Origin of the sequence: Nocardia vaccinii NBRC 15922, assembly GCF_001613305.1 — a bacterium.
GTDB classification, from domain to species: Bacteria; Actinomycetota; Actinomycetes; order Mycobacteriales; family Mycobacteriaceae; genus Nocardia; species Nocardia vaccinii.
In genome coordinates this window covers 1-57,090 of the sequence record NZ_BDCC01000033.1, presented here as the reverse complement: position 1 = coordinate 57,090, position 57,090 = coordinate 1, and the positions used below count along the sequence as shown (strand labels likewise).

At 65.5% G+C, this 57,090-nt stretch carries 54 protein-coding genes and 7 pseudogenes (1 of these 61 only partly in view); 25 read left to right on the top strand and 36 right to left on the bottom strand.

Going from position 1 to position 57,090, the window contains the following annotated elements; genetic code table 11:
- On the bottom strand, positions 1–924 hold the 5' portion of the coding sequence (locus NV1_RS21515) for an alpha/beta hydrolase (RefSeq protein WP_067894094.1). 111 nt of this gene lie to the left of the window's left edge; 924 of the gene's 1,035 nt are visible here — the first part of the coding sequence; the start codon lies at positions 922–924; the stop codon falls past the left edge of the window.
- Between the two features lie 150 nt (positions 925–1,074).
- Positions 1,075–1,785, bottom strand: coding sequence for a TetR/AcrR family transcriptional regulator (locus tag NV1_RS21510; protein ID WP_067894629.1), 711 nt, complete (start codon positions 1,783–1,785; stop codon positions 1,075–1,077).
- Positions 1,786–1,943: 158 nt separating this feature from the next.
- Here NV1_RS21510 and NV1_RS21505 point away from each other — a divergent pair, with 158 nt between their 5' ends.
- Together NV1_RS21505 and NV1_RS21500 are read left to right on the top strand one after the other, a co-directional pair.
- Positions 1,944–3,686, top strand: coding sequence for a DEAD/DEAH box helicase (locus tag NV1_RS21505; protein ID WP_067894627.1), 1,743 nt, complete (start codon positions 1,944–1,946; stop codon positions 3,684–3,686).
- 1 nt (position 3,687) lies between these two features.
- Positions 3,688–4,254 (top strand): hypothetical protein, encoded by a 567-nt coding sequence (locus tag NV1_RS21500; RefSeq protein WP_067894091.1) that lies wholly within the window; start codon positions 3,688–3,690, stop codon positions 4,252–4,254.
- 267 nt (positions 4,255–4,521) lie between these two features.
- On the opposite strand, the gene NV1_RS21495 is transcribed toward NV1_RS21500, so the two are convergent.
- The 5 genes and pseudogenes from NV1_RS21495 to NV1_RS21480 all read right to left on the bottom strand — a co-directional run bounded on the left by NV1_RS21495 (position 4,522) and on the right by NV1_RS21480 (position 9,412).
- Positions 4,522–5,100 (bottom strand): hypothetical protein, encoded by a 579-nt coding sequence (locus NV1_RS21495; protein ID WP_245713846.1) that lies wholly within the window; start codon positions 5,098–5,100, stop codon positions 4,522–4,524.
- 6 nt (positions 5,101–5,106) lie between these two features.
- Positions 5,107–5,331, bottom strand: a pseudogene (locus NV1_RS46890) (LGFP repeat-containing protein); the annotation flags it as partial.
- Between the two features lie 163 nt (positions 5,332–5,494).
- Positions 5,495–8,065 (bottom strand): helix-turn-helix transcriptional regulator, encoded by a 2,571-nt coding sequence (locus NV1_RS21490; protein ID WP_067894085.1) that lies wholly within the window; start codon positions 8,063–8,065, stop codon positions 5,495–5,497.
- A 143-nt stretch (positions 8,066–8,208) separates the two neighbouring features.
- Entirely contained in the window at positions 8,209–8,397 is a 189-nt protein-coding gene (locus NV1_RS21485; protein WP_067894082.1) for a DUF1737 domain-containing protein, read from the bottom strand.
- A 73-nt stretch (positions 8,398–8,470) separates the two neighbouring features.
- A complete protein-coding gene (locus tag NV1_RS21480) occupies positions 8,471–9,412 on the bottom strand; it encodes an SAM-dependent methyltransferase (RefSeq protein WP_067894079.1) in 942 nt (313 codons plus the stop codon).
- 273 nt (positions 9,413–9,685) lie between these two features.
- On the opposite strand from NV1_RS21480, the gene NV1_RS21475 reads away from it, so the two are divergent.
- The 3 genes and pseudogenes from NV1_RS21475 to NV1_RS21470 all read left to right on the top strand — a co-directional run bounded on the left by NV1_RS21475 (position 9,686) and on the right by NV1_RS21470 (position 11,140).
- Positions 9,686–10,243: an ester cyclase gene (locus NV1_RS21475; protein ID WP_067894624.1), complete on the top strand. Its 558-nt coding sequence runs from the start codon at positions 9,686–9,688 to the stop codon at positions 10,241–10,243.
- Between the two features lie 191 nt (positions 10,244–10,434).
- Positions 10,435–10,778: pseudogene (locus NV1_RS45840) on the top strand (transposase); the annotation flags it as partial.
- A gap of 53 nt (positions 10,779–10,831) precedes the next feature.
- Positions 10,832–11,140: a YciI family protein gene (locus NV1_RS21470; protein WP_067894076.1), complete on the top strand. Its 309-nt coding sequence runs from the start codon at positions 10,832–10,834 to the stop codon at positions 11,138–11,140.
- A gap of 598 nt (positions 11,141–11,738) precedes the next feature.
- Here NV1_RS21470 and NV1_RS21465 read toward each other — a convergent pair.
- Both NV1_RS21465 and NV1_RS21460 read right to left on the bottom strand, forming a co-directional pair.
- Entirely contained in the window at positions 11,739–11,942 is a 204-nt protein-coding gene (locus NV1_RS21465) for a DUF397 domain-containing protein (protein WP_040824450.1), read from the bottom strand.
- On the bottom strand, positions 11,942–12,820 hold the full coding sequence (locus tag NV1_RS21460; protein ID WP_067894073.1) for a helix-turn-helix domain-containing protein: 879 nt from the start codon (positions 12,818–12,820) through the stop codon (positions 11,942–11,944). Before NV1_RS21460 ends, NV1_RS21465 begins: the two co-directional genes overlap by 1 nt.
- Positions 12,821–13,061: 241 nt before the next feature.
- On the opposite strand from NV1_RS21460, the gene NV1_RS21455 reads away from it, so the two are divergent.
- From NV1_RS21455 to NV1_RS42320, 3 genes and pseudogenes are all read left to right on the top strand, one after another.
- Positions 13,062–13,247 carry a hypothetical protein gene (locus tag NV1_RS21455; protein WP_084525643.1) on the top strand — a complete coding sequence of 62 codons (186 nt, stop codon included), beginning with the start codon at positions 13,062–13,064 and terminating at the stop codon, positions 13,245–13,247.
- Entirely contained in the window at positions 13,247–13,459 is a 213-nt protein-coding gene (locus NV1_RS21450; RefSeq protein ID WP_067894067.1) for a hypothetical protein, read from the top strand. Before NV1_RS21455 ends, NV1_RS21450 begins: the two co-directional genes overlap by 1 nt.
- 394 nt (positions 13,460–13,853) lie before the next feature.
- A pseudogene (locus NV1_RS42320) lies at positions 13,854–14,231 on the top strand (transposase); the annotation flags it as partial.
- Between the two features lie 126 nt (positions 14,232–14,357).
- Here the strand turns inward: NV1_RS42320 and NV1_RS21440 are convergent.
- Positions 14,358–15,272, bottom strand: a complete 915-nt coding sequence (locus NV1_RS21440; protein ID WP_169813369.1) for a beta-propeller domain-containing protein — start codon at positions 15,270–15,272, stop codon at positions 14,358–14,360.
- Positions 15,273–16,611: 1,339 nt separating this feature from the next.
- On the opposite strand from NV1_RS21440, the gene NV1_RS21430 reads away from it, so the two are divergent.
- From NV1_RS21430 to bfr, 7 genes are all read left to right on the top strand, one after another.
- Positions 16,612–17,169, top strand: coding sequence for a DUF3558 domain-containing protein (locus NV1_RS21430; RefSeq protein ID WP_084525602.1), 558 nt, complete (start codon positions 16,612–16,614; stop codon positions 17,167–17,169).
- Positions 17,170–17,284: 115 nt separating this feature from the next.
- Positions 17,285–17,722, top strand: coding sequence for a hypothetical protein (locus NV1_RS21425; protein ID WP_067894056.1), 438 nt, complete (start codon positions 17,285–17,287; stop codon positions 17,720–17,722).
- A gap of 6 nt (positions 17,723–17,728) precedes the next feature.
- Positions 17,729–18,895, top strand: a complete 1,167-nt coding sequence (locus NV1_RS21420) for a WXG100 family type VII secretion target (protein WP_067894054.1) — start codon at positions 17,729–17,731, stop codon at positions 18,893–18,895.
- A gap of 70 nt (positions 18,896–18,965) precedes the next feature.
- On the top strand, positions 18,966–19,721 hold the full coding sequence (locus NV1_RS21415) for an ESX secretion-associated protein EspG (protein ID WP_067894051.1): 756 nt from the start codon (positions 18,966–18,968) through the stop codon (positions 19,719–19,721).
- Positions 19,722–20,092: 371 nt separating this feature from the next.
- Positions 20,093–20,707, top strand: a complete 615-nt coding sequence (locus NV1_RS21410) for a methyltransferase family protein (protein ID WP_067894047.1) — start codon at positions 20,093–20,095, stop codon at positions 20,705–20,707.
- Positions 20,708–20,833: 126 nt separating this feature from the next.
- Positions 20,834–21,034: a (2Fe-2S)-binding protein gene (locus tag NV1_RS42315; protein WP_084525601.1), complete on the top strand. Its 201-nt coding sequence runs from the start codon at positions 20,834–20,836 to the stop codon at positions 21,032–21,034.
- Between the two features lie 141 nt (positions 21,035–21,175).
- Positions 21,176–21,658, top strand: a complete 483-nt coding sequence (gene bfr, locus NV1_RS21400; protein WP_067894042.1) for a bacterioferritin — start codon at positions 21,176–21,178, stop codon at positions 21,656–21,658.
- A gap of 50 nt (positions 21,659–21,708) precedes the next feature.
- Here bfr and NV1_RS21395 read toward each other — a convergent pair whose 3' ends face one another.
- The gene (locus NV1_RS21395) at positions 21,709–23,421 is read right to left on the bottom strand and encodes a DEAD/DEAH box helicase (protein WP_067894039.1); all 1,713 of its coding nucleotides are present in this window, start codon (positions 23,419–23,421) and stop codon (positions 21,709–21,711) included.
- A 629-nt stretch (positions 23,422–24,050) separates the two neighbouring features.
- Between NV1_RS21395 and NV1_RS21390 the strand changes: the two genes are divergently transcribed.
- Positions 24,051–25,166 carry a YihY/virulence factor BrkB family protein gene (locus NV1_RS21390; RefSeq protein WP_084525642.1) on the top strand — a complete coding sequence of 372 codons (1,116 nt, stop codon included), beginning with the start codon at positions 24,051–24,053 and terminating at the stop codon, positions 25,164–25,166.
- Positions 25,167–25,230: 64 nt separating this feature from the next.
- On the opposite strand, the gene NV1_RS21385 is transcribed toward NV1_RS21390, so the two are convergent.
- The 3 genes from NV1_RS21385 to NV1_RS21375 form a co-directional block, all read right to left on the bottom strand.
- A complete protein-coding gene (locus tag NV1_RS21385; protein ID WP_067894037.1) occupies positions 25,231–25,986 on the bottom strand; it encodes a hypothetical protein in 756 nt (251 codons plus the stop codon).
- Positions 25,987–26,059: 73 nt separating this feature from the next.
- Positions 26,060–27,097 carry a GlxA family transcriptional regulator gene (locus NV1_RS21380; RefSeq protein ID WP_084525641.1) on the bottom strand — a complete coding sequence of 346 codons (1,038 nt, stop codon included), beginning with the start codon at positions 27,095–27,097 and terminating at the stop codon, positions 26,060–26,062.
- 130 nt (positions 27,098–27,227) lie between these two features.
- A complete protein-coding gene (locus NV1_RS21375) occupies positions 27,228–27,965 on the bottom strand; it encodes a VOC family protein (protein ID WP_067894034.1) in 738 nt (245 codons plus the stop codon).
- 96 nt (positions 27,966–28,061) lie between these two features.
- Here NV1_RS21375 and NV1_RS21370 point away from each other — a divergent pair, with 96 nt between their 5' ends.
- A complete protein-coding gene (locus tag NV1_RS21370; protein ID WP_169813376.1) occupies positions 28,062–29,399 on the top strand; it encodes an MFS transporter in 1,338 nt (445 codons plus the stop codon).
- Here the strand turns inward: NV1_RS21370 and NV1_RS21365 are convergent.
- A complete protein-coding gene (locus NV1_RS21365; RefSeq protein ID WP_157117242.1) occupies positions 29,381–29,764 on the bottom strand; it encodes a DUF3099 domain-containing protein in 384 nt (127 codons plus the stop codon). The genes NV1_RS21370 and NV1_RS21365 overlap by 19 nt on opposite strands.
- 223 nt (positions 29,765–29,987) lie before the next feature.
- On the opposite strand from NV1_RS21365, the gene NV1_RS21360 reads away from it, so the two are divergent.
- Positions 29,988–30,221, top strand: a complete 234-nt coding sequence (locus NV1_RS21360) for a DUF3039 domain-containing protein (RefSeq protein WP_067894613.1) — start codon at positions 29,988–29,990, stop codon at positions 30,219–30,221.
- Positions 30,222–30,257: 36 nt separating this feature from the next.
- Here the strand turns inward: NV1_RS21360 and NV1_RS43715 are convergent, their stop codons facing one another.
- The 11 genes and pseudogenes from NV1_RS43715 to NV1_RS21300 all read right to left on the bottom strand — a co-directional run bounded on the left by NV1_RS43715 (position 30,258) and on the right by NV1_RS21300 (position 41,338).
- Positions 30,258–30,914 carry a site-specific integrase gene (locus tag NV1_RS43715; protein ID WP_157117208.1) on the bottom strand — a complete coding sequence of 219 codons (657 nt, stop codon included), beginning with the start codon at positions 30,912–30,914 and terminating at the stop codon, positions 30,258–30,260.
- Positions 30,915–31,170: 256 nt separating this feature from the next.
- Positions 31,171–31,425 (bottom strand): annotated as a pseudogene (locus tag NV1_RS21345) (hypothetical protein); the annotation flags it as partial.
- Between the two features lie 52 nt (positions 31,426–31,477).
- Positions 31,478–32,644, bottom strand: coding sequence for an Mrp/NBP35 family ATP-binding protein (locus NV1_RS21340; protein ID WP_067894022.1), 1,167 nt, complete (start codon positions 32,642–32,644; stop codon positions 31,478–31,480).
- A 53-nt stretch (positions 32,645–32,697) separates the two neighbouring features.
- Positions 32,698–34,101, bottom strand: a complete 1,404-nt coding sequence (locus NV1_RS21335; RefSeq protein WP_067894020.1) for an FAD-dependent oxidoreductase — start codon at positions 34,099–34,101, stop codon at positions 32,698–32,700.
- Entirely contained in the window at positions 34,098–34,433 is a 336-nt protein-coding gene (fdxA, locus tag NV1_RS21330) for a ferredoxin (protein WP_067894016.1), read from the bottom strand. Before fdxA ends, NV1_RS21335 begins: the two co-directional genes overlap by 4 nt.
- A complete protein-coding gene (locus NV1_RS21325; RefSeq protein ID WP_067894013.1) occupies positions 34,430–35,260 on the bottom strand; it encodes an ABC transporter ATP-binding protein in 831 nt (276 codons plus the stop codon). The genes fdxA and NV1_RS21325 overlap by 4 nt, the downstream gene beginning before the upstream one ends.
- Positions 35,257–36,132, bottom strand: coding sequence for an ABC transporter permease (locus NV1_RS21320; RefSeq protein WP_174557464.1), 876 nt, complete (start codon positions 36,130–36,132; stop codon positions 35,257–35,259). The genes NV1_RS21325 and NV1_RS21320 overlap by 4 nt, the downstream gene beginning before the upstream one ends.
- A 38-nt stretch (positions 36,133–36,170) precedes the next feature.
- Positions 36,171–37,601 carry an ABC transporter substrate-binding protein gene (locus tag NV1_RS21315; protein WP_067894010.1) on the bottom strand — a complete coding sequence of 477 codons (1,431 nt, stop codon included), beginning with the start codon at positions 37,599–37,601 and terminating at the stop codon, positions 36,171–36,173.
- A gap of 21 nt (positions 37,602–37,622) precedes the next feature.
- The gene (locus NV1_RS21310; RefSeq protein WP_067894007.1) at positions 37,623–37,850 is read right to left on the bottom strand and encodes a 4Fe-4S dicluster domain-containing protein; all 228 of its coding nucleotides are present in this window, start codon (positions 37,848–37,850) and stop codon (positions 37,623–37,625) included.
- Positions 37,850–40,515, bottom strand: a pseudogene (locus NV1_RS21305) (fumarate reductase/succinate dehydrogenase flavoprotein subunit). The gene NV1_RS21310 and the pseudogene NV1_RS21305 overlap by 1 nt, the downstream one beginning before the upstream one ends.
- 19 nt (positions 40,516–40,534) lie before the next feature.
- Positions 40,535–41,338 carry a GntR family transcriptional regulator gene (locus NV1_RS21300; protein WP_245713844.1) on the bottom strand — a complete coding sequence of 268 codons (804 nt, stop codon included), beginning with the start codon at positions 41,336–41,338 and terminating at the stop codon, positions 40,535–40,537.
- A 290-nt stretch (positions 41,339–41,628) separates the two neighbouring features.
- Between NV1_RS21300 and NV1_RS46885 the strand changes: the two genes are divergently transcribed.
- The 3 genes from NV1_RS46885 (at position 41,629) to NV1_RS21285 (ending at position 45,102) form a co-directional block, all read left to right on the top strand.
- Positions 41,629–41,808 (top strand): hypothetical protein, encoded by a 180-nt coding sequence (locus NV1_RS46885; RefSeq protein WP_373864641.1) that lies wholly within the window; start codon positions 41,629–41,631, stop codon positions 41,806–41,808.
- A gap of 606 nt (positions 41,809–42,414) precedes the next feature.
- Complete coding sequence (locus NV1_RS45830) at positions 42,415–42,690, top strand: hypothetical protein (protein ID WP_067893997.1); 276 nt, start codon at positions 42,415–42,417, stop codon at positions 42,688–42,690.
- 348 nt (positions 42,691–43,038) lie between these two features.
- Entirely contained in the window at positions 43,039–45,102 is a 2,064-nt protein-coding gene (locus NV1_RS21285) for an NACHT domain-containing protein (protein WP_067893994.1), read from the top strand.
- Between the two features lie 989 nt (positions 45,103–46,091).
- Here the strand turns inward: NV1_RS21285 and NV1_RS21275 are convergent.
- Positions 46,092–47,123: a sensor domain-containing diguanylate cyclase gene (locus tag NV1_RS21275; RefSeq protein WP_281181864.1), complete on the bottom strand. Its 1,032-nt coding sequence runs from the start codon at positions 47,121–47,123 to the stop codon at positions 46,092–46,094.
- 232 nt (positions 47,124–47,355) lie between these two features.
- On the opposite strand from NV1_RS21275, the pseudogene NV1_RS21270 reads away from it, so the two are divergent.
- A pseudogene (locus tag NV1_RS21270) lies at positions 47,356–47,577 on the top strand (hypothetical protein); the annotation flags it as partial.
- Here NV1_RS21270 and NV1_RS21265 read toward each other — a convergent pair.
- Positions 47,542–48,261: an ArsR/SmtB family transcription factor gene (locus NV1_RS21265; protein ID WP_245713843.1), complete on the bottom strand. Its 720-nt coding sequence runs from the start codon at positions 48,259–48,261 to the stop codon at positions 47,542–47,544. The pseudogene NV1_RS21270 and the gene NV1_RS21265 overlap by 36 nt on opposite strands.
- Between NV1_RS21265 and NV1_RS42305 the strand changes: the two genes are divergently transcribed.
- Both NV1_RS42305 and NV1_RS21260 read left to right on the top strand, forming a co-directional pair.
- Entirely contained in the window at positions 48,254–48,418 is a 165-nt protein-coding gene (locus NV1_RS42305; RefSeq protein ID WP_084525639.1) for a DsrE family protein, read from the top strand. The two genes, NV1_RS21265 and NV1_RS42305, sit on opposite strands and share 8 nt — an antisense overlap.
- A 43-nt stretch (positions 48,419–48,461) precedes the next feature.
- Positions 48,462–49,637, top strand: a complete 1,176-nt coding sequence (locus tag NV1_RS21260) for an NAD(P)/FAD-dependent oxidoreductase (protein ID WP_067893984.1) — start codon at positions 48,462–48,464, stop codon at positions 49,635–49,637.
- 28 nt (positions 49,638–49,665) lie between these two features.
- Here NV1_RS21260 and NV1_RS44605 read toward each other — a convergent pair whose 3' ends face one another.
- From NV1_RS44605 to NV1_RS21230, 7 genes and pseudogenes are all read right to left on the bottom strand, one after another.
- Positions 49,666–49,953, bottom strand: coding sequence for a hypothetical protein (locus tag NV1_RS44605; protein ID WP_067893981.1), 288 nt, complete (start codon positions 49,951–49,953; stop codon positions 49,666–49,668).
- A pseudogene (locus NV1_RS42300) lies at positions 49,913–50,140 on the bottom strand (transposase); the annotation flags it as partial. The gene NV1_RS44605 and the pseudogene NV1_RS42300, both read right to left, overlap by 41 nt.
- Positions 50,141–50,335: 195 nt before the next feature.
- Entirely contained in the window at positions 50,336–50,782 is a 447-nt protein-coding gene (locus NV1_RS21250) for a hypothetical protein (RefSeq protein ID WP_067893978.1), read from the bottom strand.
- Complete coding sequence (locus NV1_RS21245; RefSeq protein WP_067893975.1) at positions 50,779–51,681, bottom strand: metallophosphoesterase family protein; 903 nt, start codon at positions 51,679–51,681, stop codon at positions 50,779–50,781. Before NV1_RS21245 ends, NV1_RS21250 begins: the two co-directional genes overlap by 4 nt.
- 41 nt (positions 51,682–51,722) lie before the next feature.
- A complete protein-coding gene (locus NV1_RS21240) occupies positions 51,723–52,196 on the bottom strand; it encodes a cupredoxin domain-containing protein (RefSeq protein ID WP_373864639.1) in 474 nt (157 codons plus the stop codon).
- Positions 52,197–52,268: 72 nt separating this feature from the next.
- Positions 52,269–52,949, bottom strand: coding sequence for a Rieske (2Fe-2S) protein (locus NV1_RS21235; RefSeq protein WP_067893972.1), 681 nt, complete (start codon positions 52,947–52,949; stop codon positions 52,269–52,271).
- Positions 52,950–53,016: 67 nt separating this feature from the next.
- Positions 53,017–53,559 (bottom strand): RNA polymerase sigma factor, encoded by a 543-nt coding sequence (locus NV1_RS21230; protein WP_067893969.1) that lies wholly within the window; start codon positions 53,557–53,559, stop codon positions 53,017–53,019.
- Positions 53,560–54,539: 980 nt separating this feature from the next.
- Between NV1_RS21230 and NV1_RS45150 the strand changes: the two genes are divergently transcribed.
- Positions 54,540–54,725 carry a hypothetical protein gene (locus NV1_RS45150; protein ID WP_218027187.1) on the top strand — a complete coding sequence of 62 codons (186 nt, stop codon included), beginning with the start codon at positions 54,540–54,542 and terminating at the stop codon, positions 54,723–54,725.
- 502 nt (positions 54,726–55,227) lie between these two features.
- On the opposite strand, the gene NV1_RS21225 is transcribed toward NV1_RS45150, so the two are convergent.
- Positions 55,228–56,589, bottom strand: a complete 1,362-nt coding sequence (locus tag NV1_RS21225; protein ID WP_067893966.1) for a DUF4190 domain-containing protein — start codon at positions 56,587–56,589, stop codon at positions 55,228–55,230.
- Positions 56,590–57,090 lie beyond the last annotated feature (501 nt).

Sequence of the window (57,090 nt, the reverse complement as noted above, 5' to 3'; positions counted from 1 at the left end):
CAGCTGCCCGAGCCTGGTGGCGAGATTGTGTGTGCAGTAGTTCACACCCGCCTCGATGAGACCACCGATGATGAGCTGGTCGGCCAGCCCGCCCGGACCGGGCAGCGCGTAAGGACCGTCCAACATGTCGTAGGGGCCCGGCAAGCCGCTGCCGGAGGAGACGTACAGGTCCAGCCCGCGCAGCTTGTCGGCGTGCAGATAGGGATCGTTGGCCGCCCACTCGGGCGAACCGTCCGGGCCCCACATGTTGTCCGCGTTACCCCCGCCCCATACGTCGACGGTCAGCCTGACGTACCTCGAACCGAGCGGATCACTGGTCTGGGCGCACCCGCTGTACGCGGCGGCCGCGCGGTACAGACCCGGTTTCCAGATCGGCAGCGCCAGCACCGTGGTCCCCGAGGTGGAAATTCCGGCGATGGCATTCACGCCATTCGTACCCAGCGCCGCATTGATGATCGGCGGCAATTCCTCGGTGAAGAACGTCCGCCACTTGTTGCGGCCCAGATGCGGGTCGTCCTTGATCCAATCGGTGTAGTAACTCCACGCGCCGCCGATCACCTGGATCACGTTGACGTTCTTGTCGGCCATGAATCCGGACACGATATCGGTGTTGTGATCCCAGGTCGCGGTGTCCTCACCGCCACCCGCGCCGTTGAGCAGGTACAAGGTCGGGCGCGGGACGGAAGCGTCAGCGGGGCGGTGCACGTTGACCGGGAAAGCCTTGTCCATCGCCGCCGAGTACACCATCAGCCGCAGGTCGCGTTTGCCGAGCAGGCTCGCCGATTGCACCCGTGAACCATCGGGCGCGGACTGGTCGCCCAGCAGCGAACCGGACGTCATGATCGGATCGGCATGCGCGTCGGTGGCTCCGGTCCCGAGGCCGACCGCGACGAGGAAGAGCGTGGCCGCGGCGATCGCCGCCATCCGCGTGCTGCGACCTATCCGACGAGATATCAACTCCGCGCCTCCTGTCGACCACGCTGGCTACCAGCTAGCCACCGTATCGGAAATGCCGATTCATCTCGTCTAGGCACGCAGACAGGTCAATCGACTGCTTCGCATCCACGGAGCCGGTTATCGCGGGTGATTCTCGATGCCGTCCAGCAATCGCGCGAGGCCGTAGTCGAACGCCCCGTCGGGATCGCCGGGAGCCTGATACGCCTGACCGACCGTGGCGCCCACCCGGCTCGACAATGGGTAGTCCGCCTCGGGCATGACCTGCGTCAGCAGCGGGCCGTGCACTTCCCACCACTGCGCATCGCTCATCTCCTGCGCACTGCGCGCGGCGGCGACCGCCATGCGGGCGTTCCCGGTGGCGAATTCGGACAGCACCGCGATGACCCGATCCATCTCCAGATCGTCGAATCCGGCGCCGTCCAGTGCCGCGAGCTGGCGTTCGAATCGGCGGATCCGGCCGGGCCCGAGCACCTGACGCCACGGCGGCACCTCCAGTAGCCACGGGTGGGCCAGGAGTTCGGCGCGCACCCCTCGCGCTATCGCCGCCATTCGCGCACGCACCGGCAGGCTCGCATCGATGGGGGCGTCCTCGGCGGCGACCGCGTCGACCATGAGCATGATCAGCGCATCCTTACCGGGCACATAGGTGTAGAGGCTCATCGGCCGCACGCCCAGTTCGGCGGCGACCGTGCGGATCGACACCCGGTCGTACCCATCACGGTCGGCGATCGCGATACCGGCGCGCACGACCGTGTCAACGGACAGGCCCTGCCGCGGTCCGCGCGCCCGCGTCGGAGGCGGCAACGCGTCACGCCACAGCAGGCTCATCAGGCGTGCGGCCTGGTCGAGGGCCGATTCGTCCGGCACGGCGCTACTCCCTGAAATTTCGGTACACTGTACGGCGTTACTCTACACCGTACGCTGTACGCCGATAAGTGAGGTATGCCCTGCCCACCACGCACGCCACCTATCTGCCCGATCGGCACATGTTCGCCCTGTGGACCTGGACCGGGCGTCGCACCGGCCCCGCGCCCACCGGACCGGGCGAGCCGGATCGCATCTCGCTGGCGATTCCGTCGACGACGGGCGATATCGCCGTCACGCCGGTCGACTGCACGCTGGTCGAACCGGAGCATCTCACCGTGGCGCGAGGCACCCCGTCCGTACGCGCCTGGCGCGCGGCTCTGGACGGCGGCGCGGATGCGAGCACTCTGCCGCCCGCCGCCCATGCGGTGCCGAATGCCACTGGTACCGGGATCATTTCGGCCGACCGGGCAGTGCGCGCGCTCACCGGCACGCTGGCGGTCGCGGCGGAACTCGATACGACACTGCGAGCACGTCTGCGGCCCTATCAGGCACGCGGCGTCGCTTGGCTGCGGGAGACCACGGCCGTGCACGGCGGCGCGGTACTCGCCGACGAGATGGGCCTGGGAAAGACCGTGCAGGCCATTGGATTTCTACTCGGGCGCGCGGCGGACGGGCCGCAGGTGGTGCTGTGCCCGACGTCGCTGGTGAGCAACTGGGTGCACGAGATCGCACGTTTCGCGCCCAGTCTGCGGCCGGTCGCCTGGCGTGGAGGCGAGCTGCCCTCCCCCACAGCGGATCTCGTCGTGGTCGCCGGTTATCCGACGTTGCGCGGTCATGCCGGCCCGCTGGGCGAACGTTTCTGGACAACAGCGATATTCGATGAAGCGCAGGTGTTGAAGAATCCGCGCACCCAGGTCGCGAAGGCCGCGCGCTCGCTCACCGCGCAGGCGCGAGTGGCGCTGACCGGAACACCGGTGGAGAACCATCTGGACGAGCTGTGGGCGTTACTCAACCTCGTTGTGCCCCAATCCTTCACACACAAGGCACAATTCCGGCGGCGGTTCGTGCGGCCCATCCACGAGGGTTCGGCCGACGCGGCGCTACGACTGCGGGACGCCCTCGAACCGATCGTGCTGACCCGCAAGAAGTCCCAGGTGGCCGCGGCACTGCCGGCGAAGATCCACTGCGATCTGATCTGCGATCTGACCGACGAGCAGGCGCGGATCTACGACGAACTGCTGAATCGGGCCGAGGCCGAGGGCTTCGGCAGTGGAGTCCAGCGGCATTCGCGCGTGCTGGCGGTGCTCACCGCGCTCGGCCAGGTGTGCAACCACCCCGGCCTGATCTCCGGCGATCTCGGCGAGTTGTCCGGGCGCTCCGGGAAATTCGATGTCTGCGCCGATATTCTGGCCAACAATGTCGAACTCGGTGATCCGACGCTGGTATTCACCCGGTTCCGCCGTACCGGTGAGTTGTTGGTGCGGCACTGCGCCGAACGCCTCGGCGTCACCGCACCGTTCTTCCACGGCGGGCTCGGCACCGACGAGCGCACGCGAATCGTGACGCGGTTCCAGTCGGCCGACGGGCCGCCGGTGCTGATCCTGAGCCTGCGGGCGGCGGGTACCGGGCTGACGCTCACCCGCGCGGCCGACGTGATCCACTACGACCGCTGGTGGAATCCCGCCGTCGAGGCGCAGGCCTCCGATCGCGCCCACCGCATCGGCCAGACCCGCACGGTCACCGTCACCACACTCACCACCGGAACGACCGTCGAAGAACATATAGCGAACATGCACGGCCGTAAATCGGCGCTGGCCGACCTCACCACCGCCGCCGATTCCGATACCAACGCGATCGCCGAACTGGCCCGCCTGGACGATGACCGCCTGCTCACCATCCTGCGTCGCAAGCGAGGCAATTGACATGCCCGACAACGAATTCGGATACACTGCCTGGGGCATGGACTGGGTCCGCCTCGCCGAACCCCTGCACACCACCCGCCCGGAGCCCCTCCTCCCCCGTGCCCGCAGCATCGCCCGCAACGGCGGCGTACAGCTCGAAATCGACGGCACCTCGGTCCGAGCGAGCATCCATCGCGGCTCGCAGGCATCGGTCACATATCTGGAACTCGAACCCCTGTCCCCCACGGCGGTAGCCGAGATAACCGCTCGAATTCCCACGGACACAGTAGAACTGGGCGACAACACACACGCGGCCCTACGCGCCGCCGGGATCACCGTAGCCCCCACCCTCCACCTCGTCGACTGCTCCTGCAACGCCCGCACTCCGCGCTGCCTGCACCTGTTGGCCACCTGCTACGCGCTGGCCCGGCGGGTCGACGAAAGCCCTTGGCTGGCATTGGATGTCCAGGGGTACCGCACATCCACCGCCGAGCGGTCCCAGCCGACAGACACACCGTTGCCGCGCTGGACGCCCATCGCATCCCTCGACCCCACAACGTTCTTCGGCTTCACCGCTCAGGGAGAATAACCGCTCGCGAACAGGCCGATACTCCAACCAGCAGCACCAACAGCGCGAACATCGAGGGTCAGTTCGGCCCTGTCGCCGCGAGCACCGGCAACGCGCCCCTCCAAGGCTCGGCGAAATCTGGGTCTACACGGCGCTACCTGCCAGGAACTTCACAGGATGCTGCCATGCGGGACCGCTCGAATCAGCGCGGGTTACCGTCAAGGATAAATATTTCAGCCGCCCTGCGCCGCGGGCACGCGGTCCGTCCGATGCCCGGCCGTGGTTTGATTACGGGCAGTATCCTGGAACGTTGTTGCTCCAGAGGGTTCCTGTTTTGTCGAGCGAGCTGTGCGTGCCGTCGTTGGCCGAGAAGTGAATTGCGCCCCGCGCCACGCATATCTGGCTGGTGCGCTGCTGGAACCGGCCGTTGCCGTCGGTGCGCGCATCGAGCCAGACTGTGGCGCCGTAGTCGTCCACGCTTCGGATGTGCACGGTTGCATTGGGTTTGAATCCTTGGCCCTTGATCGTGAACGAACCGTCGCCATTGCCGGACACGTCGATCTGCGGTGGCAGAACGGGCATCGGCTTGGGTGCGACTCCCGACGACGCTTGCGGCACAGACACATCGACAAAAGCGGTCCAGCCCTGCCGACAGGTGGAGGATTGGAGCGTATGCGCGTCACAGCCCTCGACGATCACCCGGTGCGCACCGTTGCTCATCGGCAGCGAGGCGTCGCCGTGCGTCCCGCCGGGGGCATCGTGCTGCGAGCCATCGAACCTGACCAGGAACTTGTCGTAGTGGAACGGATCCGTCGGCCCCCATTGCACATACACAGTGTTGCCCGATCCCCAGGCTGCGACCACCATCCGGTCGCCCTGGTGCGGTGACCAAGTGATGGAACCGTGCGCGAAGTGCTGCAGGCGGGCCGGCCGTCCGTCCGGTGAGTCGAATTCGCCCTCGATGGGGCAGCCCAGTGGGCCGCGCTCGGCGTTCAGAGCACGCCACTTGTCGCCGATCAACCCGGACGACGACCACTCGCAGCCACCGTTCCGATGTGTGGGCGGAGCGGCAGACGTGGTCGGCGCACCGATCGCCATCGCCGCCAGCAGGCCGGCCGCGATTGCCGGTCGTGCGACGCTTCGCATGAGATGCATTCTGTGCGACATAGTTCGATCCTTTGAAACCCGTTGGTGCGAAACAGATCCAGTTTCTGGGGCTCGAATGCCGGCGATACAGGTAATCGACTACGCGAAATCCCGCTCAGGGCGTGTGTTCGATGCCGAGGATGCGGGCGAAATCGGCGCGGTTGCCGGTGCCCAGCTTGTTGCCGGCGCGATAGAGGTGTCCTTCGACGGTGCGCCGGTCGATGCCGAGCCGAACCGCGATCTCGCTGTTACTCGCGCCATGCGCGGCCATCGTCACCACCTCACGTTCGCGTTCCGACAACGACAGCGGCCGGTCGGCACGCGACAGCGCGGGAGTAGTGATGCCGGGGCAGGTGCCGGCGAGCCGGTGGGCACGGTGGCCGGCCCACTTCGCAGAGCCTGTGCGCCCGTCGCGGGCGTAGCACTGGGCTGCCTGGGCCGCCGCGTCCATGGCAGCGGGCCGATCTCCCATCTTCTCCAGCAAATCGGCCGCCTGCAGCAGCGCGTCCGCATCACTCTCAGCGAGCGCCGCGGCGTGAGCCGCCACCGCGGCGGCCCGGGGACCTTGCACATGCGCCGCGAGTTCGGTCAAATCCGCGGCGACGCTCGCGTCGCCCAACCGCACCACAGTGTGCAGCGCCATCACGACGTGCGCGTCTTGGCCCCGCCCACGCGCGAGTTCCGCTGCGTCCCGGGCCATTCGCGCGGCCACCGACACCCCGCCCAACGCCGCCGACGCCCAGGCCTCGGCCAATTCGGCGATGGGGTCCATCACCCCGGTGGACTCACTGCGGATGGCGGCGAGCGCCGCGCGCGACTCGATGGTAGGCTCGCCGACCAGCGCCTGCACCTGCACCAGTGCCGTCAGGGCGACGAATCGCCATCCGCCACCATACCCGTACGGCGCAAGACCGATCTGCGCTTCCTGCAGGCGCCGCCTCGCGATCGGCAGATCGCCTCGGGCAAGGGCGATTTCCCCGAGCAGACAGCTCGAGATGTGGCTGACGAAAGGGATACCGAGCAGAGCCTGATCCAGCTGCTGCGCCATGGCCTCGGCCTCGTCGACGCAGCCCGCCCAGACCAGGCCCAGGATTCGTACCGCCACCATCGGGTTGGCCAGGTAGGCCAGGTCAGGCACCCGGCCGGCAATCGCCAGCGCAAGCTGGAAGGGTTCGCCGCCGTCGTGGATACGCCCGGCCGCGGCCGTCGCCGTCACGAGCGCGAATTCCGCGGTCAGCATCGCGGCGTCGGACCGACTCTCGGCAAGGATCGCCGTAGCGGTCGCGAACGCCGCGGCGATGCGGCCACGCTGACTGTGGAAGACCGCCGACATTCCATCCAGGCACTGCCGCAACGACTCCGGCAGCCGAGGCCGGGCCTCGTCGAGTACGGCCTGAGCGTCGGCCGGACGAGCGCAAGTCCAGTGCAGGTACGTCGCCTGCATCAGCACCGCCCGTATCAGCTGCTCTTCGTCGGCGGCCAGACCGCACAGCACCTCGAGTTCGTGTTCGGCATGCGCCGGATCCACCCACGCTGCGCCGCTGGCGACCAGCAGCTGCGCCTCGAATCCGCCGCCCGCCGTCAACGCCGCCCGTCCGAGCTGTCCGCCGCGGAAGTCGCCGAGCCGCACGGCCTCCGCACCAGCGTGCAGCAGCAGCTCGACGTCGGGTTCGAGGTCGGAATCGACCATCAGGAACCCACGCCGCAGCAGATCGGTGTCGTCGTCCAGGACTCGCACGATGCGCCCGCGCAACCGGCGGGCGCGCATCGTGCCCATCACGGCACGTCGGGCCTCGCCGTAGAGCGGGTGCGCGAGCCGGGCGGTCAGTCGGGCCGGGTCCACCTCCACCAGCCCGGCCGCCTCGGCGCCTTCGATCACCCCTGGAGCGGTCAGCTCGGCGAGTCCGTCAACGTGCAGCGGTTCACCGAGCGCAAGCAGATCGACCACCTCGACGATCTCCGGGGCCAGCTCAGCCAGCCGGACCACGACGGTCTCGGCCAACGTGGCCGGCAGCGGCTGCTGCTCCGCCAGCCGAGTCACACCGCCCTCCGCACGAAACCGGCCACCGTCCACCAACTGCCGCAGGAACAGCATGTTTCCCCGGGTCAGGTCCCACAGCCTGCGCTGTGTGCGGGTCTCCACCAGCCCGCCGAGCACGGTGTCGAGCAGTTCGCCGGTCTCGTCCGATGACAGCGGCCGCAGCTCGCGGCGCGGCAGTTGCTCGTCCTTCCACAGCGCCGAAATCGCATCCGGCGCAGGCTCACCGGTACGGACCGTGAGCAATACCGTGGCCGCACGTTGCACCACCAGTTGCTGCACGACCAGCGCGGACACGTCATCGAGCAGATGGGCGTCGTCGACGATCACGACCGTGCCTGCGGAGCCGGCGTCCGCAGTGAGGCATCCGATAGCGTGCCGGACGATATTGTGCTCCGGGCCGGGATCGCCGACCAGCCCCGAAAACGCGCCCAACGGCACCGCTCTAGCAGACTCGGTCGCAGCGGCCCAGCACAGCGCCACACCGCGCCGCCGGATCCTGGTCGCGATTTCGCGCGCCAGCCGCGTCTTGCCCACCCCGGCCGAACCCGCCAGCACCGCACCCCCGTTGCCGCGCAGTTGCCGACACGCGGCCTCCGTCCAGGCGAGATCCTCGCCGCGACCGGTCAGCGGCCAATTCCGCACCATGCCAAAAGTGTATGTCCCCCTCCGCATTTGGCGGCACGGATAGATTCATACTTCAGGTGGCGGACGGTCTTGCGCCGCACTGTGTTCTGATGTGTCGGTGAGGACATGAACGGACGGGAATGGAACACTCGGCGGCGAGCACGTCAATCACTGGCCCCCGGCCACAGCACTGCCTGGGCAACAATCACATGCTCGCCGTTGAAGGTCACAGCAGGACCTTCATGCAAACGGTAGCCCAGCGCGATCGCCTCGCTGACCCGGCGACAGAACGTCGCGTCATCGGGACCGGTCAGGACTCGATAGATCGGTAGTCCATCCGGGGGTGCGCTCATACGATCATGATCTCAGGTCCGACCCTCGGCCACCACCGCCATCAAGCCGGCTCCGAACATATCGCACGCGAGATCACGTTCTATCGCTGGAGCGCTGGGTGCCGTCGGGCTTCCGGGCCGTTACGAACTGGCCGCCGCGGGCCGGGAACATGGACTGTTCCGGGAATTGTGCGCCGTAGCGTTGGGCTGCGTCGTCGACGTGTTCGACGGTTACCGTCCAGCCGTGGTCACGCAACCAGGTGTCGACGGGGAAGTCCTCTTTCTCGTCCGGCCACAGTTGGGTGATGTCGAAGCCCGTTCTTTCGGACATGCGGGCACGGCGTTGCTGGAATTCCGGGTCGCGGCGCAGGCTCGCCAGGTCGGCGACGTACTCCAATTCGATGCTGCTGCCCGCTGCGGTGAGGCTATCGACCGTGGCGAGCAGATGTTGTTTCGCGGCGTTCGGGAGGAAGGGCAGTAGTCCCTCGGCCAGCCAGGCCGAGGGGCGGGACGGGTCGAAACCGGCCGCTCGCAATGGCTTTGTCCACTCTTCGCGCAAATCAACCGCAACTATCCGTCGGTCCGCGTGCGGGTGCGCGCCACGCTCGTTGAGGACGCGGTCTTTGAATGCGAGCACTTTCGGCGCATCCAGTTCGTAGATCGTGGTGCCCGCAGGCCAGTCCAGGCGGAACGCACGCGTGTCCAACCCTGCGGCGAGCAGAACCACTTGCGACGCCGTGGTCGCCGCCGCGTTGAAGTAGTCGTCGAAATACCGCGACCGGACTCCCATGTAGCGGGCCATCGTCGCCCACGGAACATCGGGATCGTCGTCGGACTCACCCGGCCGAGTCGGCAATTCGATCGGCGCGTCGGCCGCTCGTACGAATGCCTCCGCATATGGATCGGACACCAATCCACCGTCACGATGGGTCTCCATCGCCCGACCCGCCGCGACGGCGAGTGCGGTGAATCCCACGCCGGTGACAATGTCCCACTGCGCTGATACTGCTCCCACGGACTCGCTCGCGCTCGTCATGTGTGGTCAATTTACTCGTCGGATCGGCTCTTCAGCAATCTATTAGCTAATAGACTCGCGGGGGGCGTGGGTAGACCGACAGGGACGGCCCGGAGGTCACCTTATCGAGGTCAGCACCTCCACGGGCAATCCGGTTTCGCCCGTTCTTCCATCGAGCGAACTCACCGGGATGTGGGTAAGCCTGGGAACCACACCGGCCTTCGTTTACGGTCACATCACTCGGCAAGCCCGAGAGCAGACGCGTCCCGCCGCCCAACCATGAGGAAGAAGACCATGAGTACGCCCCAGACCCTGACGCCCCAGCTGCGCGAGTTCAGGGAGAAGCTCGTTCTGGATCACTTCGACGACGAGGTCCGTCAGGACTGGGACGCGACGCTGTCGACGTTTCCTCACCCTCGCTACGAGCTCATCCCACTCGGCCTGGTCCACGACGGCGAGAAGGAGGTCCGCGACTACTACCACGACACGCGGGTCGCTTTCCCGGACCAGCACCACGAGCTGATCCAGCTGCGTCACAGCGATGACGCCGTCATCTGTGAGTTCTACCTTCTCGGCACGCACAACGGACCGTTCGGGGCGATCCCGCCGACCGGCAGCCGGTTCAAGGTCCGCATGACCGCGTTCTTCATTTTCGAGGGCGAGCGGCTCATCTGTGAGCGCGTCTACTTCGACCAGCTCACCTTGATGAAGCAGCTGATCAGCGGCATGGACTTCAAGAAGCCGTCGGCATACCTCTGGGCGCTCAGGGCGCTGCGCGCACTGCCGTCATCGCTCAGCGCGGGCAACAAGCCGAATGACAAGGCGCACGAGATCTGGGAGGCCCACGAGTAAGGGGCCCAGTGCCTGAGGACGGGATTCGACGGTACGAGTGCATCCAGGAATGACCGTCATGCTCACAGGTGCCGCTCGGGCATCGGTCAGGCCGTAACGCTTACCTTGTTCGCACAGGGCGCGGCCGTGTTCGCAGAGCCCCTGAACAATGCCGAGGTCGGACTACGGGTAGCTGTGAGCGGACGGCACCACACCTGAAAGTACGCCTCGACCAGCAGAAACTGTGCCGCTGGCGATAATCGGGGTGCGCGCGGACAGTCGGAAAGAACTGGCGGCACTGCCCGACGGCTGTTTGTGAGTCCGCCAGTCGTGGGCCGACCCGCTGCGCGACCGCCGCCAACGAGGTACGCGCGCACCGGTACTCGCGGTCGGCGACGGAGCCCCGGGATTCCGGAAAGCGCCGCGCACGGTATTCCCGATCACCCGCGAACAGCGCTGCTGATTCCAGGTCCAGGCCAATGTCCTTGCCGCGCTGCCGAAATCCGCGTACTCCGCAGCGCTCGCGCGGCTGAAGGACATCTACCTGGCCGAGGACCGAACCCCGGCCACCCGCACAGACCGACGAACATCCCACCTGAAAGGCACCGGATGCAGTTCATGCTTCTCGCCTACGACGGCACCGACGACGACGCACCCGCTCGGCGGCTGGCCGTACGCGAACAACACCTGGCCCTCGGCGACAAGCTGGTCGACGAAGGCAAAATGCTCTACGGCACCGCGATCCTCGATGAAAAGGGCGCCATGATCGGGTCCATGCTCATCGTCGAATACGACTCACGGGCCGAACTCGACCAATGGCTTCGGATAGAGCCGTACATCACCGGCGACGTCTGGCGCGACATCCAGATCCGGCCCGTCCGCGTCGGACCATCCTTCACAGGACTCCGACGAGTATGACCCGCCCCCCAGGGGATGAAGGCGAATACTGTTGAGCGACCGACGAACCCGCCGGGCGATTGGGGAAAGTGCGGCAGAACCACCATTCAGCCGGACGCGACCGGGACAGTCGAAAAGTCGGCACTCCCCACGCGACAGGGATGAACCTTGGTTTTTCGGAGGGAACCAGAGCGAAGCCGACTACGAACTCTATAGACCCGTGGATCTACCCGACCGATTCGGAGCACTCGACTTCGATTGGCTCGACATCGATGGCGATGATGGTCGTTCGAGTCTCGCGGGAGGGGCGGAAGGGGCAGACGTGTTGACCCGCAGGGCCTCTCGCAGTGTGCCTGTGTCCGACGGGGCGGCAACGGCGGAACGACGAGCCTACCGACGATATGGCGGACCGGCCGCCCTGATCGCGGAGTTCCGCTGCAACCCCGACGTCGGGCGCATTGGTCCCGCGGGGTCGTTCATATGACAGAGATGGTTCGATTCCGGTCTGCCGGAGGGCTGGACACCGAGAGATATTCCGCCTGCCCGGCTGCGACAGTCGGGCAGGCGGAGCGAAAGACATTGACTCCCTGAGGATTCCGTGTCTCCGAGGTACGCGGGGTCACGGTAGATCGAAGTGGCCGGAGTGCAGGGCGGTGGTGAAGGCGTCCCAGGCGGTAGGGGTGAAGACCAAGGCTGGGCCGGTGGGGTTCGTGGAGTCGCGGACGCCGACCATGTCGTCGGTGAGGTGGGCTACCTCGACACATGTGTCTCGAGTGCTTGACCTGCTGCTCTTGAACCACGCTGCGCCGGAGAGGTCGATCATCACGCTTGGTACTCCCTTGCCACATCCAGGAGAAGACTCCTACTCCTCTTCTCGTCCAACGCTACCCGCTTGATTTGCCCAATGGCCTGTCGATACTGCTTGATCTCAGACTCCTGATCCAGATACAGCGCACCCGTATACCCCTGCACGTAAACCACTGGAGGTTCAGACAAGCGCGAATTCGAACGCACCGGAAACTCCATCAGGACAAAGGAACCGGTGATCAGACCAAGATTGCCGTTAGCCTGCTGTGGGATGACGCGAATCGAGATATTCTGTGCCGCAACGATATCCGCGAGATAGATAAGCTGCTCTTCCATAACCCCCAGACCGCCGACCTGGTTACGCAATGCAGCTTCACAGACCAATGCATCAAGCTGAACCGATCTCCGCCCGTCCGTGAGGCCCGCGACGCGTCGGCTGTGCAGCTCGATCAGCGGCTCGATCTCAGTCGTTGGCCTGCTCGGGAACTCGATCCAATGAACCGCACGCCGATAGTCAGGGGTCTGCAACAGACCTGGAATCAGCGCCAGCTGGAACGTGGTCAAGCGGCTCGCAGCCTCCTCCAGCCCGATGAACATGTCCGTATCCGCGGGAACAGCATCGGCGAAGCTGTGCCACCACCCGGGCTTCTTCGTCTCAGCGATCAAGCCGATGAGCGCCTCGGTCAGATCCATTGACGCACTGTACATCTCACAGAGCACCTTGATGTACAGCTCTTTCAGCTTCGGCCCCTGCTGGCCGGACTCGATCCGCCACAGGGTCTGCGGTGACACCTCGATCGCCTCGGCGGCGGCCACCGCCGATACTCCGGAGCGCTCACGCAGCTTCTTCAGTTCACGGCCCAACATTCGCCGCGGTACGGCCGAACCGGTCATCACCTGGCCTCACTCCCCTTCGACACGGATTTTGGAATGGTTTCAGAACGTCATTTTGGAAGCGGCGCGGTATTTTCCGGGATTCGCGCCTCGAGAGCTTCCGTAGCGTTCTTCGGCAGCGTACTACTGATCTCGGCCCGGCGGCCAGGATGTTCCACAACTCGAATTCCCTTGTACACGAATTCATTCGGCCTTGGCCGCCGAGCATTCCAATCTGCCCAAAAACAATTCGGAGTATTCCATGTACGACATTCCAGTAACCGACCACAACCGATTGCCCATCATGACAATCGAATACGCCCACCTCATCATGCAGAAACACCTGGAATGCCCGGCCGCGGTCTGCCAGGTCAAGGCCCAGGCCAAACAGCGGCTGATCGAAGCCGGCCGACTCGTCCCCGCCGACGTCCCCCACCTGGGATTCTGATGACCGACAACCCCGTCTTCCACGACTACCCGGGTCACGTACTGCCCCCATCCCAGATGCACACGGTCATCAACAGCAATATCCACGCGCACTGCACCTTCGAAACCTGCGCCATGATCCGCACCTGCTGGACCACCCTCATCGACCTCGGCCATCCCCACCCGTCGGACACCCCCGAACAGTGCCCGATCTGCTCGGCGGCTCGCATCTGATGTCCCGGCCGAACCTAATTACCGCGATGCCGACCAACCTGCCAGTCCGAAACAAGAACCGTGAGCGCAAGTTTCACCAGGGTTTGCGGGCCGAGACATTGTCGACGGCTCTCGCCGCCGCGCCGGATCGTCCCGCCGGCGTCAGCGGCGCGGCCCTGGTGCCATCACGATGCCGGTTGCGGTCGGCACTTCGAATGTGCCTCGCCAGAAGAGTATCCACGTTCTTTCCGTTGCAGAAATCGGGATTTTATGGCCTGTGCGGAGGGCCGTTAGCCCAGAGATTTCGTCGGTTGACGAATCGGTGGTGTGCCGCTAACGAAGAAGGGTGCCCTGAACTGCGATAATTCCGCGTGCGAGGGCTGGAATCTGCACAGAGTTCAGGAGCACCATTCAGGTGTCAGAGCGCAGTTCCCCCTACCCCCGCTTGTCCGTGGACGCGGCCGGAACCGGTGTCGTACCCCACGCCCGGGCTCACCCTGCCGCTGCGCACCGCCGAGAAGGCCGGACTGATCAAGGACTGTCGAAAGCGTTGGCGCCGTGGCGCAAAGCTCTCACCACACATGATCACGGCAAGATCATCCTCGACCTGGCCGTCGCGGTCGTCGTCGGCGGTGACCACCTGTGTGACATCGCGGTCCTGCGTGCCGAACCCGGCGTGTTCGGCCACGTCGTCTCCGACCCGACCGTGTCCAGAACGATCGCCACACTCGCCACGGACGCACCGAAAGTGGTGTCGGCGTTACGATCCGCCCGCCGCGGAGCCCGCGCATCCCGGCAGCGAGCCCGCTGACCGGGCCACCCCGTCACACGGTTCGACAGCCGAAGCGGCCGTGAACCGGCAAAATCGGAATGGGGCCAGGCCGGCACATCAGCCACAAGAAATTTCCGGACTAGATGGTTACGTGTTCGCTTCTCTGCCCCAGCTACCGTAAACAGCTGATCGCACAGACACTTTCGGGTCGGTGAGGCGGTGCGGGTTGCTGCCGTCGCTGTTCATCACCCAGAGCTCGGTGAACGTGGCGCCCTGTGTGGACGCGGGATCACGGGTCATGCGGGAGTAGAGGATCTTCGTGCCATCCGGCGAGAACGACGGGCAGTACCCGTCCGCCCGGAGCAACCGGATGTTCCGACCATCGACATCCATCCGGTAGATCCCGCCGTTCGGAGGCCGGCTGCTGGAGAACACGATCCCGGCTCCGTCCGGAGTGAAGACCGGGTCGAAATCGGCATACACCTCCCCCGGCAGCAGCTGCCGCGCACCCGTTCCGTCCGAGGCCATCACCCACATGACTCCGGAGTCGGAGATCACGATCTTCGAACCGTCCGGTGAGAATGCGGGACGGTCGGTCGACGGGCCGTCTTGATCTTGCCCGTGAGGGAAGTGACCGGACGGATCGAGTTCGAGGCTGTCGACGTGAAGTTGCTGTACCGCGCCGCCATCGGCATTCATCAGGTAAACAGCGCCCCCACGAGTGAACGCAATCTTGGACCCATCCGGCGAAAACACCGGGCATCCATACCCTCCGTGGATGAGCTTCCTGACGTGACCGCCATCGCGATCCATCACCGTGATCCAGAATCCACCAACGGCGATCTTGGATCCATCACGGGCAAAGCTCGGACAAGCGCCCTCGCCGATCGGGGTGATCCCGGTGCCGTCGGGATTCATCCCGAAGATCGTGTATTCGACGTTCGAGTGCCTCTCCTCACCCTCGAACACGATCTTCGCCGGACGTGGCGACTGTCCGAGATCCACCCCACAACCAGCAACTAATCCCGAAACAGCAACGGCGACAACGACAGCCCGCAGCAACCGGCGCGCCGTCCCCGGTACCGCACGACCGATCGAACCGCCGATCCGATGGATGATGCCAACCCAACGCTCGAGAGTAAGGATGCCCGCCACGCTCCTCATCGTTCCCGGACCAAATCCGCAAGCCTTCCCTATCTCGGGAAGAGAAGGCCGGCTTCTCGGATGCCCATTACCTCGACTTCAGGAGACACACCGGCCTCGGCCGACGCCGCGACTCTCTACACGCAGCTGCTGTTCTCCGGCAAATCGGCGGCTTCCAGCCACCGAAGTAGGGCGTGCACCGGGCGCCCATCGCGGGCGAAAACGCGGCAGCGGGTAGCAGCCACTCTCGCGCGACGCGATGGAGCACCCGCCTCGTCCGAACAACCAGCTATTCGCTCTGGCGCGGCGTCCCGACGTCGCGCCAGAGCTGTTCCTGAATGCCCGCCAAGCTCGGGCTGAACGGCGTCGGTCGGGTGGCGGGTCGGTGCCGGGTCGGTGCGCACGTCGACGCCGACGCCAGTTCATCGGCCCGACGGTGACTCGAATCGCAAGCCGCGGACGATTGTCGCGAAACCGAGCCAGGCACATGATCACGTCGATATCGAGAAAGTCGGGCGAATCCCAACGGTGCCGGATGGCGCGCCCACAACCGCGACTCCGACCGAGTCAGGGCCGCAGCACAAATCAAGTCCACCAACGGAAAACGCGGCTACGTGTACCTGCACTCCGCCGTCGACGGGTTCACCCGAATCACCTATACCGAGCCCTTACCTGATGAAAAAGCAGTAACCGCAGTCGGTTTCATGCACCGAGCGAGAGTGCGGTTCGCGGCACACGGCATCCGCGATATGGAGAAGATCGTCACTGACAATGGTGCGCGCTACCGCGTCGAAAGATTTCCGCGCGCATTGCTCGAAGCGAAGCACAAGCGCGGGCGCAGGTTCCGGTTCAGCCTCGAGCGATGCCCGCGCGCCGGCGGTGCCGATCCGATCTGCGAGACGTCCACACCCCCGGGAACTTCCGCCGTAGCCGATTCGTCGGTCCGCTGCTCGCGCTGTGACGACAGGCACTGGATATGACCGCCGCCATCGAGGCTCCAGGGACGAGAACATGACCGAACCCTCAACCGTGAACGCCCCCGAGCAGTCCGATCTTCGGCTCGGATCACCCCGCGCGTCTCCGAATCGGACGTAGCCCAGTCCATCTCGAACAGGCCCGGTGTTGCCACAGGCCAATCAGCACAGCACCGATTGCCCGTGCCAGACTCCAACGGGTACGGTAAGCCGAAGTTCGCGAGGGGGCAGGGAGCCGGTCCGGCCCCGGGCAATGTCCATGCACCGGTGGCGAAAGGACCTTCATGATCAGGCGAGGCGTCATCTCGACTGTGCTGGCCACGGGGGCCGCGGTTCTCGTGCTCGCCGGATGCTCGCCGTCGGGCGGGTCCACGTCGAGCAGCAGCGCTGGCGCAACGACCCCGGTGCAGGTACCGACAGGGTTCGATCCTTGCAAGGATATCCCACAGAGCATTCTGGATTCGGAAGGGCAACAAAACAAGCAGCCGGACGACTTCCAAGCGGATGCGGGAAAGATCCTCTGGCGCGGTTGCATCTGGTCTGACCCGGATGGCTACGGCGCAAGGATCCAGATGACGAATATTACCCTCCAAAAGGTGCGCGACGAGCATTTCCCAGACACTCAGGAATTCACCATTGCCGGTCGGCACGCAATATCGAGCCGACAAGGCGACAACGCCGACCCTACTACTTGCACTGTAGACGTGGAGGTAAAAGGCGGCAGCCTCGAATTCAACCTCGACAACCCGGCATACGTACCTAAGACGGGCAAACAAGACACCTGTCAGCTCGCCCGGGCATTGGCGGAAAAAGTGGCACCCATCCTGCCGTCCACGCTATAGCAAGTACAGAATCACAGGGAGGGACAGAACTATGGCCGACGACGGAAACCAAGGGTCGCAGAGACCATTAACAAGCATTATCAATGATGCAAAATCCGGTAATTTGACTATCCGAATGGACCTCGACAAGTTTGTATACCTGGATCGCGATTGCACTTTTTTCAAGAATCAGATTCGAACAATTCAAGGTCTAGTACAGGAAATTTCGCATCAAGACCATTGGGGGCTCGGGGAGGATCACGCAGCAAAAGGGGATCTGGACTTAGTTTCGGCGAAGACGATGGTCGCGCGATGGAAGTCGAAGGCGAAGGGAGCCAAGGATAAAAACAGCGTATACGATATCTTGGGCTCTCACTACCAGACAATCGACGATTTCCAGACTCTGTTCCGCACGATCCGGGAACAGATGACTGCCCACGATCAAGAGCAGGCCGCAAAATACAAGCAACTCGAAGCCAACCTCCCGCAACAGGCTCCCGCACCGCAGCGTCTGTCGACTATTGTCCAAGCGCTCCCCGGCGCGATGCCCCAACTCTTCCAAAACCTGCGGTGAGTTGAGATGACAGGACAGAACGAGCCCACTCAGATCCCGAACGGCGGAGAGAACGTCTTCGCTTGGAGCCGCCAAGACATCCAGGACGCCTTCGAACATCTCGACACCTCGGATGCGCAGGCGCAGGCGTTGAAGTACGCCACCGCAGCCAGCGAGTGGGACCAGGGCCTCGAGACCTTCAAGCGCTCGGTGGGCGCCTCCATCTCCGAGGCGTGGGAGGGCGCGTCCGCGGAAGCGGCGAAGAAGGCTATTACCGAATACACCACCGACGCAGCGAATCTCACCGATCTGCTGTCCGGGATCGGTAAGGACATCAGTGCCGCGGCGAATGCCGTGGTCCAGACGAAGAACGGGATCAAGCCCGCGGCCCGGCACTCCTGGACGACGAATATTCCGTACTTCGGGCGAGCGCAGGCCGCGAGCGAGGAACACACTCGCACGCAGAACGAGGCCGATACGCGCGAGGCGATGTTGCAGCACTACGTCACCGAATTCCGCAAGACGGACAGTTCCGTCCCGGTGCTGCCGCCGAGTCTGAATCCGATCAAGCAGGACACGAACAACGGGCCGAACGTCAGCAGTGCGGGGCCCAACGCCTCGACGACGAATTCCGGGCCCACCAACACGAATTCGAACGACACGAACACGAAGGATTCCACCGATCCCTCGAATCAGTCGAACGATCAGAATCAGTCGACGAATCCGAGTAGCGATACCAGCAGCTCGCCCACGTCGAAGGACTCGAGCGACAAGAACGACTCGACCTCCACGACCCCGTCCGCTACCGACAGCACCGCTACGACACCCAGCAGCGTATCGCCCAGTTCCTACACCTCCAGCGGCACAGGCGGTTCCGGCGGTGACACGTCCGGAGGCGGAGTGGGGCGCAGCGTCCCCGGCACGAGCACTCCGAACGCGAATCAGGCCGTTGCCGCAGCGGCGAGTACTCGCACATCCACCTCGACATCCGGCCTGGGTGGTATGGGCGGGATGGGCGGCGGGGCAGGTCGCGGCAAGGGCGAACAGGACGAGGACCGCACCCACACCACGCCGGACTACCTGATCAACGCGGAGAATGCCGAGGAACTCATCGGCGACCTGCCCCGGACACTCCCGGGTGGAGTCATCGGCGGCGATTTCGACGACCGGGATTCGAAACCTCCGGCGCGATAGAGGTAGAACCTTATGGGCACAACAGGTTTCGTGTGGCGGCGGCGACACGGGGATGATCGAGAGAACGTGAATGACGCAATGGGCTTGGGAACCGGACGATTTCGCGGCGCTGTGGTTCAGCGACGCCAATGACAGAATTCCGGGCCTACTGCGGTTCACCAGCCGATTCGCCTATCGCGACGACTTCGAACTGCATCGCCCGGCCGTGCGCGGCCGGTACGACGCCGAGGAGCTCGAGCGGATCGATCTGGCGTTGCACACCGTGACGACCTCTGATATGCGGATCGAAATCCTCGGCAACACAACGAAATACCCGGGCAGCACCGGCGCGTCACGGACCTATCGGATCATCGGCGCACGCAACCTGCAGCACGCGACCGTGCTGTATCAGATCACCGAGGGTGAGGTCGACGGCCGGATCCGCGCACACTCGTGCCGACCCGACCAACTCGGCGCTCACCTGGTGGCCGCGATCCCGGCCCGGGAGCCGGGCAGCGCGGCACCGATCACAGTGCACCCCAACGCCATTCACGACGGCTACCAGTCCGCCACCGGCAGCACGCCCGCCGAACGCTACCGTCGGCTGCTCGCCCGTCCCGTCGACGGGAACGGCGCGGCCGCACTGCTCGAGGGCCCGATCCACGCGCTTCCCGATCCGGTGCACGAGGTCATGTGGTGCGATTTCGACGACGGCCGGTACCTCCAGGTCCGCGGTGAGCACATCACCATCCGTCCCGCCGTTGCCAAGGATCTGTCCGCACGCTTCAATGCTTGGCTGGAGAACGCCGTCAAACGTAAGCGCGAGGAGCAATTCGAGCGCTGGTAGGACCTCGCGCCGCCGATCATCCACACCGCCCACCGCCCCTGCCCGACACCAACCGCTTCGTTCGGTACGGGTTTCCGGAGGGGCCGCCGCACTGACATCTTGCTGCGCGCCGACCGGCCCATCCACCGCGCCGCCGATAACGCCTGAACCAATTCGTTTGCTGCCCAAGGATTTTCGCAAGGCGGAACGTCCCCTGCTGCGCTACGACGAGCCCACACACCTAGCCGCCCTGCCGTCGCGTCCACCGGACACCACCGCCGAATGCGTTGTGTATCCGACTCTGGTTCATTCACCGATATCCACCCGCGGGTGGAGCGAGATCGGCTGACGGGTGGTGTTCCGGCACCGCCTCGCACGCGCATGCTCGATGCATGACAATTGTGGATGCGCTGGCCACGGCGGCCGGTTGGAGTATCGATGTCGTCGGGCTGGTCTGGCTGGGGACCGCGGTGTGGTTCGCCGCGGTGCGACCGACCGGAGTGCGCGGCAAGATCTGGCATTTCGCGCGGACCTTGCTACCGGAGCCGTGGATGATCGCCGGAATCGTCGCCCTGAGTGTCGTGATTCACCTTCTGCCCCGTGGCCTCTGGGATCCGATCACCTGGAAGGTCGCGGTTCTGCAGAGTATCGGTGCGATCCTGATCATCGCCGCGGCGGTGCTGATGGTCTGGGCGCGGCTGGCCCTGGGCACGATGTGGGCGGGACGCCCGATGATCCAGCAGGACCATCAGCTGCGCACGGGCGGGCCCTACCAACTGGTGCGGCATCCGATCTACACAGGGCTGCTCGCGCTCATGATCGGCCTGACCCTGCTGGCCGGATTCGGCTCGTCGATCGTGCTGCTCGCTTTCGTCACCGTCTGGTTGCTGCGCCGGGTGCAGGTGGAGGACCGCATGCTGATCGATACGTTCGGCGACGATTACCGCAGCTACCGGCGTCGAGTCCCGGCGCTGGTGCCGTTTGCCGGACCCCTGATCCGGGTCTGAACGCGATCCGATCGATGCGAGACGGTTCTCCAGCGCGAGAATCCGTGCTATACATAAGGCGAGGCTAACCTCCACAGGAGAGGCTAACCTCGCCGAGAACCGCCCTACCGCACCGCGAGGCCGACCGTGTACATCTGTCTTTGTAACGCCGTGTCAGAGTCCGACGTGCACAGTTGCGTCGCGGCGGGTGCTTGTTCCACCAAGCAGGTCAAGAGCGCCTGCGGTTGGAAGCCCGGCTGCGGCAGCTGCACACGACGCCTCAGTGAGGTCTTCGGCCAGGCCATGGCCGCCTCGGCGAATGCCTCCTCCGACACCTCGGCGGCCTGATTCCGCAGATCCGCGGCCGGCCGGAAGCTGAAAATTCGCTCAGGTGAGCCTTGCCACAATGAGGTGTGGCTGACCTTTGTTCTGCTACAATACGAGCCCCGGTGATCAGGGTCATATCTCACATGTGTCACTATCGCTTTCATGGAAGGCGACAAGGATATTATCGCGCTGCTCAACGAGCAGCTCACCGCCGAATTGACGGCGATCAACCAGTACTTCCTGCACGCCAAGATGCAGGAGAACTGGGGTTTCACCAAGCTCGCCAAGCACACTCGATACGAGTCCATCGACGAGATGAAGCATGCGGAGATCCTCACCGACCGCATCCTGTTTCTCGAGGGGCTCCCGAACTATCAGAAGCTCAATGTCCTGCGGATCGGACAGTCGGTCCCCGAACAGCTGGAGGCCGACCTCGCCGTCGAGATGGAAGCGGTGAACCGGCTGCGTCCGGGCATCGAGCTGATGCGTTCGCGCGGTGATGTGACCTCCGCCCGGATCTTCGAGCAGATCCTCGAGGACGAGGAAGAGCACGTCGACTACCTCGAGACCGAACTCGAGCTGCTGGCGAAACTCGGTGAGCCGCTGTACCTTCAGCGCTTCACCGACACCCCCGAAAGCGACTGAGTCCGCTCGCGCCCCGTCCGGTCGCGCGACCGGACGGGGCGCTTCGGGGGTTACATCCGCCGCAATGCGGAGATGCGCTCCGACAGCTGATCGACCGTGGCCAGCGCCGTCGGCGGCCCACCGCACTCCCGGCGCAGCTCGCCGTGAATCACACCGTGCGGTTTACCGGTGCGGTGGTGATGCATGGCGACCAGACTGTTTAGTTCACGGCGCAACTCCCCCAGCTTGTCCGCGGTCGCGACCCGTTCCGATGCCATCGAGGCGCTCGGGCCGTCCTCGGTGACCGTGGCCGTCGAACTGCGCTCCTGAATCTGGCGGGTCTGCCGATCACGAAGCAGCGCGCGCATCTGCTCGGCATCGAGCAGCCCCGGAATGCCCAGGTAGTCGGCTTCCTCGTCGCTGCCGGAGAAAGTCGCCGTGCCGAACGAATCACCGTCGTAGATCACCTGATCCAGTTCGGCATCCGCGGCCAGCGCGACGAACTTCTTCTCCTCCTCGCCCGGCTCGTCCTGCTGCTTGTTGGCCTCGATCAGCAGCTCGTCGTCCAGCGCGTTCTTCTCGCGATGCGGTTTGCCGATGACGTGATCGCGCTGCACCTCGAGCTGCGCGGCCAAATCCAGCAGCACCGGCACCGACGGCAGGAAGACGCTCGCGGTCTCCCCGGGACGCCGGGCACGCACGAAACGGCCGATCGCCTGCGCGAAATACAGCGGCGTGGAAGCGCTGGTCGCGTAGACGCCGACCGCCAGACGCGGGACGTCGACGCCCTCGGACACCATGCGCACCGCCACCATCCATGGATCGGTACTGCGGGCGAACGCATCGATCCGATCCGAGGACCCCGGATCATCGGACAACACCACCGCGGGTTTGCTGCCCGAAATATGTTCCAGCAGATCGGCGTAATCGCGCGCCTTCTCCTGATCGGTGGCGATCACCAGGCCACCCGCGTCGGCCATACCCGTGGCTCGCAGCTGCCGCAGCCGGGTGTCGGCGGCGATCAACACCTTCGACATCCAGTCGCCGGCCGGATCGAGTGCGGTGCGCCACGACCGCGCGGTCTGCTCGGCGCTCAGTGGCTCGCCCAGGCGCGCGGAATACTCCTCGCCCGCGCTGTCGCGCCAGTGCGCCTCGCCCGAATAGGCCAGGAACACCACGGGCCGCACCACGCCGTCGGCCAGCGCCTCGGCGTATCCGTAGCTGTGATCGGCGCGCGAACGCGGGAATCCGGCCTCGTCGGGCTCGTAGGTGACGAACGGGATCTGGCTGTCGTCGCTGCGGAACGGAGTACCGGTCAGCGCCAGACGGCGCGTCGCGTCGCCGAACGCCTCGGCCGTCGCCTCACCCCAGCTCTTGGCATCGCCCGCGTGGTGGATCTCGTCGAGAATTACCAGGGTGCGGCGATTTTCGGTGCGCACGCGATGTTTGAACGGGTGCGAGGCCACCTGCGCGTAGGTGACGACCACGCCGTGGTAATCACCGGAGGTGCCACCGGCGGAGTTGGAGAAGTTCGAATCCAGCGCCAGCCCGGCACGCGCCGCCGACGCCGCCCACTGATGCTTGAGATGTTCGGTAGGTGCGACCACCGTCACCTGATCCACGGTGCGATCGGCGAGCAGTTCCGACGCCACTCGCAACGCGAACGTCGTCTTACCTGCTCCCGGCGTCGCGACCGCGAGAAAATCACGTGGCTTGGTCGTCAAATACCTGGTCAGAGCCCTGCGCTGCCACGCACGTAAAGAACCGCCACCACCCGAAGTCACTCAACGAAGAGTACCCACCCCCACCGACAACCTCCCAATCCGACACCGTGCCGTGTTCGATTGCCTCCGCTCCGGCGGGGCCGCGGCCCCCGAAGGGCCGATCTCCGCTCCGAGGCTGCCGCTCGGGAGCGGGTGTCGTCGGAGGTGGGCGAGGCGGTGACGGCCCAGGGCGGTTCAACCGATTGCCCACTCCGTCAGGCGGACTCGCACCGAGGCGCGGCCTCGGACTCGACGTTGTCCGGGGGTGGCGGGCTGCGACCGCCGATACTGCTCAACTCCGAACCCCGTCCCATCGGCCGGACTCGGGACACGGTCTCGCAGTGGTGTTTTGGGGTGCGCGGAATCACGCGACCCGGTGGTTCCAGCTTCGGTCGCCGACATGTGCACGCCTGTCGGCTGTCGCTGGGTGAGTTCTGTGCACATGGGTATTTCCGAGCGGTAATGGCCTGTGACTCTTCCCACGGGTCGCGTATCGATGTTGCTGGACTCGGTGTGTGGCGGCGCTCGGATGGGGCCTGGTCCGGCGGGCAAAGATTCGGCCATCGAATAGGTGTGGAGCGCGACACCTGCGGGTTGGTCGAGTGGTGGGCGCGCAATTCGGACGGCGGTAGGCGATGCTGTTAGGCAAGATGAAAGATCAGAGGGTGCCGCGGGCGGACGGGGATCGGCCGAAGTGGGTCGATTCGGCCGCGCGTGCGGTCGGGCGGTGGCTGATTCTGGTCATCGGGAGTGTGGTGCATGGGTTGCTGCGCAGCTGGGCGTTGGTGGCCCGGGTGGTCGTCAAGGCGTGGAACGATTCGATATTCACCAAATCCGCGGCGGCGTCCTTCTGGCAAATGTTGTCGCTGGCCCCGCTGCTGCTGGGACTGCTGGGCAGTCTCGGCTACGTCGGCGGGTGGTTCGGGCCCGATACGGTGCACATCGTCGAGAGCAAGATCATCACGTTCAGCCGTGACCTGTTCAGCACCACCGTGGTCGACGACCTGATCCAGCCCACCGTGCGCGATGTGCTGCAGCGCGGGCGTGGCGCCGTCGTGTCGATCGGATTCGTGATGTCGCTGTGGGCCGGATCCTCGGCGATGGCGACGTTCGTGGACGCCATCGTGGAGGCGCACAATCAGCAGGACGCCCGGAATCCGGTGTGGCAGCGCATTTTCGCGCTGCTGCTGTACGTGGGATTCCTGATCGTGTCGGTGTTCGTCCTGCCGCTGGTGGCCCTCGGCCCGACGCTGATCGGGCGGGTGCTGCCGGAGGCGTGGCGCGAACCCGGACTGCGACTACTCGACTCGTTCTACTATCCGGGCACCGGGCTGCTGATCATCATCGGGCTGACCACGCTGTACAAATTCGCGCTGCACCGGTCGCTGCCGTGGCATCGGCTCTTCGGGGGTGCGCTGGTCGCGGGCGCGTTCTTCATGGCCGCCAGCGTCATCCTGCGCCGCTATCTGACCTGGGTGACCCGCGCCGGTGTCAGCTACGGGGCGTTGTCCACCCCGATCGCGTTCCTGCTGTTCACCTACTTCCTCGCGTTCGCGGTGATCATCGGGGCCGAATTCAACGCGACCGTGCAGGAGTTCTGGCCCGCCCGTACGACCCGCTTCGACGTCATCCGGCGCTGGCTCTCGTTCCGGCTGCGCCGCTCCCTGGACCCGACCGCCGAAAAGCCCGCGAAAGACTCGACGACCGACTCGGAACGCGGACCGCAACGCCCTTCCGGGACAAGTCCGCTACGGATCTCCCCGTAGCGACACGGCCGAATTATCCGGCACCACAGCCGAATCGGATCGCGCCTGATCGGACCGCGCGGGATCAGTCGCCGTCGCCGACGGGCAAGTTCGGAAACGCCCGTGCCAGTGCCGCATCGGCGATGATCTGGGTCAGCAGATCCTTGAGCGGGCATTCGGGCAGGATCGAGGCCGTACCGGCGAACGGTTCGGCAACATCGAGGCCGTCCGCCGCCAATTCGGCTATCACCCAAGGCATTCCGGTTCCGTCGGCGGAATAGCCGAGCGCCTCGCGCAGGGCGGCGATGGTGGACAGCATCAGATCGGCGCGGGCGGCGACCGCCGCGCTCATCCGCTCCTCCAACTCCGCGCGACGATCCTCCAGCACACCGAGTTCGATGCCCGACGCGACCTCCTGCGCTGCACTGATGCGCACGAGCCCGCCCTCGAGCAGCTCGAACCCTTCGTCCAGAACCAGTGTGCCGACGGCGATCTCCTTCTTCGCCAGGCCCGGCATATCGCGCATGAATCCGTCCAGGGCATCCATCGCCGCGATCATCCTGGTCCGGATGTCCACTCGGCGCTGATGCTCCCGTTCGGCCGCGTCGCGTTCGGCCAGCGCGTGCTCGAGCGCGCGCTCGAGCTGCAACGCCAGCGATAGCGAATCCGGCGCGATCGCGCCCCGCAGCAGCTCCCGGCCCTCCGGCGGGGTGGCGATATCGAGGAAATGGCCGACGCTCTCGCGCAGGGACTGCAACTCCTCGCGGCAGAGTCCTGGTTGACGGAACACCTGCAGATATTGTTCGAGGGTCACCGATAGATCGATTTCGTCGTCGCTCACGACCTCACCTCGCCCGTGCTCGGCTCCGTCCTGCGTCGAGCGTACTGTGCCGATAGCTCGCTCGCAGGCTAGCTCACGACTTCGAGATTGCCACAGGCGGCGACGTCATGGCGGGAACCTGTGCGATCTCACTTGTCGGGCGCGTCTCGGATCGCTGTACCGCACGAAACGTCCTGCGATAGGCCAGCGGCGGTACGCCCAGTTCGGTGCGCATGTGATGCCGCAGCGAGGAGGCGGTGCCCATCCCGGCGGCGCGGGCCACCTCATCGATCGGCAGGTCGGTGGTCTCGAGCAGGTGCCGCGCGTGCCGCAGTCGCTGCTGCAACAGCCACGCGCCGGGCGCCTGGCCGGTTTCGGCCTTGAAACGCCGGGTGAAGGTGCGCACACTCATCCGCGCGTGCGCGGCCGAGGTGGCCAGGTCCAGATCGCGATCGAGGTGTCGCAGCATCCAGGCCCGGGTGGGCGCGGTGCCGTCGGAGCCGTCGTCGGGAACGTGCCGGTCGATGAACTGCGACTGGCCGCCCTCGCGCCACGGCGGCACCACGCAGTAGCGCGCGGCGCGATTGGCGATCTCGCTACCGTGATCGGTGCGCAGCAGATGCAGGCACAGATCCAGCCCGGCAGCCAAACCCGCTGCGGTGCAGACATTTCCGTCCTCGACGAAGAGCAGGTTCTCATCCAGACGCACTCGTGGGAACAGTCGACGGAAGTCCTCGGCGTGGGCCCAGTGCGTGGTCGCGCGGCGGCCGTCCAGCAGGCCGGCGGCCCCGAGGACGAACGCGCCGGTGCAGATCGACACGATGCGCGCGTCGGCCCGGATCGTCCCCAGCGCCTCGGCCACCTCGCCCGGCAGTGTGCCGTGCAGGCGGGCCTGCGGTAGCCGGGTCCCCGGGACGATCACGGTATCCGCGCTGGCAAGCAACTCCGGTCCGGCTTGCGGAACGATCGTGTACCCCGCCGTGGACACCACACCGGCGCGATCCAGGCCGCACACCTGCACGTCGTAGAGCGGGGAACCATCCGGCCCGTCCACCGACCGGAACACGGTCGGTGGAATCGTCATGTCGAAGCCAACCACCGGCGCGAGCGCCAGCACGGCCACGGTGTGCACCGGACTCACCGATACCACCTCTTGCGCGTATCCGGCCCCATCGGTCGATCGGCGAAGTCGGCGGACCGGGCGAGCTCTGCCGCACTTGTGCACCTGATCGCAAGTGCCGCAACCAGTTCCATGCTCGGCATCACCGCTTCACCCGCCCGGTGTACGGGTCACGATCGGTGAGGCAGTAGATCCCGCCCGCGGGATCGCGCATGACCGTCCACCAAGCACCCTCGCCGAGGCGTCGCGCGCCGAGATCCTGATGCCAGGCCGCGACGTCATCGATGTCCGAGCAGGCCAGATCGAGATGCGCCGACGGGGCGCGGTCCCGCATCAGGCGCTGCAGGAGGATGCGGACCGGCAGGTGATCGGGCACCTCCAGGCGGGTGTACTCGGGCTCGGAGGTCGGCGACAGGCCCCAACCGGTCAGCGCCGACCAGAAGCGGACCTCATCGTCGAAGCCGCTCGGGCCGATGTCCAGGCAGACCTGGTCCAGGCGACTGATCGAGCCGCCCGCCGAAGGAACGGGCGGCGGAATCCGCCGACCGTTCTCGGTGGTCAGGCAGAACGCCAGCCCTTGCGGTGAACCCATCAGCGCCCAGTCGCCGTGATCTGTGACGACGTTCGCCCCGAGCGTCTCGGCTCGGCGGACGGCGGAGACCAGATCGTCGACGTCGAGGTCCAGATGCGCGCCGCCGGAATCCCCGACCGCCTGCATCCGCAGGCATGAATCCCCCTGGGCGGCAACGAGAGTGGCGAATTCGGCATTCGCACCACGACGTTCGGACAGGCGGGTGCCCGTCGCGGCCGTCCAGAACGCCGCGGCCTCGTCGAAGCGATCGGCCGGGCGATCGATGAACGCCCAATTCCATCGGATCACGGCATCCTCCTGAGTTTGGCCAGATATTGACGGATTGTGGCATTCAGGCCACTCGTCCCGCAACCGCATCTCCGGCACGCTCGTCGAGTGACCGAACTGCAGGACCCCACATCGGAATTCGGCCCTCGCGGCGATACCCCGGACGTCGAGTCGCGCGGTACCGCGCGACCGTCGCGGCTCGCGCGGCTGCCGGTTCATCCGGCCTGGCTCGTGGCCGCCGCGGGATTCGTGGCGTTGATCGGGGCGGCCGGATTCCGGTCCGTGCCCAGTGTGCTGATGGATCCGCTACATCGGGAATTCGGCTGGTCGCACGGGACGATCGGCGCGGCGGTATCGCTGAATGTGTTGCTGTACGGGGTGATTTCACCGTTCGCGGCGGCACTGATGGATCGTTTCGGCATCCGGCGGGTGGTCGCGTGCGCGCTGGTCCTGGTGGCGGCGGGCAGTGGGCTCACGGTGTTCATGACCCGGCCGTGGCAGCTGTTGGCGACCTGGGGGTTGCTGGTCGGGGTGGGTGTGGGTTCGATGTCGATGCCGTTCGTGGCCACGATCACCGGACGCTGGTTCGTCCGGCACCGCGGGCTGGTCACCGGTGTGCTCACAGCGGCCGGGGCCACCGGACAGCTGGTATTCCTGCCACTGATCTCCGCGCTGGCGCAGGCGTACGGGTGGCGTACGCCCGCGCTTGTGGTCTCGGGCGCGGCGGTGGCCGTGGTGCCACTGGTCCTGCTGCTGATCCGCGATTTTCCCAGCGATATCGGCGCCGCCGCCTATGGTGCCGAACCGGGCAGCCGCGCCGGAGTGCGCACGGTCCTGCGCGGCGGGGCGGCGCGTGCGGTGACCGTGTTGTCCCGGGTCGCGCGCACACCCCAATTCTGGTTGCTGGCAGGCGGTTTCGCGGTCTGCGGCGCGTCCACCAATGGCCTGGTCGGCACCTATTTCGTCAGTGCCGCGCACGACCACGGCATGCCGCCGACCACCGCGGCCGGGCTGCTGGCCACGGTCGGCATCTTCGATGTGGCCGGGACCATCGCGTCGGGGTGGCTCACCGATCGCATCGAATCCCGGTATCTGCTGATGACCTATTACGGGCTGCGCGGACTGTCGCTGGCGATCCTGCCCTCGCTGCTCGCGCCGGAGACCGAGCCGAGTATGTGGGTGTTCATCGTTTTCTACGGACTGGACTGGATCGCGACGGTGCCACCCACAGTTGCCTTGTGCCGCAGATATTTCGGAGACGACGGGCCGGTCGCCTTCGGCTGGGTGTTCGCCTCCCACCAGATCGGCGCGGCCTTGGCCGCCACCGGCGCGGGCATCATCCGCGACCTGCGCGGCAGCTACGACCTGGCCTGGTACATCGCGGGGGCGCTGTGCGCGATCGCGATGCTGATGTCCGGATTCATCGGCGGCCGTGCTCAGCCGTCGATCGAATGATGGTGGCCCGACTCGAGGGCCTTGTGTTCGGCGCGGCGGCCGTCCCAGCGGCTCGGCTCGTCCTTGCGGCGGGGCGGCCGGTCGTTGGCCACGAGCACCGCGATCCACGGCAGCGGTATGGAGACGCCGATGATGGCCAGCGAGATGAGCGCGTTGTGCCACAGCCCGTACGCGCCGGCGGCCAGGAGCAGGCACGGAATGCGGAAACCCATCAGCAGCATGTACCGGCGCACCCGGTCGCGGTGTTGCTGTTCCAGCGACGGCGCGGCCTCGGTGATCAGGACCGGGGCATCCGGTCTGGGTCCGCGGAAGAATCCGCCCGAACCGCGCGGCGGCGCGGACGAGGCGGCCCCGGCCTGTGGCATCTGCACTTCGGGGTCGGAATTCCGTCGCGCGTCATCGCCCGCTTCGCCCATGTGCCCCGCCTCGTCACGGGCCTCACCGCCACCGTCCGGCCGTCCGTGGACTTCGGCATCGGGGGTTTCGCCGTCACGCTGCATGCCTCGAGTCTTCCACTCCTCGAGATCGGATGCACACGCGGTGACCGCCGAGCCGCGGTCCCACCGCAGGATGCGGCATCATGGAGGGGTGAGCACCGATACCCTCGTTCGCCCGGATACGACCACCGACGAGTCGACCGACAGCGACACCCCCAAGTACTTCCACTACGTGAAGAAGGACAAGATCGCCGAGAGCGCCGTCATGGGCACTCACGTGGTGGCTCTGTGCGGCGAGGTGTTCCCGGTCACCCGATCGGCCAAGCCCGGCTCCCCGGTCTGCCCGGACTGCAAACGCGTCTACGAGATGATGAAGAAGGACTAGCCGTTTCGGCTGGTCAGGCGGTTGCGAACTGCTGAACTAGGCCGCAAAGTGCCATTTTGGTGCCACTTTGAACGGATTCAGCAGTTCCATGGCTTCCGCGTTGTCTACCGCCACCATGCGACGGATGCCCTGGTGGATGTAGTGGCGCTGCGCCATCGACTTCTTGCCGTCCAGGTGTCCTGGCTGAGCGCTGGCACGGTCGTCGTCACCGGTGATCGTGGCAATATGCGTCGCCACCGTGTCTCGCAGGTCGGACAGTCGAAACGTGTCGAATGCAGTCCCGGACCGCATTGTGTAGACAGCCATGCGGGCATTGGACACGCTCACCCACGAGCCTGCACTGCTGCGCGGCCCCTGGAGGATCGGCAAATCATCCGAGGCGGGGCACACCCGCGCTTTTTCGACGTTCAGCTCAGCCGTCAACCAATCGGGCAGCACCACCCGATACTCGTTTCCACTCTTACGCTGAGGGTTTCGATACGGGCCGGTCGCGGACTTGCATCTGACAGTGGCACAGATATGGAGCACCGACCGAGTAATACCGTCGAGTTCTTCTTCGGTGATGTCACACCATCGCACCGCCAGCCCTTCACCTGGTCGCATTCCAGTACCGAGCAGCAACAGGTACAGCATGCGCAGGTAACGACTCTCGCCACGCTCGTCGTTCAGCCACGTGTCCAGACGTTGAAGCACGCCCCGCTGCTCCTCAGGGCTCAGTGGCCGAGGCTTTGCACCGTCACTGGTGGGCCGAGGTACATACGGCATCGGATTGTCGCGAGCTTCGAGCCCCTTACCCAATACTGCGATTTCAAATGCTGAACAGAGCTGACGATGTTGGTGATAGGCAGTACTGGGCTGTGGCGCTACCCGAGGACGAATCGAGGCAACTCGTTCTCAAGATCGCAGAGGAGTTCGTTCGTGATCGCTGACCTGTATCCCGGACACTCACTCAGCCGCGAGGGACAGCCACAGTCGTTGATGTCGAATTCGAGTGCGCCTCAGCCCGATGGTGCGGCCCCTGCCGGGGATGATTATCGAGCCACCGATGAGTGGCGAGTTCGACGCGGTCCTCGACGAGGAACCAGAACAGCGCATAACCCCACCCTGCCGCGGCCCAACCCCAGCCGAGTGGGGTCATGAGCAGACCGAACACGGCGATGAGAGTGGCGATCACCTGGGTACCGACGACGGCGCCGAGCAGGAGTCTGTTCAGCACCAACCGGCCCGGCCCCCAGCATTATCGGACACTCGCGATGTCACTTCACCGACTGTTTGCCTGGGCCGACAGGTGTTATGGGAAGTCGAATTCGGGCGAGGTCGCTGCGCCTGTCGTCGAGTGCTGCGGCGATAGCGTGGAAAGCCTTGGTGGTGGCCGATTCGGGGGCTCCAAGGACTATGGGGGTGCTTTGGTCGCCTGTGGCGCAGACGGCGGGATCGAAGGGGATCTGGCCCAGCAGCGGGCAGTGCACGCCGAGCAGCCGGGTGAGCTGTCGGCTGACGTGTGCGCCGCCGCCTTGTCCGAACAAGGTTTGGCGAGAGCCGTCGGGGGCGTCGTACCAGGACATGTTCTCCACGATGCCGACAACGCGCTGCTCGGTTTTGGCGGCGATCGCTCCGGCGCGTTCCGCGATGCGGGCGGCGGTGTGCTGTGGTGTGGTGACCAGGAGCAATTCTGCGGTGGGTAGTAGCTGTGCGAGCGAGATCGCGATGTCGCCGGTGCCGGGTGGGAGGTCGACGAGCAGGATGTCGAGGTCTCCCCAGTAGACGTCGGTCAGGAATTGTTGCAGCGCGCGGTGCAGCATCGGACCGCGCCAGACGATGGGTTCGTTGCCGTCCACGAACATGCCGACCGAGATGATCTTTATCCCGGCGACGCTGGGCGGCATCATCATTCGATCCACCTGAGTCGGCCCTGCGGCGCAGCCGAGCATCGCCGGGATCGAATGACCGTGGATGTCCGCGTCGAGGATGCCGACCCGGAGATTTCGTTGTGTCAGCGCGGCAGCCAGATTCACTGTCGTGCTGGACTTTCCGACGCCGCCTTTGCCCGAAGCCACGCAATAGACTCGGGTGCGCGAGCCGGGCCGGGCGAACGGGATATCGAGTCGATCGTCGCCACCACGAATCTGCTTACGCAGCGCGGCGCGCTGTTCGTCGGTCATGACACCGAAATTGACTGCTACCGATTCGACAGGCGGGACACCGAGGACCGCAGCCCGGACGTCGCGTTCGATCCTCTCCCGTAGCGGGCACGCCGATACGGTGAGCAGAATTTCGACGGTGACCCGGTTCTCGGTGTCGATCTCGATGCCGGCGACCATGTTCAGTTCGGTGATCGGGCGGTGGATTTCCGGGTCCTCGACACCGTTGAGCGCTGTTCGGATCAGATGCGTTGTTACCGCAGGGGTGGATGTGATCGGCATGGCCGGGCCACCTTTCGTAGCTGTCTGCTTGGACGGGCTTCGGCTGATCGCTCTCAGCGCAGGCTGGCGCGCAGCATGTCCGCCCGCTCGACCACCTTCACGCGCTCGCGGCCCTCGGGTGTGCCGAGTGCACGCTCGTGGGCGTCCAGGCGGTACCAGCCCTGCCAGGTGGTGAACGGAATTCGCTTGCCCCGCAGGAACTCCACGACCGCGGCGGGTTCCGGATCCCGGGCCGGAGTGAAGGCTGGGCTGTCCTCGAGTAGGCAGGCGACGGTTTCGTTGGCGTCGCCTTTGGTGTGGCCGATCAGTCCGACCGGGCCGCGCTTGATCCATCCGGTCACGTAGGTGGCGGGCAGGTAGCGCGCGCAGTCGTCGGCGCCGGGGTCTGCGAGAATTCGGCCGGCTTCATTGGGGATGACACCGGTGTGCTCGTCGAAGGGCAGTTCGGCGATGGTGCCGGGTAGGTAGCCGACCGCGCGGTAGACGGCCTGGATCGGCCAATCCCGGTATATTCCGGTGCCGTTGACGTTGCCGGTGCCGTCGAGCCGGGTGCGCTCGGTGCGTAGGCCGACGACCTTCCCGCCCTCGCCGAGGATTTCGTGCGGCGACTCGAAGAAGTGCAGGAACAACTTGTGTGGCCGGTTACCGGGATCGCGGATCGCCCACTGCTCCAGGGTATTCGCGACCATGTCGGCCATCTTCGACTGGCGCCGTATGTTTTCCGAGGTTTCGTCGTAGTCGATGTCCTCGGGATCGACGATGACCTCTATGGTCGGCGAATGGTCCAGCTCGCGCAGCTCCAAGGGCGTGAACTTCGCCTGCGCGGGCCCCCGGCGCCCGAAAACGTGCACCTCGACAGCCTTGTTCTGCCGCAAGCCTTCGTACACGTTGGGTGGTATCTCGGTCGGCAACAACTCCTCGCTGGTCTTGGCCAATACGCGAGCCACGTCCAACGCGACGTTGCCCACACCCAGCACGGCGACCTGCTGCGCGTGTAGCGGCCAGGTGCGCGACACGTCCGGATGCCCGTCGTACCAGGACACGAAATCCGCCGCACCGTATGACCCGTCCAGGCCGATGCCGGGGATATCCATGGCGCGGTCGGCATTGGCGCCGGTCGCGAAGATCACCGCATCGTAGAACGTCCGTAGGTCATCGAGGGTGACGTCTGTGCCGTACTCGATGTTGCCCAGCAACCGCACCTGTGGTTTGTCGAGCACCTTGTGCAGGGCGGTGATGATGCCCTTGATCCGCGGATGGTCCGGCGCCACGCCGTAGCGGATCAGCCCGAACGGGGCCGGCATGCGCTCGAACAGGTCGATGCTCACGGTGGCATCGGTGGGAGCAGAGTCGGTGCAGCGCCCCGGTAGTGCTTTCATCAATGCGTCGGCTGCGTAGATCCCGGCTGGTCCGGCTCCGATAATCGCCACGCGCAGAGGGCGTTCCGGTGAGCTCATGACGAATATTCCGTGACGAACGGGGTATCCGCGCCTACGTCACCGAGTTTCGCTGCGCCGCCGGGCTCCCCGAGCGGTTCGGTGCGCCCGGGTAGGCTTTCGTCGAAGAACCGGGCGTTCTCGGTGACGAATTGCTGCTGACCGGCCGGGATGTCGGTGTCGAGGTAGATGGCCTCGACCGGGCAGACCGGTTCACATGCGCCGCAGTCCACACATTCGGCGGGCTGGATGTAGGCCATGCGGCCGCCGGTGTAGATGCAGTCCACTGGGCATTCCTCGACGCAGGCCCGGTCCATCACATCGACGCAGGCGGCTCCGATGACGAAGGTCATAACTCTCCTCGGATATGTGAATTCGCCGCGGCGTCGAGCGCGGAGGTTCCGTCGAGCTCGGTGGTCTCGCCGAGCGCGGCCAGGATTTCGTAGCGTCTGCGCGCGAATTCGGGTTCGAAGCGCGCGCCGGGCGCGCGGGGATTGTCGATGCTGATCACGCGCTGGATCCGGGCCGGGCGTGGGGTCAGCAATACGATGCGGTCGGCGAGCAGCAATGCTTCGTCGACATCGTGGGTGACGAACAAGACGGTGGTCTTGTGCTGCTGCCACATCGAGATCAGCAGTGTTTGCATATCGGTGCGAGTCTGCGCGTCCAATGCGCCGAACGGTTCGTCCATCAGCAGTACCCGCGGGTGTGCGGCCAGGGTGCGGGCGAGCTGAACACGCTGGCGCATGCCGCCGGACAGCTTGCCGGGCAGTTGCTCGCCGAAGTCCGCGAGGCCCACCTGGTTCAATAGTTCCGTTGCCTCGCCACGCCGTTGACCCTGCGGTACGCCGCGCAGCTTCAGGGCGAATTCGACATTCTTGCGGGCCGTGCGCCATGGCAGCAGCGCGTCCTCCTGGAACACCATCGCGCACCGCTCGCCGTTCGCACCGAGAGTGCTGCCGTCGAGTGACACGGTGCCGGCCACCGGTGTGAGCAGTCCTGCCATGGCACGCAGGATCGTGGACTTGCCGCACCCCGAGGGGCCCAGCAGCACGATAATCTCCCCCGGTTCGACGTCGAGATCGATTTCGGCGGCCAGCGTCTCGTTGTAGGCGATCCGCAGGCCGCGCATCCGCACGCTCGCTCCGGTGCCCGTCACGGCCCTCACCCGGGCGGTCATCGGGCGGCCCTCGGCAGCCAGCGATTGATCCGCCGCCCGGCCATTTCGACCAGCCAGGATGTCGCCCACCCGAGGACACCGATCGTCAGCATGCCGACCATCACGCTCGGGTAGTCCAGCAGCCCGTAGGACTGCCAGGTGAAGTATCCGATGCCGAACTGTCCGGAGATCATTTCGGCGCTGATCACACAGATCCACGCGACGCCCATGGCTACCGACAGCCCGGAGAAGATACCGGGTAGCGCTCCGGGCAAGGCGATGTGCAGCAGGATCTGCCACCGTCGCGCGCCCAGCGTGTGTGCGGCCTCCTCCCAGACCTTGGGCAACGCGTGCATGGCGTGGATGGTGCTGACCACCACCGGGAAGAACGCGGCGAAGCAGGTGATGAAGACGATCCCCTGCTCGCCGGTCGGGAACAGCAGAATCGCCAAGGGCACCAGCGCGATCGCCGGTATCGGCCGGAATACCTCGAGCACTGGCCGAACCAGTCCGCTCACCACTGCTGAACGTCCGATCGCCATACCGGCGACCACCCCGGTCACGGTGGCAAGGCCGAAGCCGATCAGGATCCGGCGGGTGCTGGACAGGATGTTGGTGTAGTAGTCGCTGGTGCCCAACTGTGTGCGCAGGGATCGGAAAACATCGCTGGGCGTGGGGATCTTGTCGAAGCGCAGCCAGAACACCACATGGTTGACCGTCAACAGGTACCACAGCAGTACCAGCGCCACGAGCGGCATCGTGGTGAGCGCTGCCGTGCGCAGCCGCCCGCGCAGCGGTATCCGGACTGTCCACCGGGACTGCCGGGCTGCAACCTGCACCTCGGCTGGTGGTGTTGTCGTGACTGGGGAAATCGGTTCCGCGGATATCGTCATCTCGAGCCTCCTGATGTCGATCTGTGGTGCATGAGCCATCAGCGCGCCCGCAGCGCGCCCTGGTAGTCGATGACGGCGCTGCCCGGGTGAGTGCCGGTGTAGGCCTGCGCGTCGGACTTGACCGCGAACGGTTCGAGCCGCTCGTCGGGGCCCGCTGCCGGATCGCTCACCCAGGTGGCGGTCGCGGCGAAGATCCGGGTGCCGCTGGCCGCGTCGGGAACGTACGCCGCGCGAACCTCGCCGCCCTGCTGAGTGATCTGTCGCAGCAGACAGGTCGGCGTCTTGGCCACCGAGGTGGTGTCCTGGCCTTTGAACCACACCTCGGACGCGGTGGCCGGATTATCCACAGCGCCGCCGCAGACCGGGTCGGTACCGGTCAGCGGGCTCGGTGCACTGGTATCGGCACGGCGGGTGTCGTAGGCCGGACCGTAGAGCGCTCGCACGTACTTGTCGTCGACGAACTGCCCCAGATCGAGGTCTCCGGCAGCGCCGAGCGACTTCAGGAAGGGCAGCAACTTACCGAGTGCGTCGATCTCGGCCTGCTTGATGGTCGGATCGAAACCGACCAATCCGTTGGGGCCGTTGTAGAGGTACACGAGTTCTGGTGGCAGCCCGGTGATTTCGGCGACCCGCCGTGCCGCGGCCAGGGGGTGCTGGTTGAGGTAGTCGGTGGTGTCGCGCTGCGCGGCCAGGAAGGCGTTGACGATGTCGGGGTTCTTCTCATCGAAACGTTTGGTGGCCACCACAGCGTGGAAGGTCGGAATGCCCGCGCTGCCACCGTCGTACAGCAGCCGCGCCTTGCCCGCGAATACCAGCTTCTGCGGCCACGGCACGAACTGCGCCAGCGCCTGCACCTGGTCGCCCTCGAGCGCCGAGGCGCCCACCGCCGGATCCTGGCCGAGCAGTTTCACATCGTTCAGCGACAGCCCGGCGGCGGACAGCCCGGTGGCGAGCATGCCGTGCGCGGCGGAGCCGACACTGGTCGAAACCACCTTGCCTCGCAGATCAGCCAACGTGGTGGCGGGCGAATCGACCGGAACCACAACTTGATTCAGTGATCCACGCATGTTGTATCCGGCGACCGAGATCAGCTCGGACTCGACGTCGGGGTGCTTCCGGGTCTTGGACCCGTTCACCAGCAGCGGGGCATCGCCCATCGATCCGATGTCCACCTGACCGGCCAGCATCTGCGCGGTCAAAGGCGGGCCCGCGGCGAAATCTTTCCAGTTGACCCGGTACCGCACACCTTTCGCCTTGCCGAGTGCGGCCAGCTTCGCTTCGAACGTGCCGCGGTCGCGCAACAGCGTTCCCACTGTCACGGTGTTGATGGTCTTGGACTGGTAGCCCACGTTGACGGTGATCGTGTGGCCGTCATCAGCGGAACCACAGGCCGCGACGAACGTCGCGGCCGCAGCGACGGCGAGCAGTACGGCTGTGATTCGACGGGTGCTGGTGCGCGTTGTCGACATGGTGTTGTCCTCCGTCCGCGCTCAGCGCAGCAGATACGGGATATCGACGGTCACGGCACCCACGGGGCAGCGCGCGGCGCACGGGCCGCAATACCAGCACTCGTCGACGTGCATGTACGCCTTGCCACTGTCCGGGTGAATCGCGAGCGAATCCAGCGGGCACATGTCGACACACAGGGTGCAGCCGTCGATACATTTGGTTTCATCGACGCTGACCGGCACGTCGATTCGGGTGTTGACCTGGGCCATCAGATTTCCTTTCGAGAATTGGCGATGCCGATGCGGGCGAAGGCGCGGACATCGGCGTCCGGGTCCTCGAGGGCTGTTCGGAGGGCGGCGGTGACCTCGGGGTGTTCGGCGATCCGCTCGGCGAGTGCGCGCACGGCCGCCTTGCGGACATCGAGGTTGTCATCGGTGACAGCCGAGATCAGGTGCAGCGCAGCAGTTTCCGGATCGGCGGCTGAGAGCGCGATCGCCGCGCCCTGGCGCACCTGCCAGGCGGGATCGGTGATCGCCGCGCCGGCCACGGCGGCCGCCTCCGCGCTGCAACCGGTCTGCACGAGTCCGGTCAGCGCGGCCGCGGCGACCAGTGGATCCGAATCGGCGGCAAGCGCGATCAGCGTCGCCGTGCCTCGGGGATCACCCACCGCTGCAATGCCTTTGGCAACCGCGATGCGGACCAACGGCGTGGGGTCGGCTGCGGCCGTCTCGAGTTCGGTAAGCCCGTCCACGGAGGTCAGTCCGCTCACCACCACGCGACGCACCTCGACGTTCGGGTCGGCCAGCCAGCCGGCCAGTTCCCCGGCGTCGACGCGCCGATGCCGCCACAGCGCACCGATCGCCGCGCTGCGTACCGCGGGTTCCGGCGCGGTGACCGAACGTCGCAGTGCCGCATCGAATTCCGGGCCCGGAACCAGCACTTCCAGCAGTTCGGTGAGCAGGCCGATGGCGGCGTGCCGCACCGACACATCGGAGTCGGCCAGCGCATCGGCGATCAACGGCGAGACCTGCGGCCACTGTTCGGTGGTCTCGCTCAGCACCGACAGTGCGGTACGGCGAACCTCGGGGGTCGAGTCGGTGAGGAAGGGGTGTAGCTCCTCCAGCTCGGGACATTCCTCGGCCAGGCTCATCAGCTCTAGCAGTCGAGTGCTCATCGCGCACTCCAAGCGCCCGCCAGTTCCGGCGCCGCGACGTCGGGAACGCCGTCGGGCCGCACGAATCCGGGCACCGGCACGATATACGGGGCTACCGGCCTGGTGGTGAAGCTCATCTCGCCCGATTCACCACGGAACAGGTTGAGGTGGCAGAACCATTCGGCATCGTTGCTCTGCGGCCAGTCGGCGCGCTGATGGTAGAGACCCCACCGGCTTTCGGTGCGGCGTAGCGACGCCCGCGCCGCCATCTCCGCGCAGTCCCGGATGAAGGTCACTTCCGCGCATCGCATGAGTTCGTGCGGGGTGTGCCCGCCCATCTGCGCGATATCGGTGTGCATGCGTTCGAACGCCTCGAGCCCCAATGTCAGATAGCGCTGGGCCTTCGGCGGTTGCAGGTAGTCGTTCACGAAGCGGCGCAGCTTGTATTCGACCTGCTGCTGCGGCGGCCCGTCCGGATTGCGCAGTGGCCGGTAGATCAAGGCGTGCGCGGCCTCGATCTGATCCTCGGGCAACGCGGGTCGTGCAGCGCCCGCAGCGTATTCGCTGGCGCTCTCGCCCGCGATATCGCCGTAGACGAAGGCGCCGATCATGTAATTGTGCGGCACCAGCGCCATGTCGCCGGCCGCGTACAGGCCGGGCACCGTGGTCGCCGCATACTCGTCCACCCATACCCCGGACGCGGAATGCCCACTGCACAAACCGATCTCGGAAATGTGCATCTCGATATCGCGGGCGCGATAGTCGGTGCCGCGCCCGGCATGGAAGGTGCCGCGGGTGGGTCGCTCGGTGGTGTGTAGGATCCCTTCGATCTGGGTGATCGTGGCATCCGGCAGATGGCTCAGCTTCAGATAGATCGGCCCGCGCGCACTGTCGAGTTCCCGCTTGACCTCCGCCATCATCTGCCCGGACCAGTAATCGCAATCGACGAACCGGTTGCCTTCGGCGTTGACCTGATAGCCGCCGAACGGATTCGCGACATAGGCGCAGGCCGGACCGTTGTAATCCTTGATCAGCGGATTGATCTGGAAACATTCGATACCCGACAGTTCCGCGCCCGCGTGATAGGCCATCGCGTAGCCGTCACCGGCATTGGTCGGGTTCTCATAGGTGCCATACAGGTATCCGCTGGCGGGCAGGCCGAGGCGCCCGCACGAACCGGTGGCCAGAATCACCGCGCCCGCCGAGATTGTGACGAATTCGCCTGTGCGAGTATCGAATCCGACTGCACCCACCGCACGACCCGCCACGGTGAGCACCCGGACCGGCATCACCCGGTTGCTGATCGTTACTTTGGCGCGAACGTCGCGAGCGCGCAGGGTGCGGTAGAGGACCTTCTTCACATCGCGGCCCTCCGGCATGGGCAGTACATAGCTGCCCGACCGGTGCACCTTGCGCACGGCGTACTCGCCGTGCTCGTCCTTTTCGAATTTGACCCCGTAGCTCTCCAGCCGCTGCACCATCTCGAAACCACGGGTCGCGGTCCGATACACGGTGCGCTGGTTGACAATGCCGTCATTGGCCACGGTGATGTCCGCGACGTAGTCCTCCGGGCTCGCCTTGCCGGGCACCACCGCGTTGTTCACCCCGTCCATACCCATCGCCAACGCGCCCGAATGCCGCACATGCGCCTTCTCCAGCAGCAGCACACTCGCGCCCTGCTTGGCCGCGGTGAGAGCGGCCATCGTGCCGGCGGTGCCGCCGCCGACGACCAGCACGTCACAACTCAGCTCGCGGCGCTGCGCGACCGGTGGGATATCCAGCGACATCACAGATCAGCTCCTAATCGTTCGGTGGAGTCACACCGCGGTTCGGTGTGACCGGGATACGGTGCAGACGTCCCGACAGCGAAAACCGGTCACCGCGGTAGCGGACGTATTCGAGATCGATCGGTCTGCCGGAGTCGGTGTAGGTGAGCCGCTCCAGGAACAGCAGCGGCGACCCGGAGGGCACCTCGAGCAGGCCAGCGACTGTCGGATCGGCCGCGACGGCTTCGATCGACACTGCGGCCGAACCCAGCGGCAGCCCGAGTTCGGCCTCCAGCAAACCGAAAACGTCGCAACCGGTCAGGTCCAGCCCGAGCAGCGGAGCTCCGACATCGGCGGTCAGGTAGCTCGCATCGAGCGATAGCGGTGCGCCGTCGAGGTAACGGATCCGCTCGAGCACCACCACCGGTGCCCCCGGTTCGAGCTCCAAGCGCTCGGCCACGATCGGTGTCGCGGGAACCACCTCGGCGAGAAGCACCCGGTTGACGACCCGAGCGCTACCCGTCTCGAAGGTCTCCGCAAGACCACGCAACCGGTCCAAACCCTGCACAGCCTTCTCGGCCACGACGAAGGTGCCCGCACCAGGAACCCGATCGACCAGGCCCTCGTCACGCAACAACGCGAGGGCATCACGCACAATATTGCGGCTGACACCGAAGTCGGCCGCCAGCTGCGGTTCCGAGGGCAACGGCCGGTCACCATAGACGCCGCTGCGGATCCGTGCCCGCAGAATGTCGCGGATCCGGCGCGCAGGCGCCGAACGGCGACCCACGCCGGATTCCGGGGCGCCGACCCGGGGCGGATACATTCTGCCTGTCATGCGGCAAAGAGTGGAAACCGATCGTTACGTACGATGTTTCCTGCAATTACCGATCGGTTACGCCAGTTGCAAACCCAACAAAAAGTCATCTACCTGCGAAAATATCGCTTCTGCTCCGAGTATCACCACTTGCGTGGGGTATGCGATTCGATGCCGGCCGCACGGTCGAGCAATAAGGAGAGTGAGATGAAAGCGATCGTGGTGACGGATCCGGCCGCAGGGACGGCGGCCCTCGACCTTGGATCGATCGCCTCGGCCGTGACCGCACACCGTCGATCCCCGGCCACGAGGTGGCCGGCGTGGTCACTGCTCTCAGCTATGGAACGGCGGGGCTGTCGGTGGGACAGCGAGTGTTCGGCCTCACGGACGCAGGTCGCCACCAGTCCCATGTTCGATGTGCCCCGCCGGGGGCACCAACCTGCGACCCAATTTCCGCAGGTCAGCGGGATTTCGAAGACATTCCCGAATGACCGTGATCAGGAAAACCCAGGTCAGGCGTGTTCCCGTGCGCACTTGCAGGGCACATCGAAGATGGGAACGCACATCGGACGATGCGACGACCAGGACAAAGCAACTCAGCCCGTCTGAGCTCACGCACTGCTCCGCCACCAGTTCGATACGCCAATCCATTATCACTAAAATGATTGCACCGCAAGAATATCGAGTGATGCTGGTGTATCAGTGCTCAGGCGACAACCGATCGCACGCTCGGCGGATACTCGATCTGGTGGTGGGGTCTGATCCCGGCCAGGATCGGTCCCTGGGGATCCGGTGGGAGGCTTTCTGAGCGGCTGCCTGCCAGCAGTAGCGGTGTGGCTCGCTGATGGCTCGCGTTCCATCGCTTTACCGTGCGGGCGTGGCTTGAAAGGGGTCTGCTCTCAGGTGGCGGCGCTTTCCTGCACGGAAATGCTGACCGCTGCATAATGATTCCCGCAACGGGTGTGAGTGATCGAGGGCTGCAACGGTGTCGGACGCATGTGGCGCACCGGCTGGTGGCCGCTTTGCCCTGCCTACCCTGACTCTTCACGGAGCATGTGCTCGTATCGCCGAATGTCGCAATCAGGCACAGGCCGAATGTGAACAGGAATCCGCAGCCGCGCGGCACTACCGGCGGTCCACCGCTGGCCACTCTGGATCGCCTGGCGGCCAAGCGGTTCGAGCTTGTCGGCGACTTGTTGTCGGATGTTACGAAGTTCGCGGCGCTGCTGGTGTTCGGAGCATTGATCACTCCGGAATGGCTGTCTGATTCGTACAAACGAAACCCACTCCTCCAGTTGGGCGATGAGCGGAGCCAGGCCAACACCCGGCTCAGGGTGCTGCGGGTGGTGGACGTAGACATGTGCGTGCGCTGACGACTCGAGTCGAAGAGTGAAACATTCTGTCCGCCAAAGGGATCGCTGGCTTTGGCGTGCGCTCGTTCTGTCACCGAATCGCCCGATTCGCGCTCGTCGGGTGACTGTGCGGCGGCGGGGGCCTGACCGTAATCCGTCTCGTTCGGTGCGAACTGGGCGTGCGGACGTTCGGTACGGGGTAGACACATCGAATGTCGAGCAAGCGTCCGGTCTGTTTTCGGACGAACAGCAAAGCGCGAAATACCTTGATGCGCAATGGTATTGAATCGCTGTCGATTGTACTGTCCGATGCGGCGTAAAACTTCTACGATGGGGCTTGCTCGGGGCGGAGGGTTCGAACGGAGGGTCATGTCGGGCGGAGAAGTCGCCACTATCACGAAGGTCGTTCCTGGTGCGGTATCTGCCGGATTCAAGCTGTGGCGATGGCGGCATCCGGACACCTCGCCGACGACGCTACGAAAACAGGCGGACGACCTGGCCGATCTGGTGAAGAAAACCGAGACCACTCGACTCGAGCAACTCGGGGTAGTAGCCCAGGACGCCGAGATCGGGTTGTCCTTCGACGTGCCGGGTCGCGCTCACAGCGGCACGATGGCAGAGGTCGGCATGTTCTACCGCACAGAGCCGACGCGCCGCCTGGTGATTCTGGGTGGTGCCGGCGCGGGCAAAACGGTTACCGCGATTGAACTGCTGCTGGACATTCTCGAGCATCGGCCCGAGGGCGGCGTGCCGGTCCCGGTACGGGTCAACGCCTCACGTTGGGACAGCAAGACCACGGACGTCGATGCTTGCCTGACCAAGGTGCTGGCTACCGACTACCACCTCAACGCCGCCATCGCCGCTGCCCTGGTGAACTCGAGGCGCATCCTGCCCGTCTTGGACGGTCTGGACGAGATCGATCCGATCGGCCAGGAGCCACTCGAAGCGAGGCGACTGCTCGATGAACTGAACGAACCGCCGTGGCGGTCACAACCGGTGATCGTGATATGCCGCACCGACACCTACGAACTCGCCCGTGGTCTGAGGCCGGCTGGGGATGCCGGACTCCACGCGGCGACCACAGTACGGTTGCGGGACCTGACCACACCCGAAGTCCAGGAGTATCTCGGCAAATACCGGAAAAACACCGGCATCGCAGAAACCCAGTGGGCTCCGGTCACCGATGCACTGGCCGCGCACCCCGACGGTGCGCTCGCCACCGCCTTGCACACTCCCTGGCTGCTCACCCTCACCGTGGCGCATCTCAAGAAGCACGGGCGCGCCGGCGCCGAGGACGTGGTCCGCGCGGGCGACCCCGACGCCCTCGAACAAGTCCTGTTCGCCTCGATGATCCCGACCGCGGTCACCGGCTCAGTCCTTCACAAGCACCGACGACGGTACAACCCCCAGAAGGTCCACCGCTGGCTGCACCAGCTCGCGCTCGCCGGGCAACGGATCCAAGCCCGCCACGGCACAGATATCGCGCTGGACGAAATCTGGCAGCTCAGCCCCCAGCGGTGCTGGACCACCCACATCCTGCTAGCCGGTGTCGTCCTGGCGACCGTGTTCGGCGTCGCTGGGTGGATTGCCAGGAACATCCCACACATCATGCCGTGGGGTCTTCCCGCGTCCGTCGTCGGCACATTCGCATTCGCGATGGTCAGCGGGCTGCGCCGCAACATTCCGGCCCGGCGCACCACATACTCGGGGATCTTCCGCGATCCGCGGAGTTGGCTGATCTCGCTAGGTCTGGGATCCCTGCTCGGCGGGGCCTACGGTCTGATCAACGGAGTGGAGGCCACACGAATCTTCGGCCTCGCAAGCGGGGTGGGCCTCGCAATGCTGAATCTGTGCGTCGGGACGCTGCTGTTCGGCATCATCATACGGTTCGTCTTCTTTCCTCCGCCCGCACGGCCCCGGCTCGACGAACGTGCCGTCATCCGCGACGACCTGCGCGTCGGTGGCACGCTCGCAGCGATCACCATGCTCCCCGCAGCAGTGGGCATGGCGCTCGCGTACCGGCTGGCGTTCCATCTTCCGGCAGCCATGGTGGCACGGTTGATCCCGGTCATGCTGGTGTCGATGTTCACGGTCGTGTTGTTCGTCTCGGCGGCCACCATGCGGTACCTGTGCGCGAAAGCGGTCTTCGTGCTCGGCTCGGACTTCTCCTCCAACCCGGCAGCATTTCTGGAATGGGCGCGGGAAGCCGGACTGCTCCGGATCACCGGTGAGGCTTACCAATTCCGCCACCACACCTTCCAGCAATGGCTCCTGGACCATCCCCCCGCCGGATACCGGGCACGCCGACCACACCAGCAACCGACCGTTCAGACCCACGGCATGCGGGCCCGCGTGACGACGATTGTTGCTCGACTGCACAGACTTCTGACACGGTTAACCAGCTCGTACCGCGATAATGACCACGCACGGTAGCTGCATATCGCGCGATCTTCTGCCGTTCGCAGCCTGCGCGGCAGATTCAGCCAGACGGTCAACCTCTGAGACAACGACTGCCCACCGACGGACAGCCACCAACGGCGCGACCGATGCAGACAAACAGACATCAACCCGGCTTCCGATATTCACATCCCGCATCAAGGGTTGGCGTCTCCCAGCAAAATCGCCGCTCAGTGCAGGACCCATCCTTATAGTGTCCGCCAGGGGCACCCCGAACATAGCAACGGATCTCCGGGCTGCGGGTCGCGCTGCACCGAGACATGCCCGACTCACGCCTTGTCCGGGCGGCCGGTCTGGCGGACGTGCCGTAATGGGTTGGCGGAGGGCAGGTTTAGCTCCGCGAAGGCGGATTGATCCTTAAAGCTGGACAGGCCAGCTGGACAGGCTCGGTGATCGACCGTTTCCTTCGAGCGAGTGGAGAACAGCGTGTGGACACCGTGGAAACCGCGACTACATACGTGATCGCCGAGTTGGAGGCCAAGGGCACCGCCATCTACGATCGTCTTCGCCTCGCAGATCATCAGCGAGGGCTGGGATTTCCGATCGATCGACCGGACCGTGTTCTGGGGTCTAGCCGCCGGCAACCTCGAGCTCTAGGCGGCAGCGCCGACAATGAACACCAGCTCTCCCCAGCAGCGAAGCGGGTTCGACCCTTCGCCGGGTTTCAGGAGTGTCGAGCCGTGGGAATTCCCGACCGCGACCAGGGCTCGGCGCCTCCGAGCGACGCACCCGCCACTGGATGGCATCGGCCATGTGAACGAGGATGCCCTGGCTCGCTTCGCCGTGTCCGGTAGCGCACTGCGGAGCTACCGCTCTCATCGACTGGGGTGATCGGGGTGATCGTTCGCAATTCGTCGGGTTCTCGTTCCCTGTAAGGGATTCCGAGTCGATGACGTCACTGATCAGCAGGGGGATCACGAACCCCGAATGACTGACGGACAGCGATGTTGAACCAGGTTACCGAATCAGTGCGGTTGCTCGGACCGTGTTGTGCCTGGTGGCTCGTCGGGGCTTGTGTCGAGGATGCGCATGACCCATCGGTCTTTGCTGCGGGTCTTGGCCTGATACAGCTCACGGTCCGCGGCGTCGAGCAGGGTAGTGGCGTCGGTGTTCGATGCGGTCGCGATGATTGCCCCGATACTGGCCGATACCCACAACGTGCACCCATTGACGGTGATCGGGCAGGCCAGCGCCGAGAACATCTGGTCGACAACACCAACCACTCGCACCTCGTCGACCGGCGGTGCGAGCAGGGCGACGAATTCATCACCCCCGATGCGGGCCAGGGTGCAGTCCTGCCCTGTCAGCTCATCGTGCAGGAGGTTGGCGACCGCACGCAGGACCTGATCACCGACCCCGTGTCCGTAGCGGTCGTTGATCTGTTTGAACTGGTCCAAGTCGACGAAACACAGCCCCACCCGGTCATTGCCGCCGACCGCGGCGGTCAGCGTCTGGATCCGCTCCAGCAGATACCGTCGGTTGGGCACGCCTGTCAGTGCGTCGTACCGCGCCTGCTGGTGTAATTCGGCGTCCAGGCGTCGCCGTTCGGTAACGTCCTCCCCGACAGCCAGAAGATAGTCCGGGAGTCCGCTCGAGCCCTGCACATAGGAGATCGTGAACGCCGCCCATCCGATGCTGCCGTCGGCCCGGAGCAGCCGGCGTTCCAGCTTCACCGTGCCCTCGCGCGCGCGAACCAGGCGATCGAATACCGCCGTGTCGATCTCGTCCTGGTCGTCGGGATGGGCGAAGCGGTAGACCGAGATCCCCCGCAGCTGCTCGACTGGAACACCGATCATCTCGGCCAAGCTGCGGTTGGCGTACAGAAGAGTGCCACTGGTGTCAGCGATCGCCATCGCTATCGCCGCATTGTCGAACACGCACCGAAATGTTTCCTCGCGCAGGACAAACACTTGATGCTCGGTCCGGCGATGCTCGCGCCCCGTGTGATGGTCCACCCGGCGGCGTACTTCCCCTGTCACTCCACTCGAGCCTCTCATCTCCGCTCGAGCAGGTTCCCGGTAACACTGGGAGTGCCTGCTCGACCCACCAGGGCTTCTTTCCTGCGCGGCAACCACTTTGCCACCCGACGCACACCAATGCGAGGCGATTCCGATCTGGCACAGTGCTTTTCGGGCCGCGCACACCGAGTAGGGCCGCTGGTCGATCGGATCTGTTCTGCTGCACAGCGGGTTCTGCGTGGATCTCGCGAATCGGCTAGCGCAGCCGATCAGCCGGACACTCCACCTCAGCCAGCACCTGGCCAAACTCCGCTTCACCGGCATGGTCGACACCCGCCGCGAGGGCCGCCGGATGATCTACCGCATCCGCGACGGCCATCTGGCCCGCCTGGTCCGCGAGGGCCTCAACCACGCCGACCACGTCATCACCGGGAACCACCCCACGAATAACACCAGCTCACCGCCGCGAGTCACCGACCGCCGCGGCATCTGAGTGCGAGACGCCGCCCCCCGGCTTGGACGCTGGCCAGGCTGGCTGGACGTCCACGGGTAGTCCGGCGAGTGCCCACTCGAGCATGCCTTGATCCAGGCGTTTGAGTGCGCGACCGGCGGTGCGAGCGATCCGGACGGCGTCGGGCGCCATGACGCAGTAGGCGCCCCGGCAGTAGGCGACGATGTCGCGGTCCGCGGGTAGCTCGGCCAGGCGCGCGGCGAGTTCGGTGACGGGGATGCTGATCGCGCCGGGGATGTGTCCGGCCTCGTATTCCTCGTGCGGGCGAACATCGACCAGGGTGATCTCCCCGGTGTCGCGGCGGCGGATGAGTTCGTCGCGGGTGATGGCGTCCTCGGGCGAGCCCAGCACCTCGGCGGCTGCGACCGCGACGTCGGCGAGGTGGGCTTGCGCGACGGTCTGTACCAGGGCGAACAGCCGCGCCACGTCGGTTCCGGCGAGGCGATAGTACTGGCGGGTCCCGTCGCGGCAGGCCTCGACCAGCCCGCCCGCTTTGAGCGATTGCAGGTTCGCTGACGCGGTCGTGAGGTTCATTCCTGTGGTAGTGGCGATCGCCTCGACGGTCCGCTCACCTTGGGCCAGCAGGTCCAGGATCTGCAGGCGGCGGCCATTACCCAGCGCCTTGCCGACGCGGGCGATCTCGTCCAACCTGGCCAAGATGACCACGGCGCTGACCGCAAACGGCGGACAGATCGGCAACTGCGGAGCGTGCATGGACGCCCGCGGTATGGGCGAGGACCGGCTGATCGAGGGCGCGCACCGCTCCTCGATGGCGGAGTTGGCCGACTGGACCGCCTGGGCCGATCAGGTCATCAATGTCTGATCCGAACGACGTCTGATCCGGAGACGCAGGAAACGAGAAGCTCATGAATAAAACGGTGGTCGTTCTCGGTGCGGGCGTGGGCGGACTGGCCGCCGCCGCCGAACTGCGTGCAATGCTGCCCGCACAAGACCGGATCGTACTGGTCGACCGCTCGTTCACCGGCAGCCTCGGCCTATCGATGCTGTGGGTGCTGCGCGGCTGGCGCACCCCCGAGCAGGTTGCCGTCCGCCCCGCCGCGGCGGCCTTACCGGGTGTGGACCTCGTCACCGCCGAGATCGAACGCATCGATCTCGCGACCCGGACCGTGGACTGCGGGCCCGGCGGGTCGATCGGCTACGACGCCCTGGTGATCGCGCTGGGCGCGAGCCTGGACCCCGAGCGGTTGCCGGGCCTGCCCCAGGCCCTGGAAACCGGGGTAGCGGGCCAGTTCTACACCCTCGCCGGGGCCGCTGATCTGCACGATCGGCTCGCGGCGGTCGAGTCGGGGCGAGTGGCTGTGCTGGTCGCGGGAGTGCCGTTCAAGTGCCCGGCCGCACCGTTCGAGGCCGCGTTCCTGATAGCCGACCAACTCGGTGAACGGTTCACCAGCGAGGCCGTGCGGATCGATGTCTACACCCCGGACCCGTTGCCGATGCCGGTGGCCGGACCCGAGGTCGGCAACGCCCTGGTTGCCCTGATGACGGCCAAGGGCATCGGATTCCACGGCGGCATGTCCGCCACCGCCCTCGACCCGCAGGCACGCACGGTCGAATTCGATGACGGCACAAGCGAATCCTTCGACCTGCTCGCCGTCGTGCCGCCACACACTCCGGGCGCGGCGCTCGCCTCGACCGGTCTCGGCCCGGCCGGATGGATCCCGGTCGATCCCGCTACCCTGGCCACCACCACACCGGGCGTATTCGCCATCGGTGACAGCACCGTCCTGCCGCTGGCCAACGGCAAACCGCTGCCGAAAGCGGCCATCTTCGCCGAAGAAGAAGGACAGGTCGCCGCGCACCAGGTCGCCCGTTATCTGGGCTATCACGCCCCCGATACCCGGTTCACCGGCGAAGGCGCGTGTTACGTCGAACTCGGCCAGGGCCTGGCAGCCAAAAGCGAAGGCAATTTCCTGGCCTCGCCCGCTCCGCAAGTGCACCTGCACGAGCCGTCGGCGGCCTACCACCTAGAGAAGGAACAGCAGGAGCGAGAATGGCTGACTCGCTGGAACATTCACCCCTGACCTGATTCACGGCCCCGACCAGACCGATTCACGATGTTCGAGCCGCCGGGAGAATCTGCCACTCCGGCTGGCTCGTGTCGACGTTGGAAGGATGGACGACCTCCTGGTCGACCTTCTCGCGGTCGAGTCTGCCCAGCGCGCGCACGGTGTAGGCGGTCAGTTTCGCCCAGTTGCGGAAGTCGCCGTGCCCGGTGTGAGCGTCAGCGAAGGTGATCGTGTCCGAGTCGATCCCCTTCCAGATCGGATGGAACGCCGGGCCCGCAGGACCTGCTCGGCAACTCGGTTTCCAGTTCTCGTATCCGGCGGCGAGCCGCACGCAATTCCGCTGACTCCGCCGATGGTTTGCCCGGTCGTAGTCCGTGGTCGATGTCGTCCTGGCGCAACCATTTCGACAACGTGACCGGATGGATACCCAGCTCAACTGCGGTTTGCTTGGCCGGTTTGCCTGCCCGGACCAAAGCGATCGCTCGGGTCCGGAACTCGGCGGGATAAGCGCGTGGCACGCGGGTCAGCCTTTCGGTATGGCTGTCAGTTAGCAACCCGACTTGGAACCCATCCGGTGGGGCAGGTCAGACCACTGTGACCCACACCATAGGTAACTGTATAACTATCGGCTGCCTGATTCGGACAAACGAACCACTCCTCCAGCAGAGCGATGAGCAGCGCCAAGCCGACGCTCCCCCGCGGCCCCGAGCCGTTCAGCACGACCGACGAGCGCCGACCGAAATACCCGCCGTGCCAACCTGATTTCGGTCGGCGCGCCGGAGTCGGGACATGGGCAGTAGCGAGGCGGCGCACAGCAGGACCGTCAGCGTTTCGGCGATCACGCTCACGGCCGCCTGCGGAGCCGGGTCCCAGCCGGTCTCGGTGAAACCGAACAGTCCCGTGGTGCGCGCGAGAATGAACGCACCCAGCGCGCCGAGCGCGAGGCCGCCGGTGGCCACCCGCAGCGTCCAGGGACCAGCGAGTACGACGACGGCCAGCCCGAAGGAGGCGGCGGCCTGGATCAGGAACGCGGGACCGATGACATGGATCGAGCGGTAGCCGCGACCGTAGAGCTCGGCATGCGCAAATCCGCTCACTACGAGACTCGCGCTGATGGTGAGGCGCAGGAAGAGATCGGAAATCGTTGGCCGCTTGATCATTTGAGTTCCTGTTCCTTGATCGCGAGCTGCCGCTGCCCCTTCCGGTAGGTGATCTCGCGGATGCCCAGCGCGGCGTGCAGTTTGCCCGCCGGGAGTGTGAGGGGTTTCGGCGCCGGACCGTCGCCCGGGTGGGGCAGCGGGTAGGCGGTGGTGGTGCCGCTGTAGAAGGTGACGTTGCCTTCGGTCTTGGAGAACAGTTGGTGCACATGGCCGTTGAGGCAGGTGACCGAGGAGAACCGGCGAAGGTAGCTCAGGGCTTGTGCGGCATCGTCTGTGCCCCAACCCCATTGGGGGTACATCGCGAACAGTGGGATGTGACTGAAGACGATGATCGGGGTGTCGTCGGTGAGCCCGGCGACGTCCTTGCGGACGAAGTCGAGCTGGTCGGCGCCGAGATGCCCGAGGTTCTGCAGGTTGAGTGTGTTGACCAGCCCGATGACGTGCACACCGGCGATGTCGAAGCTGTACCAGCCGTCGCCGGAGGTGCCTTGCCCGAACACCGCCCGGTAGCGCTGCCCGGCGTCGTCGGTCGAATCGTGCTCACCGGGGACGGTGAAGATATGCGGCGTGGACAGCCCGGTCATCATCTGCCGGACCTGATCGAACTGTCCGGGGGTGGCCAAATGGGTGAGATCGCCGGTGTGGATGACGAAGTCGGGTTGGTAGCCCAGCGCGTTGACCTGCCCGATGGCCTCGGTGAAGGTGCCGGTCACATCGGGGTTGGCGGTGCCCTGGAATCCGATGTGGCTGTCGCTGATCTGCGCGAACCGCAGGGTCGGGCGGTTCGGTGTGGCGTCGGCGGTGCCGGCGACGTGGGAGACGACCTCGCCGCCGACTACGGCCAGGCCGACGGCAGCGCCGAACCAGGCGCTGTGGCGCATGAGTTGACGCCGCGTCATGGCGTGCGGGTCTCGCGGGTCGGTGTGCTCGGGCCGCTCCGTCACGGTGTCACCACAACGGTGGCGCGCATGAACGGGTGAATCGAGCAGATGTACTCGTAGGTACCGGCTTTGGTGAAGGTGAAGGTGTAGCTCCCGCCGTTGTCCATACCGGGGGAACGGAAGCTGCCGTCCTCGGCGGCGACGGTGTGCGGCTCTTCGTCGCGGTTGACCCAAGTGACCGCGGTGCCGACATGCACCGTCAAGGTTTGCGGTGCGAAAGCGAAGTTGTTGATGGTCAACGCGTTCGGCCCAGCCGGCGCCGGAGCTGGAGCCTTGGCCGACGACGACATGCCCGGCATAGCGGGCATAGGGGCGGGGGCGCCCGCAGTCATGCCGACCGTGCCCGACCGGAAGGCGGGGGTGGGTGCGGCGTCGTCCGGGGCGGTGTGCCCGCCGCCGCACGCGCTCATCGTCAGTGCGATCAGTGCTGCCGCGGCGGCGGCCGCGGTTCGTCGTCCGTGGAATCGTCTCATCGGTCCTGCCTCCATACCGTGGGCCCGCGGGGAGCGGGCCGTCATCAACAGATAGGGACCGGGGTTACACCCTCACGCAGGTTCGGTTGGCACGAAAACCTCTATGGCACCATGCTTTTCGCGCACCTGGAATTCCGGCAGCGGTGCGGGCGCTATCGGCAGCTGATGCGTGAGAACCTGCCCGGTGGTGGTGAAGGAGGTCGAATGGCACGGGCAGCGGAGCCGTTCGGCCGGTGCGTCGAGCCACAGCTTGCAACCCTGATGAGTGCACACGCCGGAGACCGCCATCGGGATCCCGTTCCGCCGCACCACGAATCCGCTCACGGTGCCGACGTCGAAGGGCAGCGTGCCGCCCTCGGGCAGATCGGCGGCAGCCGCGACGGGACGCCAGACGCCGTTATTGGGCGTCATCGTCTGCTGGGCGGCCGGTTGGCTGCCGCCGGGAGCGGTGAGGAGCTCATGGTCGATCACGCCGCCGGCGGCGGCAGCCGCGGCCACCGATGATCCGATCAACACCGCGCGCCTCGTGGTGTGGGGAGCGGATCCGTTTGGACTGTCGTCGATTTCGTCGGCCAGCTGCCGATGCAGGCGGGTCAGGAACTCCTCGCTGGGCATATCGCCGCCGAGCCGGGCGGCACGCATTCCGATGGCCGCCCGGAGCTCGTCGGCCTCGGCCTCGTCGGGAGGGAACGAGTGTGGCCGGCGCCCGGCCAATAGATCGTCGACGTACCGATCGACTTCCCGCTCGCTCATGGCCGTGCCTCGCTGACGCTCGATTCCGACACGAGCGAGAGCCCGGCTGTGTCCATAGTTCCCTCACTCATGGGGCGCCCTCCTCGCTCGGCCGGGCCGCCGCCTGTAACGCCCGGTGCTGCAACACCTTCGCGTTCGCCACCGTAACGCCCAGCGCGTTCGCCGCATCGCGTACCGACAGCCCCTGCAGGAATCGCAACTCCAGGATCCGGCGGTAGCGTTCGGGCAGCCGGTCCAGGACCACCCGGGCACGTGCGGCGCTGTTCGAATTCTCCTGCTGTGCAGGAGGATTGTCGGGGATATCGTCGATGACGGTGATCTCCCGGCCCATCCGCGTGCGCCAATGTCCGGCGAGCACGGTGCGGGCGGTGGTGCGCAGGTAGGCGCGGACCTCCGGCACGGTCGCCGAGCTACGCAGCGGCTTGAGCGCGGCCATGAACACCTCGGTGGTGAGATCCTCCGCATCGGGCCGGTTTCCGACCTTCTCGAACATCAGCCCGTACACCCAGCCGACGTTATCGCGGTACACGTCCTCCCAGCTCGAATAGCCCGCGCCGGAAACCAGCCGCAGCTCCCGGCCACCGCCGGGCGCCTCGGCATCGTCCGGCACCCGTGGCCCGGACCTCGACCTCACCACCATCCGACCGCCTTTCGGGCGCAACCATCGGCCACCGCATTCACAACCAGATAGGGAGCCTGGTTACGCCGATACACGTGCGGGGCCGCGGAACCGTTCGAACCCGCCGCATCCGGCGCCGATCGACCGCATCGTGGTGGACATCGGCGGCGCTGCTCGTCGAATCACCGTGATCGGTGCCATCACACGAGTGGCAGTCCACCTCGGACGCTGGGCCCGATTGCCGCCATGCTCCAGGAACTGGAGCATCACCCACCTCGCGTGAGAGACACTGCGCCCGTGCATGATTGATTCTTACAGACACCGCTCCGGACATCACACCTTCGAATTGACGCAGCCACGGGCGACCGTTGTCACCGGGGCCCCTGGTGTGATCCCACCCAGTCGTCATCCGGATTCGTATAGATCGTGACGATATCGCGGTTGGCAGGGTTGTAGATCGACAAACCTTCCAAATGGACACTTCGACCTGGTTATGCTGACCACGCCATAAGATTGCCAGCTGAGCCGGACTCCCCAGGAGCGACACTATGTTCAACACCGGTAGTACAACGAAAAGATTCTCGATACGGTGCGCACTCACCAGTTGCGCTGCAGCGGCGGCAATCATCGGTGGCGGCATAACAGCGGGTGTTGCTGCGGCTGCGGTTCCGCTGGAGCCCGCACCCGCCGCCAACGGACAGCCGACCGGCACCGGGTACCCAATATTCTTGACGCCGTTCACCGGATCGGCCGAATGCTGGTTTCTCGGCAATCCCACTCATTCTGACTGCACAAGCGAGGAATGGTGATGTCAACGCGCTGACTGTCACGTGGGCCTGGCCGCGCGTATTCGGGCGCGCAGCCAATCCCATGCCGCGGCAGCTGATTCACATAAATCGTAGGAGATTCGTAGCACCAAGCCCCGTGATCGGCGAACCCGCTGGTCACGGGGCTTGTTCTATGCTGAGCGCATGAAGGCGACCGAATGGACACTTTCGTACTGCATGGGCGTGGCGGCGTTCGGTGTCAACGACCGGCGGCTGCAACTGCTGCTTGCCGATCCGGGCACCGCGCCGCACGCCGGTGGTGTGCTGGTGGTGGATGATTCCGGGGACCGCAAGGACGGGACGAAGACGGCGCACCTGAGGTGGGAGTAGCTCCGGAACCTCAGCTGGCGTGCTGAGCGTGCCGGTGCCGAGGCCGCCATCGGCTACCTACGTAGCCACCTCGAATACCTCCACTACGACACCGCGCTCGCGGCCGGTTGGCCCATAGCCACCGGCGTCATCGAAGGCGCAGTCAGACATATCGTGGCCGACAGCATCGAAAAAGGCGGTGCGAGATGAGGATTGGCCGGTACCGAAGCAATCCTGACCCTACGCACCGTCATCGACTACCACGACTTCAGCGACTACTGGCGACACCACCTCGCCCGAGAACACCAACGCGTCCACCCCAACGAGACTACCAACTCGCCGCCTGATCAACAGCCCCTACAGAGGAGCCACACCCCCGACGATTCGGCTGATGGATGAGGAGGGTCAGTCGTTCCTGTTGTTGCGCACTTGGCATGGCTGGCGTGATTGACCCGTTCGAAACGCGCTCGGGCGCTTGATAGTTGAAGATGTCGCGGGTGCTCTGATCTTGGACCGGTGACGATCAGAGCGGTGCAGACGGCCACCACTGGTTCATGATGTCGGCACCAGTATGATCGGACCAGGTGACATACACCATGCACGTGGCGCGTGGCTTCTGATCGAAGTAGATATACACCCAGCCTGTCTGTCCGTGATCCCCTCCGACCCAGAGATCCCCGATCCAGACGTGGCCGGTCCCTGACGGGCGCTGCCAGTTCTCGGTGCGAAAGTTGCCCGTCTTTCCCGCGCTGGTCTCGGGGTAATCCGGGTAGGCGAAGCTCTCGGTTGGCAGGCAGACGGCGTTGAAATAGAGGTAGCTGGCTGGGCCAGAGCATTGGATGTCACCCGAAGGAGAGGTAGAAGTCGCTCCGCTTGTGCAGACGCTGCCCATGTAGCCCGTGCCGTTCGGCGCCGCAGAAACGAGGCCGGGAAACCGGTCGGCAACCTTCTTTTCTTGTGGTCTCCAGGTTGTGATGTCTGTGGCGGTAGCAGCGGTTGTCGTGGGAGTGGACGTGAATTGAGCCGCTACGCCGTCACCGGAACGTACGGCGCCGAGTCCAGCGACCACCAGGATTACGATGACGAGAAGTGAAAGATAGCCGAGGACGAGGCCGGCCAAGGCCATTCCGCTGCCGCGCTCGCCGGTCTTCTTGATCTGTGATCGCGCGATGTGGCCGAACGGTATCGCGAGCGGAGCGATGACAACACCGAGCACAACCGCGATCACGGCCAGTGAGTTCGTGGTTGAACTTTGCCCGGCAACGCTCCCCGCCGCAGTTGCCGCGGCATCTGTGCGTGCACGCGCCAGGTTTCGGCCAGCGCCGCCGGTCGCGTCGGTCCGTCCCGACAAGGCTGTCTCGGCACCCAACTGGTTTCGCTGTCCATCGGAGCGAGACGCTGCCGGGTTCAGTGACTGCGATGGACCATCCTGCCGGCACTGCACCGGACTGGGCTCAGATGTCGGCTGCCCGAAGCCTGCGCTGCCGTGGTCGAGCCATCGCGCAGTTGAGCTGTTCATCGTCAGCGCGATCGTGATGATCGGGAAGATCACCGCGCTGATCAACAGTGCGGGACTGCCGACCGCGATCATGTCGAGGCTGCTTGCCAGTGCCTTCACGGCCACGAATTCGATCACTGCATAGGCGATGTCAACCGAGCATGCGGTGACGATGAGCGTGCGGGCCGCCAGCCGCTTCCGCAACAGCTGGATTCCTCCAACCAGTAATGCCGTTCCGATGGCCAGCAGAATCGGAATCGAGATCAGCAGGATCGTGCGGTTCGGCGCCTCCGTCGCACGCATCACGTCATCGCCGAGAACAGCGAACACGCCGATCGCAACAATTGCACCGACCAGCCGGCGCGCTGCGCCCAGCAGGGCGAGCACGCTCGCTGCGATCCCTGTCCCGCCGCTAGGTCGGACTCCATGCGCCGGTATCGAACCGGCGGAGCGAGGGTCCGATTCAGTCATGACCCGCCCCCCTTTCTCCATGAGCAAAGATCAAACCTGGATGACCGGGAAGTCTTCCCCGATGATCTGAAGGTCATCTGGTTTGATCACCCCCCGGAGCGCCAACACCCAGCGGGAAACTGCGCCCGGCTCAAAGTAGTTCAACGACGTGATCTCAGCAATATAGGCCGGAACTGCCCCGGGCGATACGGATATTCTAGATTCGGCTGCCTGATTCGGACAAACGAAACCCACTCCCTGAGCAGGGCGGCAGAGGCATGTGTCGCGTCCGGTTGAATACTGACTCTGATTCCGGACAGGGGTCACGATTCAACCGACGTTGACGGCATGCCCGCACCCCGGCCGCAGGTCCTGTAGGTGGACTGAGACCGAGTCCTCGACGACACCGGCGCAGCCACAGCGATCCGACACCTCTAA

Excerpts from the sequence above, each read along its gene's own strand:
- NV1_RS21275 (WP_281181864.1), bottom strand. The coding sequence starts at position 47,123 with ATGAGAGGCTCGAGTGGAGTGACAGGGGAAGTACGCCGCCGGGTGGAC.
- NV1_RS21310 (WP_067894007.1), bottom strand. The coding sequence starts at position 37,850 with ATGGCCCAGGTCAACACCCGAATCGACGTGCCGGTCAGCGTCGATGAA.
- bfr (WP_067894042.1), top strand. The coding sequence starts at position 21,176 with ATGGAAGGCGACAAGGATATTATCGCGCTGCTCAACGAGCAGCTCACC.
- NV1_RS21415 (WP_067894051.1), top strand. The coding sequence starts at position 18,966 with ATGACGCAATGGGCTTGGGAACCGGACGATTTCGCGGCGCTGTGGTTC.
- NV1_RS21390 (WP_084525642.1), top strand. The coding sequence starts at position 24,051 with ATGAAAGATCAGAGGGTGCCGCGGGCGGACGGGGATCGGCCGAAGTGG.
- NV1_RS21260 (WP_067893984.1), top strand. The coding sequence starts at position 48,462 with ATGAATAAAACGGTGGTCGTTCTCGGTGCGGGCGTGGGCGGACTGGCC.
- NV1_RS21285 (WP_067893994.1), top strand. The coding sequence starts at position 43,039 with ATGTCGGGCGGAGAAGTCGCCACTATCACGAAGGTCGTTCCTGGTGCG.
- NV1_RS21340 (WP_067894022.1), bottom strand. The coding sequence starts at position 32,644 with ATGCCGATCACATCCACCCCTGCGGTAACAACGCATCTGATCCGAACA.
- NV1_RS21245 (WP_067893975.1), bottom strand. The coding sequence starts at position 51,681 with ATGACGCGGCGTCAACTCATGCGCCACAGCGCCTGGTTCGGCGCTGCC.
- NV1_RS21365 (WP_157117242.1), bottom strand. The coding sequence starts at position 29,764 with ATGCCACAGGCCGGGGCCGCCTCGTCCGCGCCGCCGCGCGGTTCGGGC.
- NV1_RS21450 (WP_067894067.1), top strand. The coding sequence starts at position 13,247 with ATGACCGACAACCCCGTCTTCCACGACTACCCGGGTCACGTACTGCCC.
- NV1_RS21315 (WP_067894010.1), bottom strand. The coding sequence starts at position 37,601 with ATGTCGACAACGCGCACCAGCACCCGTCGAATCACAGCCGTACTGCTC.
- NV1_RS21235 (WP_067893972.1), bottom strand. The coding sequence starts at position 52,949 with ATGAGCGAGCGGGAAGTCGATCGGTACGTCGACGATCTATTGGCCGGG.
- NV1_RS21335 (WP_067894020.1), bottom strand. The coding sequence starts at position 34,101 with ATGAGCTCACCGGAACGCCCTCTGCGCGTGGCGATTATCGGAGCCGGA.
- NV1_RS21465 (WP_040824450.1), bottom strand. The coding sequence starts at position 11,942 with ATGATCGACCTCTCCGGCGCAGCGTGGTTCAAGAGCAGCAGGTCAAGC.
- NV1_RS21510 (WP_067894629.1), bottom strand. The coding sequence starts at position 1,785 with ATGAGCCTGCTGTGGCGTGACGCGTTGCCGCCTCCGACGCGGGCGCGC.
- NV1_RS21300 (WP_245713844.1), bottom strand. The coding sequence starts at position 41,338 with ATGACAGGCAGAATGTATCCGCCCCGGGTCGGCGCCCCGGAATCCGGC.
- NV1_RS21470 (WP_067894076.1), top strand. The coding sequence starts at position 10,832 with ATGCAGTTCATGCTTCTCGCCTACGACGGCACCGACGACGACGCACCC.
- NV1_RS21505 (WP_067894627.1), top strand. The coding sequence starts at position 1,944 with ATGTTCGCCCTGTGGACCTGGACCGGGCGTCGCACCGGCCCCGCGCCC.
- NV1_RS21420 (WP_067894054.1), top strand. The coding sequence starts at position 17,729 with ATGACAGGACAGAACGAGCCCACTCAGATCCCGAACGGCGGAGAGAAC.
- NV1_RS42305 (WP_084525639.1), top strand. The coding sequence starts at position 48,254 with ATGACCACGGCGCTGACCGCAAACGGCGGACAGATCGGCAACTGCGGA.
- NV1_RS45150 (WP_218027187.1), top strand. The coding sequence starts at position 54,540 with ATGAAGGCGACCGAATGGACACTTTCGTACTGCATGGGCGTGGCGGCG.
- NV1_RS21460 (WP_067894073.1), bottom strand. The coding sequence starts at position 12,820 with ATGACCGGTTCGGCCGTACCGCGGCGAATGTTGGGCCGTGAACTGAAG.
- NV1_RS21455 (WP_084525643.1), top strand. The coding sequence starts at position 13,062 with ATGTACGACATTCCAGTAACCGACCACAACCGATTGCCCATCATGACA.
- NV1_RS21490 (WP_067894085.1), bottom strand. The coding sequence starts at position 8,065 with ATGGTGCGGAATTGGCCGCTGACCGGTCGCGGCGAGGATCTCGCCTGG.
- NV1_RS21410 (WP_067894047.1), top strand. The coding sequence starts at position 20,093 with ATGACAATTGTGGATGCGCTGGCCACGGCGGCCGGTTGGAGTATCGAT.
- NV1_RS21475 (WP_067894624.1), top strand. The coding sequence starts at position 9,686 with ATGAGTACGCCCCAGACCCTGACGCCCCAGCTGCGCGAGTTCAGGGAG.
- NV1_RS21425 (WP_067894056.1), top strand. The coding sequence starts at position 17,285 with ATGGACCTCGACAAGTTTGTATACCTGGATCGCGATTGCACTTTTTTC.
- NV1_RS21250 (WP_067893978.1), bottom strand. The coding sequence starts at position 50,782 with ATGATCAAGCGGCCAACGATTTCCGATCTCTTCCTGCGCCTCACCATC.
- NV1_RS21500 (WP_067894091.1), top strand. The coding sequence starts at position 3,688 with ATGCCCGACAACGAATTCGGATACACTGCCTGGGGCATGGACTGGGTC.
- NV1_RS21495 (WP_245713846.1), bottom strand. The coding sequence starts at position 5,100 with ATGGTGGTCGCAGCCTGGGGATCGGGCAACACTGTGTATGTGCAATGG.
- fdxA (WP_067894016.1), bottom strand. The coding sequence starts at position 34,433 with ATGACCTTCGTCATCGGAGCCGCCTGCGTCGATGTGATGGACCGGGCC.
- NV1_RS21325 (WP_067894013.1), bottom strand. The coding sequence starts at position 35,260 with ATGACCGCCCGGGTGAGGGCCGTGACGGGCACCGGAGCGAGCGTGCGG.
- NV1_RS21320 (WP_174557464.1), bottom strand. The coding sequence starts at position 36,132 with ATGACGATATCCGCGGAACCGATTTCCCCAGTCACGACAACACCACCA.
- NV1_RS21430 (WP_084525602.1), top strand. The coding sequence starts at position 16,612 with ATGATCAGGCGAGGCGTCATCTCGACTGTGCTGGCCACGGGGGCCGCG.
- NV1_RS21240 (WP_373864639.1), bottom strand. The coding sequence starts at position 52,196 with ATGAGACGATTCCACGGACGACGAACCGCGGCCGCCGCCGCGGCAGCA.
- NV1_RS21485 (WP_067894082.1), bottom strand. The coding sequence starts at position 8,397 with ATGAGCGCACCCCCGGATGGACTACCGATCTATCGAGTCCTGACCGGT.
- NV1_RS21480 (WP_067894079.1), bottom strand. The coding sequence starts at position 9,412 with ATGACGAGCGCGAGCGAGTCCGTGGGAGCAGTATCAGCGCAGTGGGAC.